Consider the following 47,629-nt stretch of genomic DNA (forward strand, 5'->3'; position numbering starts at 1 on the left):
CGGGTCTGCTTCTAGGCTATAACCAGGGGCTAAATTATCGGAACTAAGATTAAGTTGAGTTTCAGTAAAGTTACCAGTGGTGGTAAAGTTGAAATCCGCTAACTTTAACGGTAGGGTTTGGTTAGGCCAGTTACCAGCAAACTCAGTATAGCCAAATTGGATAAACTTGTTAGTATTCGGGTCGTTGTCAAAGTCACTCGTATCATCTCGGTCTGATAGGGGAATAAATAGATTATTACTGAAGAGGTTTTCTACACTTTGGAAGCTCAGTTCATCAGAATTGTAGTGCAACCGCAGACTAATACCCGTGACGGTGTTGTCACCTGTGGAAGTGTTGTAGAATAAGGGAATAGATACATCACCGCCAGGGGTAGCAGTTAAATTATCTAATGATGTAATTTGTTGGCGATCGCCCTCCACTGGTGGTGTATCATCATTCCTAATTGTCCCCGTAGCAGCAGCAGTGGTAATGGTGGCGTTACTAGGGTTAGAGAGGGTAACGGTAAAGGTTTCCTCTAGTTCTACTACCGTATCACCACTGACATTGACTGTAATTATTTGAGATATTTCCCCAGCAGCAAAGGTGACCGTACCTGTGGGGATGGTTCCCCCAAAGTCCGCTGCGTTGGCGGGGTTGGTTCCTGTACCTGTAACCGCCCAGTTAGCAGTGCTGATACCTGTGGTATTTCCTGTGCGGGTGACTGTGAAGGTGAAGGGGGTAGTTCCGGTGTTTCCTTCTCCTCTGACTGCGTTGGTAGCTGCAATGGCGAGACTCGCATCATCATTCCTAATAGTTCCCGTAGCAGTAGCGGTGGTAATAGTGGCGTTGCTGGGGTTAGATAGGGTGACAGTAAAGGTCTCATCCTGTTCTACTACCGTATCACCTTGTACATTGACTGTAATTACTTGGGATGTTACCCCAGCAGCAAAGGTGACCGTACCTGTGGGGATGGTTCCCCCAAAGTCTGCTGCGTTGGCGGGGTTGGTTCCTGTACCTGTAACCGCCCAGTTAGCAGTGCTGGTGTTAGATGTATCCCCTGTGCGGGTGACTGTGAAGGTAAAGGGGGTAGTACCTGAGTTACCTTCTAACTGTATGGCGTTGGTGGGGGCGATTATCCCTATGGATGGTTGATTAGTTGGGGATTGAGTAAACTGACTCACATCGATGATTTGCAATCCTGCATCCCCATCAGCCACATAGGCGTAGTTCCCCACTACTTGTACATCCGTAGCAAGACCAGAGGTATCGTAAGCGCCGGTGCGGGTGGGGTTAGCGGGGTTGCTGATATCTATTATGTGCAATCCTCCAAAATAAGTAGCCACATAGGCGTAGTTCCCCACTACTTGTACACCCCGATCATTACCAGGGGGATTGTAACCCCCCGTGCGGTTGGGGTTTGCAGGGTTGCTGATATCTATTATTTCCAATCCTCCATATTCAAAAGCGACATAGGCGTAGTTCCCCACTACTGCTACATCCCTAGCATCGCTCCAATTCTCCCTGTAACGGCCGGTGAGGGTGGGGCTAGCCGGGTTGCTGATATCTATTATTTGCAATCCTAACCGACTATCAGCCACATAGGCGTAGTTCCCCACCACTTGTACACCCCTAGCTTGGTTATTAGAGGTATCGTAACCGCCGATGCGGGTGGGGTTAGCGGGGTCACTGATATCTATTATTTGCAATCCCCCATCATAATCAGCGACATAGGCGTAGTTCCCCACTACTTCTACCTCCAAAGCCCGTCCATAGGTATCGTAACCGCCGGTGCGGGCGGGGTTAGCGGGGTTGCTGATATCGATGATTTGCAATCCTGCATACCGATCAGCCACATAGGCGTAGTTCCCCACTACCTCTACACCCATAGCATCGCCAGGGGTATCGTAACCGCCGATGCGGCTGATCATATTAGTTGTCATAATATTTTCTCCCAAGCTCTCCTAAACTAAGATGTTGGTCTTTTAAGCAATGTTTTTATGTAACTTGTTTAGAGTAATTTATATAATTTAAATCTTTTCATACCATGATTTACATATAAAGATATAAGAGTATGAGGTTTATGTGCGATCGCACGGGGTATCCGAGTGATACCCTCACCCCACCTACAACGGCGATAGCGAAACGCTGCTGCTTTAGCAGATCGCATGTGAGTCAGATCCCCGACTTCTTACATAATTGGAATAATCTCATATAATTTGTCCAGAAGTCGGGGATCTGTGTGACACCGAAGATTATGTATCTGATTATCTTGACGGGATGCGATCGCATAAGCGCTGCTGCACTGAGCAGATCGCAGTTTGACATCACCGACAATTGTTACCTGTTTATTAAGATAATAATTATCCCTTTTTAAAGGTTATAAAACAACTTTCCATCCAACTGGTAACAATGTCTATGATTTGTTGCTCTTCAACTAAGTTGGCTTGTTTTAATTCGGTGTTTAATCTGAGATAAGTATCAATCAAACCAGAAATTAGTTCTATACTACGGTGCTAAACTGAGTTAAATATGCTTGTATCTGGGTTAAATCCCTGGTAGCATCAGGCGATATCGCACCTTCAATTAATTTCTCACCGGGGAAAGTACCAAACAGATGGCGTACTATCATAATCCCGTCGGAAAGAGCTTTAATTTCTCCATTCCCGTCAACATCTAGGTATTGGTTATCTACTCCTTGTTGTAAGTAGGCTTGAATTTCTCCTAGGTTGCGAGTAGCGTTAGGGGCGATCGCACCTTCGGTTAATCTCTCACCGGGGAAAGTACCAAACAGATGGCGCACTATCATAATCCCATCAGAAAGTGCTTTAATTTCTCCATTCCCGTCAATATCCAGATTCCATGCTTGCTTACCTACAAAAATCGGGTCTGCTTCTAGGTTATAACCAGGGGCTAAATTATCGGAAGTCACATTAAGTTGAGTTCCGGCAAAGTTACCACTGGTGGTAAAGTTAAAGTCCCCTAACTTTAACGGTAGGGTTTGGTTAGGCCAGTTACCTTCAGAGTCAGCATAACCAAATTGGATAAACTTGTCAGTATTCGGGTTGTTGTCAAAGTCCCCACTATCAGCTAGGTTGTCTACGTTGACAAATAGATCCTTATCAAAGAGGTTTTCTACATCTTGGAAGGTTAGTTCATTAGAGTTATAATGCAGCCGTAAACTAATACCAGTGTGAGTATTATCACCTGTGGAGGTGTTGTAGAATAAGGGAATCGATACATTACCACCAGGGCTAACAGTTAAATTGTCTAATGATGTGATTTGTTGGCGATCGCTCTCCACTGGTGGTGTATCATCATTTTGAATTGTCCCCGTAGTTGTGTCGGTGGTAATTATCCCGTTGCTAGGGTTAGAGAGGCTAACGGTAAAGGTCTCATCCTGTTCTACTTCCGTATCACCACTGACATTGACTGTAATTACTTGAGATGTTTCCCCAGCAGCAAAGGTGACTGTACCCGTGGGGAGGGTTCCGCCAAAGTCTTCTGTATTAGCAGGGTTTTCACCTGTACCTGTAACCGCCCAGATGGCAGTACTGGTGTTAGATGTATCCCCTGTGCGGGTGACTGTGAAGGTAAAGGGGGTGAGTCCTTCGTTCCCTTCTGGTTGTAAGGCGTTGGTGGGGGCGATCGCTAGAGTTACGCTTTGAGAATTGGGTAACACTGTGACAGAAAATTCATATTCTACAAACTCACCAAACAAGTTAGTCCCACGAAGGGAAATATCTGCTTTCCCAGTTTGCTCTGGAAGATAATCGAGTAAAAGTTGCTGTCCGTTAATGTTAGCAGTGACTAAATCGGGTCGGGAGTTGCTAACTATGGTATACTCTATTTCTTCTTCTTGTAGAATTGTAATGTTACTATAACGGATAAAATTATCGTCCCTGTTAATCTCAGGTTGTGCTGGGTCATCTACAATGAGAGGAAGATCACTCCAGGCAGGGTGAATTCCACTAGCGTTATAAACTGGCACTGCGGCGATCGCATCAATTGTATTTAAGTCATTGCTAGAAGAGACTTGACCAAAGACTGTAAAACCACCATTTTGATTGTTAAGATTACTGGAATTATCCTCTAAGTTGAAAAACCATTGACTGGTGGCGCTGTTGGGGTTATTACCTAGTTTAGCCATAGCGATGGTTCCCCGCACATTAGACCGCTGTGGACTAAACTCATTTTCCACCGGTGTATTGGTGGTAACTATTCCCAGATTTAAATTATCGACAGTAAACCCACCACCCTGGATGACGAAGTTAGGATTAGAACGATGAATGATAGTATTTTCATAACTGCCACTGTTGACATAGTTCTGGAAGTTTTGCACTGTTTTGGGTGCGCCTAGTCCTTCTTGGTCAAACAGGACTACTTTGATAACTCCATTACCTATGGATGGGTTAGATAACTGAAAATTAGCTACTAGACCAGTTGTATAAGGGTCATCAAAGTAATTACTTAAATCTAGAGTTGTATCTAAAGCATTGACTCCCACAAAAATATCATTGATGGGTGTGGTGAGAATGGGAAAAGAGAGGTTTGTTAAAGCTTGAGCAGTGGTCATAGAAGACTTGTTACGGATTTGGTATATAGTATAATAAGTTGCAAATTATGGGGTTACTAACTTCGGAGGTTAACCCAGATTTTTTTTAATATTTGTAGGTGGGGGTTGGTAAAGGCTGCTAATTAATCATTATTGATATAGTCATCCTATTTGAGTTGAGAAATTATCAGTGAGGAAAGGGAACACCGGATCAGGGAACACCGGAACAGAAATTGTTCATGAATCATTTAGAATTGCTATATCTATTTAGCAGCCTGTACAACTTGAGTAGGTTTTAGCTGCGCTGTTGGAGTGTTTGAGCAATTTTAGCTATGAAATAGCACTGTTAATAATGGTATCAATGCTAAAATGAACCCATTCCAGGAGTGGTAATTGATTTCTGGTGTGGGTGTTGGTGGTGATAATAAAGCCTCTATTCTTTGTTCTAAGCGATTGCCTGTATTAGCTCCTAAAGCTGCACAGCAAATGGGTGAGGATACACTGGTGCTACTTACTACCATTAGTAATGACTCTGCCAAAAGCAAAGGGTCTACCTGGGAGGCTGCGTAACTATCAGCCCGTAATTCCCGTAGGGCTAAGAGTTCCTCCCATAACACATCTGTATTAGGTAAGCAACTTGTACAAGCGCGTATGCAACCCAGCCAGAAAAACCAAAATGTGTCGCGGTAATGGTAATGTCCTTGTTCGTGTGCTAAAACACTATCTACATGGGCGGGGGTGAGGGTTTGCAGTAATCCTTGACTAACTACTAATTCTGGATGCCAAAAGCCAATTTGACCAGCAAAGGGCGCGTCTGTATTCAATAATCTAACTTGTTTACCCTGCAAATTAATTAAGGGAGATTTTCGGGCGGACTCCACAGATTGCCAACCTTGGAAACCTAGGGTAAGGCATACAATGGCAAAAAAAGCCAGATAAATTAATGCTAGTTCATAACTTAACCAGCCAGTATGTGCGCCCCCCATTTTGCCTTGGGGTCCCATGAATAAGACAGCGATCGCCGTCATAAAAATTAACAATGGGGGAAAAAGAAACAAAAACAGCGATCGCCGCCACCGGATATCCCAGCTACCTTGGAGATGATTACCAAAGACTCTTAAACTCCAAGCAACTGTGAAAGCAGTCAAAATCATCAACAGATGCATGATTATTGTTCCTCCCTGGCTTGGCGTGCGGCTTGAATGCGTTTAGCGATGGCTTGTAGTTGGTCGCTAGCGGCTTCATCCAGACTATCAGCAAAGGCGGCGATGACATCGGGATTACCGACAGCCAGAAATCGCTGTAACTGCTCGTGAGCCTTAATTACCTGTGCTTGCTGCTTGGTCAGCTGGGGTTGCCAATAAAACGCCCGCCCTTGTTTGTTGCATATGAGCCATCCCTTATCAGTTAGGCGACGTAAAACTGTAGTGACAGAAGTGTAAGCTAATTCACGGTTAGGATCCAAGAGAATGCGATCGTGTACATCCTTAACTGTAGCTGAACCCAGTTCCCAAATAATATTCAAAATTTCGGCTTCTAAGGGTCCTAAAGATAATTGTTTAGGGCGGTAATCGGGTAAAGGTGCCATATTGATTTACTCACGAATTTGAGAGGTGGGACTAGTGGATGACAAAGATTCCCTCTCTATGTTGCCAAGTCAGGAAGGGGGTTGATTATGTTTTTAGATTACCCTGATTTGTGTTTCTTGGCATCAAGTTGGCAATCACATATCACAAATATTCTGGCCTGACGATAAAAAATTCCCAGATTTTTACTGTGATCATGGTAAATGACACCCATTAGAATGTAATCTCGGCAATAGTATTGAGAGCAGGTTTATCCACCGCGTGAAGCTATTCATATACCACACTCCTGAATTGACTCCTACCGACAAAACTCCCGACTGCGCGATCGTCGTCGATGTTTTGCGAGCTACTAGTACAATAGCAACTGTTTTGGCTTCTGGAGGCGAAGCTGTGCAAGCCTTCAGTAATTTAGATCAACTAATTGCGGTCAGCGAAAACTGGCCCCCAGAAAAACGACTCCGAGCCGGAGAACGCGGCGGCGCGAAAGTAACTGGTTTTGAATTAGGTAACTCCCCTCTTGATTGCACACCGGAAGTAGTTAAAGGACGGCGTTTATTTATCAGTACCACTAATGGAACTCGGGCTTTACAACGTGTACAAGATTCTCCGATTGTACTTGCTGCCGCTTTGATTAATCGGGCGACTGTGGTAAAGTTCCTATTGGAAAAACAACCTGAGATTGTGTGGATTGTCGGCTCTGGTTGGGAAGGCAGTTTTTCTTTAGAAGATACAGTTTGTGCTGGGGCGATCGCTCACAGTGTTTTGGCGCAGTCCCAAATTTCACCAGCCGAATTAGCTGGGAATGATGAAGTAATTAGTGCGATCGCTCTTTATGCACAATGGCAAAATGACTTATTAGGATTATTCCACCACGCTAGTCATGGTCAAAGGTTGTTACGCTTGGAGTCACATGAAGATTTAAAATATTGCGCTCAAACGGATATTTTAGATGTTTTACCCATACAGCAAGAGCCGGGAGTTTTGAAAAGCCAATAGCAGATTATTGTTTCTGCTTGCAATGCCCCTTTCTAGATTATAATCTGGAAAGGGGTATATTTTGTTCGATAGGTTTACGTTGGCTTAATCTTGACTCATAGATGTATGATCACATCTGAGTCAGTATGCAAATTATCTTAATATTTATATGTCTAACAGTTGTTTGATAAACTCTACAAATTTTTCCAGAGCCGGAACCTGACTACAAGTGTCTTCACTAATCCAGTTATTATCTTTAATACTCACTGTATTAGTTTTCCCTGGTTTAAGGACACTGACAACTGTAGCTATTAAAGCTTTTTGATGATCAAATGGTTTCCAATCCAGCTTATGTTCTGCATCAAACTCAGCTAAATATGACTCAGCTTTCTCCATGTGGACAGGATAAGCAGAATGGCCACAACTATGAAGGATATTTTCTAATACACCTTGTTTTATGTTATCTGGCAGTACATAAATACCTGTGCGTGGGTAATCTGTATCTACTTTTCCTCCTACTGTGGGAAATTGCGGAAAATATACTTGGAATTTTCCACTATATTCTTGAGCAATCTTATTTGGCGAATCTTGATCAGCATCGGCAATAATTCCAAATGCTACAATTTCTTGTTTATATGGGGTATGATTTGCCAAAATAGCTAATAGAAGTTTCGCTAGGTTACTTCCACCACCTGCATATATAGCAACTGAGAGATTATCTGTATAATAAATTGCTGGCATATCTAACCTTTCATACAAATTCCCCCCTTTTTTAGGATAAGTTGGTTTAAATTTTGCCCAGAAAGGGTCTAAATTAGATTCTTTTCCATCAAATGCTTGGAATTTTAGTAGCTTGAGAACCTTGCTAAGAAATGCTAAATCATGGGGTCCCTCAACGCCGATCAGAGCATATTTCCGACTCACCAGCGAACCTCCTGTCCTAATTCCTCTCGAAGTGTTTTGAGTATAGTTTTATTCAACCTAACTGCATGAGTCTCTGAATTATTGGGTTCTATTCTATATACTACTAATTGATCATCGTCAGTATTTGCTACTAAAAGCGCATCAATCACTTCAAGGCTGTGAGTAGTCGCGAAAATTTGTACTTTCATTTTCCGAGACCAATTAACCAACCACTTAAAGAAAAACTGTAGTGCTTCAGTATGAATGGCGGTTCCTAATTCATCAATTAACAAAATTCCTTCCTTGACCTTGACCAGCATTAAAGCCATGGTTAGCAACCGAGACACACCATCACCAAAAACACTAATTGGTGAAATACCTGTTTGTTTATGGTTAATGTATATACTGGGACGAGGTATTCTTTGACCTGGAGGAACTAAAAGCTCAAGGTCAATAATTCCCGAGTCCATATACTGAAGTAATTTAATTACCTCTGACTTGAAATCTTGAAAGATAGCATCTGAAAGCAGCCGCATTTGAAACCGTTCTGCACGATGAGAAAATGGTGTAATGGTAGCAACAGGTAATGCTAAATTTTTTTGCCCTCCTTTAGGAATAAATCTATCATTGTCCCATATTTGAAACTTTGCGGTAATTGCATCTTGATTCTGACACGAGTCTGTTTGACAACTAGCAGGAGTAACCATTAGTTCCAGCTCTGCACCTTGTCGATTGCTAAAATCATCTTCTATACTTTCATCTCTATCATTTATTTCGTCATCACCAAGTGTTTGTTTGGATATCCATGTTACTTCAAGTTCCTGGTAGGTTGCTTCTAATTTAGTGACTGGGAAATCACCGGTACTAGAGATTAATATTTTTCCTTGGTAATTCTGAGTATGGTTTGTGTATCTCTGCTGGGGAAATAACCATTTGAGAGCTTCCAACCTGGAACTACTACGATATATTTCTCGCCGCGATGCTGTTGACAGCCACTCAGATAAATTTAGAGGACGACAATAAGTTGAGATTGCCTCTAGTACACTAGTTTTACCGGCGTTGTTAACTCCCACAAGGATATTGATTTGTCCTGTATCCTGTAATTCCAGGTTCTGTAAACCTCGAAATTGGTGGATGGTTAAGCTTTCAAGATTTTTCATACCAAACTAAACCGAGGTTGTAGCCATCCAATTTTATCTGACTTATGCTTTGATTGTTGAGTTTGATTCAAAAGTTTGCTAGATCAATGTAAATAAAAAAATCCCCTGGTATAATTACCGGGGGAAATCCTGAATTAAAATATTCCTTTGAGGTCTTAACCAGCATTAGCCAAGAGTAACTCTCGCTTTTCTGAGCCTTGTATGGTTACATGATTGTCATCGTCAATATCGGCGATCGCTGTAACTCCATCGGTAATTTCACCAGAAAGCATAGCTTCAGCCAGAGGATCTTCTAATAAGCGCATAATTGCTCGGCGTAAGGGTCTAGCGCCATAACTGGGGCTATAGCCTTCTTGGACTACACGCTCTTTAAAGCGGTCTGTGACTTGTAAAGTAATGCCTTTTTCAGTCAAGCGGGTAGCAACATCCCGGAGCATGATGTCCGCAATTTGCTTGACTTCATCTTTAGCCAGTTGGGTGAAGACGATAATATCATCCAAGCGGTTGAGAAATTCAGGACGGAAGTAAGCCTTTAGTTCCTCATTAACTAAGGTACGAATGCGGTTATAGTTAGCATCCTGTTCAGTCTCAAAGTCAAAGCCTAAACCACCGCCACCTTTTTCAATCACCTTAGAGCCAATGTTGGAAGTAAGAATAATTAGGGTATTCTTGAAGTCCACTTTCCGACCTTTAGCGTCTGTGAGGTGTCCGTCATCCAAGATTTGCAGCAGCATATTGAATACATCGGGGTGCGCTTTTTCGATTTCGTCGAATAGTAGCACTGAGTAAGGTCTGCGGCGCACGGCTTCTGTGAGTTGACCGCCTTCGTTGTATCCCACGTAACCTGGAGGTGAGCCGATGAGCTTGGAAACAGTATGACTCTCCATGTATTCGGACATATCTAGGCGAATCAAAGATTCTTCCGCCCCGAAGAAGTAGGAGGCCAAGGATTTGGCTAACTCTGTTTTACCCACTCCTGTCGGTCCAGAGAAAATAAAACTCGCAATGGGACGATGGGGATTTTTTAACCCTACTCTGGCGCGACGAATAGCACGGGATACGGCGGTAACTGCTTGTTCTTGACCAATTAACCGCTCGTGGAGTGTGTCTTCTAGGTGTAAGAGTAACTCCGACTCCGATTCGGTGAGTTTGTTCACTGGTACGCCCGTCCAAGAGGCGACAATTTGAGCAATGTCTTCCTCATCTACTACGGGGGACTTGATAAATTGCTCAGTTTGTGATACATCGTGCAGTTCGGCTTCGAGTTTGATTTCCTCGTCGCGCAGTTGTGATGCTCTGTCAAAATTTTGCAGTCTAACTGCTTCCTCTTTGGCTTTGGTGACACCGACTAATTGCTGCTTGAGTTCTTTATTTGTAGAGGTGCGAGAGTGACGCAACCGCACGCGGGAACCTGCTTCATCAATTAAGTCAATGGCTTTGTCTGGTAAAAAGCGATCGCTGATGTAACGGTCTGATAACTCAGCGGCGGCCACCACAGCTTGATCAGATATATGTACTTTATGGTGCTGCTCGTAAGCTCCCCGCAAGCCGTAGATAATCTCAATAGTTTCTTGTACTGAGGGTTCCCCTACTAACACTGATTGGAAACGACGCTCTAAGGCTGCATCACGCTCAATATGCTGACGATACTCATTGAGAGTAGTTGCACCAATGCACTGGAGTTCACCCCGTGCTAAGGCTGGTTTAAGGATATTGGCTGCATCTAAGCCGCCTTCTGTACCACCAGCACCAACTAAGGTGTGAACCTCGTCAATTACCAGAATGATATTCCCTGCGGAGCGGACTTCTGCAACAATCTTCTTGATGCGTTCTTCAAAGTCACCCCTAAAACGGGTTCCAGAGACTAAAAGCCCCATATCGAGACTAATTACTTGCTTGTCTAGCAGAATTTCGGGAGCATCCTGATGGGCGATGCGTTGAGCTAGACCTTCGGCGATCGCCGTTTTACCAACTCCAGGTTCACCGATCAACACAGGATTATTCTTAGTACGGCGACCGAGAATTTGGATAGTACGCTCAATTTCTTTTTCTCGACCAACTACGGGGTCAAGCTTACCCTCATGGGCTAATTTAGTCAGGTTTCTGCCAAATTCTTCCAAGCTGAGGTTTTGGCTGCGGGGGGAAGTACCGCCTGTGCTAGCGAACACAGTTCCACCTTCACCCAAACGCCGGATCACCTTTGTGCGGATATTTCTCAGATCAACCCCGATATTTTGTAGGACTTTGGCGGCGACACCTTCCCCAGCCTCCGTTAATCCCAAGAGTAAGTGTTCAGTATTAATGTAGTTATGTCCCAGGCTATTGGCTTCTCGAAAGGATTGCTCGAATAAGCTTTTTACCTTGGGGGTAAAAGGAATTTCTGGCGGTACAAAACCAGAACCTCTCCCGATAATTTTTTCGACTTCCCGACGTGCTTCCTTGAGAGTCACACCCAATTCGGCTAATACTTTAGCAGCAACCCCAGTCCCTTCTCCCACTAGACCCAGGAGAATTTGTTCAGTTCCTACGAAATTGTGCCCCAGGCGACGTGCTTCCTCCTGGGATAACATAATTACTTTAATGGCTTCGGAAGTGAAGTGTTCAAACATAATGGGTTTTTGCTCCCTTGCTGCTTTGGGCGTTGGGTGAGCTATATATTCACCCTCATTTAAACTTTTTTGTATTTTCTTAAAGATAATGTATCTTTATTTAAACTTGCATGGCAGTAGTGAGACCCGTATGAGGTGAGGTGTGGTTGCCGTCATGATTAATTATGGGGGAATATAACAACTTTTAACTCTAGAATTGCTATCAAGTAGTTACTCCATCAAAGGTATAAATCATGTCAGAATCCCACGGTGAGAAAGAACAACAACATCCCCTCTATAACCGCGATCGCCCCTCTATTAACATTTTACTCGCTCAAGGGGCAACAGACTACAATTTAGCAGAATTAGCCAGATTAAGAATTCGTTATCAAGGCTTTCCCGGGGCGCGAGACATTCAAAAAGACCTGGATAAAGTCATGCAGCAGTGGGGTTTGACAGAGGCGGAACTTTTTGATAAAACTCGCCAAATTCATGATTTGGGGGGAATTTATCAAAGTCGCGGCAAAAAAGCAGAGGAAGATTGGAATTAGTCCTCTCCATTTCTTTGTTCTCCATACTTCCGCAGCTGCTTTAATAGCTTTTCTGGGGATGATGCGGGAATGGCTGAATTAACAATGGGTGGGGGAGAAACTTCAAAATTAGGTGTGCTGGCGGCTGTTTTGAGGGAGTCTAAGGTAGTAGCTACTTGAACTTGTTGCTGCACCTGTTGTGTAGAAGACACTAACCCGCTTAAACCATTGACTAACCGCAGGAGATTCTGCCGGAAAGCCGGATCACCTGTCAACTCGTCTAAGTCTGATGTAATTTTTTGGGTATTTTCAAAAGTTACCCGTGCTGAGTCTAAGGTTTGCTGGATGAGCAGAAGGTTTTGAGGGTCATTAAGGTTTCGAGAAGCATCGCGTAAATTAGCTGAGGCTTCGGCTGCATTGGCCGAAAGGTTTTCTAAGTTTTTGAGTAATTCACCTTCAGCTAATTGATTAACCGCTGGTGATAGGGTATTGGCTGTAACTAGGAGTTGGTTGCTAGTTTCAGTAATATTATTTAAAGCACCAACTAAAGAACTGCGGTTGCTTGTGACTAGCTCATCTAGGTTATTTAATAACCGATTAGCTTGATTAGCTGTAGAACTAAATTCACTTGCTGTCACACCTAATTGATCTACTGTTTTAGTAGCGGATGCAGTCAGTTGATTTGTGGCTTGTTGTACTGAGTTGGCAGTATCCGAAAACGTACTTATTTGTCCCTCAAAAGTTTTAGTTAATTTTCGCATATCTTCACTTAGGGCTGCGATACTGGTAGCTGCTGCTGTTGAGCTTTCTAAAAGTTGATTGAGTCTTTGATAAAATTGCGGGTCATTGTATGTGGTGGCTAAGTTGGTTGAGCTACGAATTAGTTCATCAATACTGATACCAATATTACCTGGTAAGCGTGAACCATTACAAATTATTAGGGTCTGATCACAGTTATCATCTAGTGGTTTAGCGATCGCCACGCCAGTAGGTAGAGATTTTGTGGGTGTAATATCAATAATACTTTCACTAATTAACCCGCTCTGATTGGCTTCAATAACCACATCACGGGAAATCATCAAGTCAGCGGGAGCAATTTCAATTTCTACCTCTACAGCATTTGACCCTGCTTGAACTTGGGAAATATTACCGACTTTCACACCCCGATAACGGACTGGTGCGCCTCTTTGCATACCGCCAGCATTAGCAAATTCCACTATGAATTTATATGAATTTTTTCCAGGTGTGAGTCTATTCAACCAGAGGACAATCATCACAAATGCTCCCAAACCCATGAGGATGAGCAACCCTACCGAGCCTTCTCGTAATGTGCGCTTAGACGCAAAGCTGTTAGTTCTGATATCTCGCATAATTTTCCTCCATGCACCTACCCAGCCACCTGAATAGGTCCTTGTACACTCCCACTGATAAATTGTCTAATTAATGGGTTGTCTGTGGTATCTATATCACTAACTGTACCTTGCCACTGCACCTTACCTTGATAAAGGAATACCAATCTATCAGTTGTGCGGCGAATCGTACTATCTTGGTGGGTAACAATCACATAGGTACTACACACACCCTGTGTTAATTGTAACTGACGAATTAAATCTTCGATGACTGTGGAAGCAATGGGGTCAAGTCCGGCGGTGGGTTCATCGTATAGTAAAACTTGTGGCCCGTCGGTGGGATGATCGGGATGAGAAATAATGGCTCGCGCAAAACTGACCCGTTTTCGCATTCCCCCCGATAATTCAGAGGGGTAGAGATGGCCGATTCCCGATAAACCCACCATTTCTAATTTTTCCTTAACCAGTTTTTGAATGCGCGATCGCGGTATCTTGGAATGTTGATACAGTAAAAAGCCGACATTTTCATCTACTGTCAAGGAATCAAATAAAGCCGCCTGTTGAAACACCATCCCAATACCAATAGGATCAGTACTGTCCTCAATTAACCCATCTCGCCGTACCCCTTGAATGTAAATTTCTCCGCTATCGGGAGCCATTAATCCCGCAATAATTCTTAAAACCGTTGATTTACCAGTTCCTGAAGGCCCAATAATCCCTACGGCTTCCCCCCGATAAATTGTCAAATCCACATTATCTAAGACTTTATTGCTACCAAAGGACTTAGAAATACCCTTGAGTTCAATTAATGGTTCATTCATTGGTCACTAATTAGGGGGTAGTTAGAGAATATAAGTGGAAACTTGGTATTTAATCACTCAACGATAGGCTTGATGTTTATAGAGAGGATACTCTAAAATAGCTGGTAATTGGTTTATCAGATTGCCAATGGGTATAGCAAAGCAGCATATCCGGGAAATTCAAGCCGCACCCTCAAAAACTGCTTCTTCTGAAATAGCCTTTTCCACGCGCACTAAATATTCACGTGGTAGCATGGTCCTGTGTTCTACCCCTTGCAATCCTTCCATGGTCGCTAGTAACACCAATCTACCCCCTGCAGCCAGTTTGATGTCAGAAAATGGCATAAATCTGACAGTAGTTTGATTATTTCTGGAGTGGAGAATGGGTACTATAACCTATCCATAAGCAATTTACACCAACATTTTACCATTTAGAGTATCATTAATTCTGAACTATATACAGCGGATTTCATCTAGGTGAGGTACACTCTTAGCGGGCAGGATGCCCACCCCACAATAGTTTTATAATTAATATCTGTATTTTATCTAGGTAGAAAGTGCTGTATTCAGTAACTAATATAGCTTGGTGATTGAGATCAAACTTGAGGATATTTTCCCCTTTGTTCAAGTCCTAATTGTACTAGGTAGTTGTTCTGACAGGACGGGCTGCCATACTAATGTTGATGGACTTTTTCCAGTAGCCATAGGGAAGCAACTGTACCAACAAAATGAGCAGCAATACCATTAATATTAGCGACTACTATAAACACATCCAGGGCGCGAATGATTTTGTTAGGGTCAGTAATCGCTACTCCTGGGGGTTGGGATACAGCTTTTGCTACTAGGACACTCACGCTTGTAGTAGCGCCTAAAATGCTCAGGAGTATTCCCACCAAACCCACCATTACACCCATGCGGATGGCTCTGGTGGTATCTACTTTACTGGGGTGGAGAGTGGGGTTAGGATTGTCTAAGCGTCTACCTATGCGGGTGTAACGAAAATCCCAAAATATGCTGAATAATAAGAATAAAATTGAGGTGACAACCCAGAATACACCAATTCCAAAGCCTGGGTTCGGTTGTTGAGCAAATTCACGCCCAGGAGAAGCAAATAACAGCAATAAGGTACAAACTAGGGCTAATGCTAATTGTACCCATAGGGTAATCCACCCTGTGAGGCGAATTTGAGTGGCGATTTTATGCTGTCTATTTCTATTGTGGTGCGATGGTGCTAGCGATCGCACTTCTGTATTTGGTTCCATATTTTTCACCCTACCCCCATCCTAGATGATAATTTGCTGCTGTAGTGAATGTAATCATCCAGAGGCAGAATTGCAGTTAATATTTATCAATATTGAATATCCTAAAGGATAAAAGAGATGATCAGATCCTGGATGGTTATAGGGGGTGTAGCTTTGTTAATAGCTTTAGGATCTAACTTAATTACACCCAGCGACGTACAATGGTTTAGGCGCTTACGTAGACCGCGATGGTTAACCTTTGAGAGAGCAATTCCAGTAATTTGGACTTTAATATTTATTTGTGGTGGTTGGTCAGCTTATATAGTCTGGGAAAGTAATCCAGGTACGGGACGAACTTGGTTACTCATGGGTTTATACTTACTATTAGAAATTGTCACCATCGCCTATACACCGGTAATGTTTTGGCTGCGTAGTCTGCGGGTGGGTACGATTATTGGTGGTACAGGTTTTGTCATCTGTCTGATTTTGACAGTAGCAATTTTACCTGTTTACAGAGTTGCAGCAGTATTATTGATACCCTATTTGTTGTGGAGTCCCATTGGTACATATACCACGTGGAAAATGATTAACCTTAATCCTCAAGATGCTTGAGAATTCGACTTAGATCCTCAGCCTTACTTAAAATAAATAAACTACCATCTCCTCCCCGTCCAATGCGGAAACTTTGATCTAAATAAGTAATATCTAAAGTAGGGACTCTCCCTTGAGGATTGTTAGCAGGAACTACTTTAAACGGGTTAAGTTGGGGAGTATCAAAACCCAAAATCTTCTCAATGGATAGATAGCGTTGATCAAAATCTACGTTGATGCGTTGCTCTGTTGCTGGTGCAAAACTAGCTGTTACTTTCACATATCCAGAAACTAACCCCAAAGAATGTTTCACAAAAGCTAAGTTAAAAAATCGTTTGTTGGTAACATCAATTACCTGATAAACTTGACCTAACTGTAATCCTAGGGGGAGGGAATCTAAAGAACGGATTTCTCTAGCTGTGGAGTACAGCAACTTCCACCCCCCATTCAGCACAGAAGTAGCATTGAGGAGAGGTTGGGGATGGGGATTATAACTTTCTAGTTCCGTAGCTAATTGAGCAATTTCTGCAGCTAAGGTTTCACCTAGCTGTAAATCAGTCAGAGGAGAACTGAGATTACGTTTAGTTTGTATCTCCTCTAGGGAAGTTTGGAGTTTTTGCTGTAATAAAAGTCGATTATTCAAGGGTCAAATATTTTCCGGCCATAACGTGCTGTGAAAGAATTAGCCGGATTACTTTGATTATACAACCAAGCCCACATCTGGTCACCCAAGGAAAAATGCCACCATTCCCTAGGGTTGCGTTGAAATCCAGCTTTTAACATCACATTATACAATAATTGCCGATGGGCGTGATATGTTGCGGCTTGTGGGTGGTGACTATCAAGATAGTAGTCCGGGTGCGATCGCTCTGACAACTCATCAATAGGGGAACCCATATCGACTATTTCCCCCCTATCATCCACCAGTGTTATATCTACAGCAGCACCCGTACTGTGGGGAGGGGGAGTTTTTTCATCCCAACTGGGTATCGCCCAAATTTCATAAACCGAGTCCCAAACTGCTTGTAGTTGTGGTGGTGATAACTCAGCCTCAGTTAATCCCTGCTGTTGTAAAGCTTGAGCAAAACTGTAATCTACCATAAATTGTTGTACAGCCACAGGGCGATAAGCATCAAAAATCTGGATATACCAACCAGGATGAATTGCTTGTAAATAATTTTGGGCTTGAATTAAATTTTTTACCACACTTTCGCGCAAATAATAAGGAGAATATCCCCCATAGGGTGCGCCCAATTTTTCATAAGGATGGGGAGATTCCACTGCAAATAATTGCAAAGGAATTGCCGCAAGTGGTTCACCGCATTCTAATATAGGGATTTGGTGATAAGGTCTCATCAGTTTTTCTACTCAGTGTCAAAGATTATAACCATCCTAGTATGTAAATATTTTCATGAAACGGGACTCGATTTATTACCAAATTTTTAAGCGATTTCCATCGGTTATTTTTGAACTGATTGATTACCGTCCTGAACAAGCACAGAATTATCGATTTGAGTCAGTTGAAGTCAAAGAAACCTCTTTTCGTATAGATGGGGTGTTTTTACCCCCAGAGGATGCAAAACCCCGGATTATCTTATTTGCAGAAGTGCAATTTCAACGAGATGAAGGTCTTTACCATCGCTTCTTTACTGAGTTGCTGATGTATTTAAACCGCAATCAGTCTGAATACGATGACTGGTATTGTGTGGTAATTTTCCCAGACCGCAGTTTAGAACCAAGGGATACAAAAACTCATCGTCTGTTTTTCCACAGCAACCAAGTACAGCGAGTTTATCTAGATGAATTAGGTAATCCCAATCAGCAGCGTATAGGTATTAATTTAATGCAGTTGACCATCGCATCAGAGCAAACGATGGCAGACCAAGCAAAAAAATTAATTGAACGAGTACAATTAGAGTCAGAGGATGCACGGCTAAAAACAGAAATTATTGATATTATTACCACAATTGCTGTTTACAAGTTTTCTTCGTTAAGTAGAGAGGAAGTGGAAGCTATGCTCGGACTGACTTTAGAGCAAACCAGAGTCTATCAAGAAGCTAAAGCTGAGGGTCGCCAAGAAGGTCGCCAAGAAGGTCGTCAACAAATACTGAAAGTAGCTGTACCACTGTTACTAAAAACAGGGATGAGTCTAGAACAGATTGCTCAACAGCTTAATGTTGACCTAGAAGCTGTCCGCCTTGCTGCACAGCATAACACCTAAGCAATTTGACTTACAGCAGTTTTCAAGTAAATAAATAAAGTACACACCTTAATATCATAAATCTTGTGGGGTGGGCATCCTGCCTGCCCTAGTTTACCTCACTCAGATGGCTGTATTTCCAGTTGAGGAGTATTGTTACCAGTTACCTGAAGGTAGTTGGGATGCGATCGCTGGCGACAATTGATCAATATGGTTTAATATCAGAAGGTGATTTAGTAAATAAGTGGATTGTAGCCATCTTTACAGATGCAGGTGTTGCTGTAGCGGCTAAGATAAAAGTCACCGTTCTACAATTACTTATCTAACTAATTGCTGAGTCTTTTCTATTTTTACTTGAGAACCAGAAAACATTTTTACCAACACTTGTTCTGCGACAGCCTTAACTACATTAATGCTTACCGAATTTCCCAATTGATAGTAAGCTTTATCATCATTGGGATGAAGTAAAAAATTATCTGGAAAACCCTGTAAACGTGCTGCTTCACGGGGAGTTATTCGTCGGACTCGCTGATTATGATAAACGCCTAATCTATTAGCATCACTAGCAACCAATGTCACAGAAATTTTCCTAGGATCTAAAAATTTATAAACTTCAAATGAAAAATTACCAGATAAAGGTTTATATTTACCATTAATCAGTTTCAAATATTTCTTAGTAACTAGTGAATTCAAAACATCTGCCAAATTAGGATAATCACAGAAACTAGCTATTTGTTCTTGAGTCAGTAGTTTACCGTCTTGTATGTCACCAAATTCTTTGTTACGTCTTTTTAAGATAAAACGGTTCATCAATGCAATTTCTTCTACAGTACATTCACCACGCAAACCTAACTCCCAAGAATGAATAGATTTACCACCTCTATAATCAATTAGCCTTACACCATGAAGTCGATTTAAATCATGGTTAAATATCCGTTTTAAGGCATTAATAAACTCTGGAGAACAGTCATATTTACTGTTAGGATTATCTTCTAAAATATCACAAACACTCACATTTTTTTTTGTTTGATCAAATAAAGATAACTGATTATCATTATAACTATGAGAATCTTTTGGTCCAACATCCGACATCAAATCAAATACAGGATTAGCATTTAAAATGCCAATTAAATAAATCCGCACTCGATTTTGGGGTAAGCCGAAATTTGCACTATTGAGTAAAAAAGCATCAAAGCTGTAACCTCTTTTTTGTATTTCGTGTTTTATCGTTGCCAAAGTTTTACCTTGTTCATGACTATAAATACCTCTAACATTTTCAAAAATAAAAGCTTGTGGTTTATATGTATCAAGCAATCTAGTAATTTCAAAAAATAGTGTACCTCTGGTGTCGCCAAACCCTTCTTTTTTGCCAGCATAAGAAAATGATTGACAAGGAAACCCGGCTAATAATATTTCATGTTCTGGTAGTTTATCTATAATTCGGATATCACCTAAAGACTGGTGATTGAAATTTCTTGCATATACTAGTTGAGCATCTGTATTGATTTCGCTACTTAAAACACATTCGGTTTCTATATTTAATCCATGAGCAGCTTGTTCAAAGGCTAATCTAATTCCTCCTATCCCTGAAAATAAATCCACGAATCTAATTTTTTGCATACTTTTAAAACCTGTGTTATTAAAATCAGGCCAATTCCTGAATTACCCCCATCCCATTGGGAAGGGGGGAGTATAACTAGGCGCTGAAATACTTAGCTACAGGGTGATAAGCAATAATCGCCGTCGTAGACTGTTCTGGATAAATTTGCTCACTTTCATCCATATACAGATTAATTCTGTCGGTCTCCAACAACTCCAGCTGCTTATACTGATCCTGCATATTCGGACAAGCGGGATAACCGAAACTATACCGCGAACCGTGATAACGCTGTGCCAAAATATCCCGAATATTATCCGGTTCATTAGCACCAAAACCCAACTCCCGGCGAATTCTGGCGTGAGTCCATTCCGCCAACGCCTCAGCCACCTGCACAGCTAAACCGTGAAAATACAGATAATCTGTGTACTTATTATCAGCAAATAACTTTTGGGCGAACTCCGTGGCTATCTCTCCCACAGTTACCGCCTGCATGGGGAAGACATCAATTACCCCCGACTCTTTGGGTGCAAAGAAATCAGCAATACACAACCGCCTTAAAGACTTCTGTCTGGGGAACTCAAAACAGGCTCTTACCTCTGACTCTGGATGGTGAGAATCATAAATATACAAAGTATTCCCCTGAGACTGACAGGGAAAATACCCATAAATTACCTGGGGATGTAGCAACTTCTCAGTAATGATCCTTTCCTTCCAACCCTCCAAAATCGGAGAAACATTCTGTTGTAAAAACTCCTGATACTCCTCCTTAGACTGTTCCTTTGGCTTGCGGAATTGCCATTGTCCAGCAATCAAAGCTTGTAAATCTAAATACCACAAAACTTCTTCAATGGGAATATCAGCAGGTTGTAATAACTGAGTTCCCCAAAAAGGCGGTGTGGGGCGGGGAATATCTACCGCCACAGCTTCAGATGGGTGGGTATCTATAGTTACAGGTTGGGCATCACTGGGTGCGGGAGACTGGGTACTAGGTGCTGGGGAGGTGGTGATTTTTGGTTCTGCTTCTACCTCATCCAAAAATCCTTGGAAATCATCCCAATTATTAGCAGCTTTAGCTGGCATTAATTTATCCATGAAATGCAAATCAGCAAAAGCATCCTTACCATAAATTACCTTACCCTTGTAGGTGTTTTGGCAATCCTGATACACAAACTTGGGAGTTAAGGCCGCACCACCTAAAATTACAGGAACAGTAATTCCCTTTTCGTTGAAAGCCTCCAAGTTATCCTTCATAAAAGCGGTAGACTTGACTAACAACCCACTCATAGCAATACAATCAGCTTTGTGTTGTTGGTAAGCCTCGATGATATTTTCCACCGGTTGCTTAATACCCAGGTTAATGACCTTGTAGCCATTGTTAGATAAGATAATATCTACCAAGTTTTTACCAATATCATGGACATCACCTTTAACCGTGGCAATGATAAAGGTGCCCTTAGCATTATTACCAGATTCTGACTTTTCCATGAAGGGTTCTAGATATGCAACCGCAGCTTTCATGGTTTCCGCTGACTGCAAAACAAAAGGTAATTGCATTTGTCCAGAACCGAACAACTCACCCACAACTTTCATCCCATCTAGAAGAAAGGTGTTGATAATTTCCAGAGGCGGATATTGTTCTAAAGCCTTTGTGAGCTGTGCTTCTAAACCAATGCGTTCGCCGTCGATGATATGACGTTTGAGGCGTTCTTCTATGGGGAGACTTTCATCTACACCTTTTTCGCGCTTTGTAGTTACCCCTTCAAATAAGGTGGTAAGTTCTCCTAAAGGATCATAAACGCAGACATCACCCTCAAATTTACGCCGGTCATAAATTAAGTCCTGACAAACTTGTTGATGGTTGTCTGCAATTTTAGACAAAGGTAAAATTTTGTTAGGGCTGACAATGGCTGCATCCATACCAGCTGTCATTGCTTCATGTAAAAACATGGAGTTGAGTACAACTCTGGCTGCTGGGTTCAAACCAAAGGAAATATTAGATACACCTAAGATTACATGACAGCCGGGTAATTCTTGGCGAATCCGCCGAATTGATTCAATGGTAGCCCTACCGTTGGCTCTGTCTTCTTCAATCCCGGTAGAAATAGGTAAAGCCAAAGTATCAAAGAATATCTCTGTGGGAGGTATACCATATTCTAAAGCTTGACGATAGGCACGTTGGGCAATTTGAAACTTTTTCTGGGCTGTCCGCGCCATCCCATCTTCATCGATAGTACCAATAACTACCCCAGCGCCGTACTTTTTAGCTAACTCCAGCACTTTTAAAAAACGTGGTTCGCCATCTTCGTAGTTGGTGGAGTTGAGTAAACACTTACCACCGGCTACCTTTAACCCCGCCTCCATTTTTTCCCATTCTGTGGAGTCGAGCATTAAGGGCAATGTAACATTATTGACAATGCGTGATACCAGTTCGTGCATATCTCGCACACCGTCACGTCCTACATAATCGACGTTGACATCAAGGATGTGTGCCCCCTCTTTGACTTGGGCCCTAGCCATAGATACTAGTCCATCCCAGTCCTCTCCATTGAGCAAATCACGGCATTTTTTGGAACCACTGGCGTTGAGACGTTCACCGACAATTAAGAAGGAATTATCTTGGTCGTAAGGCTGAGTGGAATAAATTGATGCTGCGGCTGGTTCTAGGCTATGCTGTCTGACTTTTGGCTTCAGGTTTTGGGCAATTTCTGCTAATTGTTGAATGTGTTCTGGACGTGTCCCACAGCAACCCCCAATCACTTGGACACCCAAATCTTCAACAAAGTGCATTAATGCCATGCGTAATTCCAACGGTGTGAGGCGGTAGTGTGCTTTACCACCAATATTCTCAGGTAAACCGGCATTGGGTATACAGGAGACGATAAAAGGTGAATGTTCTGAGAGATACTTGATATGTGGTTTCATCAGGTCTGGCCCTGTGGCACAGTTCAAACCCAGAATATCTATGGGATATGGTGCTAATATGGTCAGCACAGCACTGATTTCTGAACCTACTAGCATTGTACCCATGCTTTCCATGGTAACGGATACCATGAGCGGGCGACGTTCACCTTTTTTGCTAAAAACTTCTTCAATACCATTGAGTGCTGCTTTGATTTGCAGTACGTCTTGACAAGTTTCTACCAGAAATAAATCAACTCCACCATCAAAGAGGGCTTCGGCTTGTTCGGCGAAGTTAGCTTTGAGGGTGTCAAAGTCAATATGTCCCAAGGTGGGGAGTTTGGTTGTGGGTCCCATGGAACCGGCGACAAATCTCGGTTTGTCTGGGGTGGAAAATTCAGCGGCGACCCTCTTGGCTATTTCTACGGCTGTTTTATTTAAGTCATAGGTCTTCTGTGCTAGGTCATATTCTGCTAGTACAATGGATGTGGCTCCAAAGGTGTCTGTTTCAATGACATCAGCGCCAGCGGCGAGAAAGTCTCGGTGTACTTTGGCGACGGCTTCGGGGTTGGTGTAAACTAAGTATTCGTTACAACCTTCATATTCTGGACCGCCGAAATCTTCCGCAGTCAGGTTTTGACTTTGCAGGTTGGTTCCCATAGCACCGTCAAAGACGATAACTGGGCGGTTGGGACTATGCAGATGTTCTAGGAACGGATGAGTCATATTTTCCTACAGGAAATTACTTCAGTCTTGTAGTGTTCTATTTTATTATTTTCCCAAATTGTCGGCGTTTTATGCGGTTCGGTCTTGGTAGAATTTTGTTGCATATACTAGGCGCACAGTCCAAACCACAGATGTTGACGCTTGGTGGTTTCAGTTAAAGATCAGGTCTAGGCGCTGTTGGGCGGTTTTTAGGGCCTGTTCTGGGGAGGTTTGACCCAGTAGTACTGATTCTATTCCTCGTCCTAGGCTATCGGATATCCGATTGTAGCCGGGAAAGATGGGACGCGATCGCCCATGTCGGGCCTGATCTAAAAATACCTGCACAGATGGGTTAGTTTGGAGGAATGCTTGATATTCTGGTTGTTGGCGAGATTTCAGGTTAATTGGTAAATAACCGGTTCCCAAAGCTAATTCTGTTTGAAATTCTGCACTCATGGCATACTCAGCAAAGATGAAAGCTGCTTTTTGCCTTTCTGGTGTGGTTTTAAATAAGAATAGGTTTTCACCCCCGATGCTGGTAGCTGGTTGTTTGTTTATAGGTATGGGAAAAACGGCAAAATCAACACCGCTCTGAGTAAATTCTTTTAGACTCCAAGGACCAGTTACCTGCATGGCTACCTTACCAGAAATTAAGTTACCTGTTTCATAGCCTCTTTCTGGGGGGGATAACATGGCAGAACCATCTTCAATCAGATGACGCCAAAATTGCAAGGCGGCGATCGCCCCTGGATTATCTTGTAACATTACTGCTGCTGGTTTTTGCACGTCTGGCGGTACTAATTCGCCGCCACTACTCCACATAAATGGTAACCAGGTGAAGACCGTAAACTCACCTTTGCCTAATGGCAACAATACCCCATACTGGTCTATGCGGCCATCGCCATTAGTATCACGGGTTAATTTTTGCGCCACTTGGCGAAACTCTTCCCAAGTTCTGGGTAATTGGGTAATTCCGGCGGCTGTAAACAAACTGGGACGGTAATATACAGCCACATTATTAGTTGCAAAGGGTACAGACCAGATTTTACCCTGGTATTCCATGGATTCAAACAAGGCCGGCTCAATTTCCCCTTTGACTGGGGAATTATTCAGCTGCTCATCTAAAGGAATTAAGGAACCTGCTAGTTCCACTAATTGACCGGCAATAGTGGGGTTGTACCATAATAGGTCTGGGGGAGCATTCCCCACCACTGCTGCTAAAATTTTGGGGATTTGCTGGTCTTGTTGTCCTGCATAGACAGATTCTACGTGAATATAGGGATGAGTTTGATTAAATTTATCTACAAGTCTTTGTAAAACATCTCGATTAGGCGGGGGATTTACACCTTGCCATAAGGTAAGATGAACTACATCTGTTTTTCTGAGGTTTTGGCATCCACTCAAAGCCAGTATGCCGACCAGCAGTAACAGTAGTAAACTTCTAATGTAGTATTTTAATTTCTTTCTTTGTCTTCTGAATTTATTGGGCATGGGAAAAATGCGCGCAAAACTTATCATCAGGTATCGCACAATTGATATTAGATACTTCAATTGGCATTTGATATATCCTAAACTTTCAAGAAAGGGTTAATCATTTAACATTATGGCAGGACATAGTAAATGGGCAAATATTAAGCGTCAAAAGGCAGTAGTAGATGCCAAGAAGGGTAAGACCTTCGCCCAGTTATCTAGAGCAATTATTATTGCTGCGAGGACTGGTTTACCAGACCCCAGCGCTAATTTTCAGCTACGTACAGCCATCGATAAGGCTAAGGCTGCGGATATACCTAATGATAATATTGAACGGGCGATCGCTAAAGGTGCAGGAACCTTTGGCGGGGATAGTAGTAATTTTGAGGCTATTCGCTACGAAGGTTATGGACCGGGTGGTGTCGCAATTTTAATTGAAGCCCTCACAGATAATCGTAACCGCACAGCGGCTGATTTACGTGCCGCTTTTAGTAAGCGCGGTGGTAACCTTGGTGAAACAGGTTGCGTCAGCTGGATGTTTCACCAAAAAGGTGTGTGTACTGTTCAGGGGGTAAAAAATGAAGACCAGCTTTTGGAAGCATCCCTAGAAGGTGAAGCCCAGTCTTATGAAATGATTGACGATGACATAGCCGAGGTATTTACCGAGGTGATCAACTTAGAACTACTCACCCAGACACTCAAGGAGCAAGGCTTTGAGATCAGGGATGTAGAATTACGCTGGATACCTACTAATTATATTGAGATTGCTGATCCTGAGCAAGGGCGATCGCTGCTCAAGTTAATTGATACTCTCGAAGGTTTAGATGATGTCCAGAATGTGACTGCTAACTTTGAAATAGCCGACAGTCTTTTAGATGTAATCATGGTTTAAGAACAACTAACCGCACAGACACCCATCAATTTATCTGTGGATCTGTGGTTCATAAATCTCTTTTTCCCAAAAATTATGAAAATTTGGCAACTTGACTTTTATCGCAGTCCAGTACAGGAGACATCCGGACAAACCCTATGGGAATTGTTGATTTGTGACCCAACACATACCTTTGAATATACAGCCTCCTGTCCCCAGACAGCCGCCACCGCCCATTGGCTTGCTACTCAAATTCAGCTAGCCGCTAGTAACAACTTACCAGATATCATTCAGGTATTTCGTCCCCAGACCTTAAGTTTAATTCAAGTCGCCGCCAAAAACTTAAATATTCGCGTCGAACCCACCCGCCATACTTTAGCCTTAAAACGGTGGTTACAAGCAAAGCAATATCCCTTAACCCTAGATCAACCACCCCCAACACCATTACCAGAAAACCTCTGGGGGGAACAGTGGCGCTTTGCTACGCTCCCAGCGGGTGAACTTGTGGATGTATTTGCAGAACGCCCCATACCTATTTTGTCTATACCAGAATCTTTACAACCCATTAATTTGGGTTTACCATCCACAGCGCCTATTCCGGGGGTAGTTATCTATGGTGGTAGAAAGTCAATGGCTTTGGCTCGGTGGTTAGATACGGCACAGCCAGCATCGTTAAATTACATAGCAGGTGAACCCCATGGTTTAATATTAGAGGCTGGTTTAGTAGATAGGTGGATTCTCGCCACTTTTACAGATGCAGATGTGGTTGCGGGGGCCAAAACCTATCAACAGCGTCAACAACAAAGCCGAGGATTGCACTTTTTGTTAGTGCAACCCGATGATTCTGGGATGACCTATAGTGGCTTCTGGTTACTATGCTTAGATGTAAATTCTAAGTATATTTAACAAAGGTAACCTACTTAAGCTAGTGACTATTTTCCCTGAAGTCGTGCTTGCTTCACCATGGCAATCAAAGTTTGGTGAGCATCTTCTGAGTCTACCAAAATATGATCGAATTGAATCCGCACTGGCACAGTTTGTTGATTTACCTCTGCTGTCAAATTCATCCCTTGAGAGTCAATGGAGAGCATTTTTGCACTTGTGACATCTGTCACACCCCCAAAAGCTTGGGCATAAAGAACTACAGCATTAGCATGGTCATCATTCATATGAGTGCAAATGCGTGAGCTAATTTCAGGGGAGAAGTAATCAGACATGATGGATTAGGAAGTTAATAATACAGTGATGGTCTCAGATTTTACCAGATGAACTACCCACAGTTGGCTTCGCCTGAACTGTGGGTTTCTACATCCCTCAGTTCGTTTTTAGCAAAACCTTCTGTAGATTTTTGTCGCTTCTTTGCCCCTAGTTGCCGCATCGATCCAGCTTGCTTGCGCTTACTGGTAGATGTAGTAGAGCTAGACGACTCTGCGACTACGAAGCCAGTTCCTGACTCCGGTAGAATGCCTTTTGCCCAGTAAAGCATTACTTCTGCTGCGGCGATGTCGCGGTCTTGTGTATAACCACAAACACCACAATTATGCACTCTCATATCAAGTGTTTTCTTGTGTTGATGACCGCATTTAGGACAGGTTTGGCTAGGTTTTACTTTCTTGGTGGGAACTTCTACAAATACACCACCAATCTGCTCAACTTTGTACTTGATGGTACTGCGAAGCATCCCAAAACTAACATCTAGTATTGACTTATTCAAACCTGCTTTTTGTTTCTTACCCTTGCCTTTTTTAGCCTTACTGGTCATGTTCTTGACTTCTAGTTTCTCAGTGACAACGAAGCTATTACCGCGTACAATGTCTGTTGCAACTTGATGTACCCAATTTTGGCGCTGGTTAGCAACTTGACGAATTAGTTTACTAACCTTTGCTTGGGCTGTTTTCCATCTCCTAGAAGCCTGAATTTTTTTGGTTCTATTTGGTGCGCGTTTTTGTCTTTTATCCTTGGATGCTTTCTTGATTTGATGTTCAGCGGTTCTCAAAAACTTAGGAGCCTCAATCTGTTGATGATTCTGACCATCAGTAATTGACAATGCTGCATTACAACCTAAATCTATCCCAACAGCACCAGTTGGTAAAATTTCTGGCTTGAGAACTTGGTCTAAAACATCTACAGTGATCGATGCGTACCATTTACCATGACGATAAACGATAGTACAAGTAGTGGGAGTTCCCCAATATTTAGCTTTACCCCGCATCTGAATACGTCCAATTTTAGACAGGTTCAAATACCCATTTTCGCCATGGGATTCTACTGAATACCCAGATTTAGCGGGATATGTCCAACCTGAATAATGTCGAATCGATTTGAATTTAGGACGTTTACCTAAACCTTTGAACCAACGTTCAAAAGCATAATCTACCCGTTTTAATGTGGCTTGCAGAGCTTGAGAGTTAATTTCCTTATACTCTGTCCACACTTCTTTGAATGCAGGTAAGCAATTTTGTTGCTCAAAATAATCAACCTTATGGTTGAATTTTTGATATTGAGTAAATCTGTTATATACAGCAGCGTTAAAAAGGTCTTTGTGAAGCTTTCGGTGATACCTCAAAGACTGTTCTATCTGCTTATTTGGGTATAGCCTGAAAGTCATCCGCCTTGTCACCACTGATTGATTTTCCTCCTGCAGGTATTTTTTTCTATTATAAATCAAGCAATATATACAATCTTAAGATGCGCCTAACAAGTAATTGTCAATTACTCAAATCCCCTGCTACGTTAACGACTTTTCACCCATTTAACTACTGCTTGGGTTAAACCATCTAAAGTATATTCCTCAGCCTCAACATCGACACGCCCTAATAAGGATTGGCAGGTTTTTGATGTTTCCGGACCTATAGAAGCAATACAAACATCTGCTAAAATATGGCTGATGTCACGGTTATCGGCAAATACCTCTTGTAAGAGTTGACAGAAGAACTTGACAGTTTTAGAACTAGCAAAGGTAATTATATCTACAGTCCGATTTTGCAAGGCTAATTTTGCTGACTCTGGTATACTTGTGGGGCAGCGAGATTGATATGCAGCTACTTCTACAACTACCGCACCTTGAGCAGTTAATTCGGCAACTAAAACATCCCTTCCGCCGCTTTCTACTCTGGGAAATAACACCTTTTGACCCTGTAGTGATTCGGGGAAATGAGCCACCAAAGCATCAGCGACAAAATTAGGGGGAATCAAATCTGGTTTAAGTCCCCGTTGTTGCAGACTTTGGGCTGTTTTTTCACCCACCACAGCAATTTTAATGCTACTTAGAGCACGAACATCTTGACCTTGGGCGAATAATCTGGTAAAAAAGTAGTCTACCCCATTGGTAGAAGTAAGAATTAACCAGTGAAAATCTGTCAAATTAGCGATCGCCCGGTCTAAACCTGACCAACTGGAAGGGGGGACAATTTCTAAAGTAGGCATGGAAATCACAGTCGCACCCAATGCCGAGAGGCCATCGCTAAATTGGCTCGATTGCCCAGCGGAACGAGTCACCAGAATAGTTTTACCTGTGAGGGGGGAATTATTTAACATAGGTGGAGAGTCAAAAGCTTGATCTTTTAAGGATATTCTCTGAGGTTGTAGGTAATTACGTAATTTTACAACTTCCCCAATCACAATTACCACCGGGGAGAGATAAACGCCCTGGGTTTGCGTGAGAATATTTTTCAGTTCTCCTACCCAAACTTGTTGATCAGGAGTTCCCGCCCAACGAATAATAGCAATAGGGGTATAGGGTGATCGACCTTGCCTGATGAGTTGATGTATAATCTCAGCTAGATGAGTTCCCCCCATCAATATTACCAGAGTGTCCAATCTAGATAAAGCTTCCCAATCTAAAACATCTGGTTCATGGGCTGTGAGGACAGCAAAACAACGACTAAGTACAGCATCAGTCAAAGGAATCCCAGCCATTAAAGGAGCAGCTAAGGCCGAAGAAATTCCTGGTATGACTTCAAACTCACAATACTGAGCTTGCAAAGCTGTAATTTCCGGGGTACAGCGACCAAAAATCAACGGATCCCCAGATTTTAATCGTACCACCTGTTTACCTTGCAAACAATAGTCAACCAGTAATTGATTAATTTCCCCTTGGGGTGTGCTAGGTTGACCACCACGTTTACCAACATCTAGGCACAGACAATCAGGTCTGACATACTGTAATAATTGCTGATTTACCAGAGCATCGTAGACTAACACCTCAGCCATAGCCAGAAGATTGTAAGCCTTTACCGTCAGATATGCCACATCTCCAGGTCCAGCACCCACCAGATAAACCTTCCCCTTTTGTTCAGTCATAAATTTAACCTGTGAAACCACCCAGAAAACAAATAAATTTTACTACAAAAACTGGAATTAACCTCCTATTAAAAAGCCTGATAACTTGGCGTTAATCGGCGGAAAAAAGAAGAAATCACCCCCCCCAAAAATCAAGGAAAAAAATCGCAATAATCACTACAAATTAGATTTTATAAAATAGCAACTTGATTACAACTTTAAAAATAGATTCAAGGGACAATGAGTGCAGAAAAGAATACTCAAAATTTGCGCTCGGAGACGAATAATGGTAGCGATCGCAGAGAACGTACAGCATAGACTAAGTATACAGACTGTAGAAATTGCCCCTAACACAACGGCGATTCGCTCTCTTGATTGGGACCGCGATCGCTTCGATATCGAATTCGGACTGCAAAACGGTACGACATACAACTCATATCTAATTAGGGGTGAGCAGACAATTTTGATTGATACTTCCCACCAGAAGTTTCGTCAACTATATTTAGACACACTCAAAAGTCTTGTTAACCCCAAGACAATCGATTACATAATAGTTAGCCACACAGAACCAGACCATAGCGGTCTAGTAGAAGATGTATTGCAGTTAGCACCCAGAGCCACAGTATTAGCCTCAAAAATTGCCCTACAGTTTTTAGAAGGTTTAGTACACGAGCCATTTTCCAAGCGCATCGTTAAAAGTGGCGATCGGATTAATATTGGCAAAGGACACGAAATAGAATTTGTGAGTGCGCCCAATCTGCACTGGCCAGATACAATCTTCAGCTATGATCGCAAAACCGAAACCCTGTTCACCTGTGATGCATTTGGGATGCACTTCTGTGACGATCGCACCTTTGACGAAGACTTAGAAGCGATTGAACCAGACTTTAGATTTTACTATGACTGCCTCATGGGTCCCAATGCCCGTTCTCTACTAAACGCCATGAAGAGAATGGGGGAACTGGGAAAAATTAACATGATCGCCAATGGTCACGGGCCAATACTGTACCATCACTTAGATATATTAACTGATTGCTACCAAACTTGGAGCCAAAGACAAGCTAAAACAGAAACCACAGTTGGCTTATTTTATGTTTCCCAGTATGGATATAGCGATGAGCTAGGTTTAGCCATAGCTGAAGGTATCCAAAAAACAGGAGTGGGAATAGAAGTCATTGACCTAGGCACAGCCGAACCCCAAGAAATTCAAGAGCTAGCAGGTAGAGCCACGGGATTGATCATCGGTATGCCCCCATCCACTGCTGTAGCAGCACAAGCCGGTATAAGTTCACTATTATCCGTAGTCACAAACAAACAACTAGTAGGTTTATTTGAATGTTACGGCGGTGACGACGAACCGATTGATACCCTGCGGCGGAAATTTATCGACCTGGGTGTTAAAGAAGCCTTCCCTGCTATTCGCATTAAACAATCTCCCACAGATGTAACATTCCATCTATGCCAAGAAGCCGGTATAGACCTGGGACAATTACTGATGCGCGAACGCAACATCAAGCAAATCAAAGCCCTTGATGTCAACATGGAAAAAGCCCTGGGGCGGATTAGCAACGGACTGTATATTGTCACCACGCAAAAAGGTGATGTTAAAAGTGCCATGTTAGCCTCCTGGGTAGCCCAAGCCAGCCTACAACCTTTAGGATTCACCATAGCAGTAGCTAAAGACCGCGCCATTGACTCCTTAATGCGAGTAGGGGATCATTTCGTCCTCAACGTCCTAGAAGAAGGAAATTATCAAGAACTGAAAAAGCAATTTCTCAAGCGCTTACTTCCCGGTGCTGACAGATTTGCTGGGGTGAAAACCCAAACCGCTAAAAACGGCTCTCCCATCCTCACCGATGCTCTAGCATACATGGAATGTGAAGTCCAAAAGAGCATGGAGTGCAGCGACCACTGGCTCTTATACTGCACAGTTCAAGAAGGTCGTGTTTCTAAATCTGATGCACTCACAGCAGTTCGCCATCGCAAGGTAGGTAACTACTACTAATTAGGGAATGGGGAATAGGTATTAAGTATTTCCCCCCCTTTTAAAACATCCTCTTATTTTTGGCAAAAATCTATGAGCAATTCCAAACCCCGTGACGTACAAGTTATCCCCGTCGCTACAAACACCACATTTATTAGAGCGCGTAGTTGGTCACGCCTGCGGTTTGAAATTGAATACGCAAGAGAAAGAGGCACTACCTCCAATTGTTATTTAATTGAAGGTGATAAAACCGCAATTATTGACCCCCCTGCCGAAACCTTCACGGAACTTTATTTAGAGGCGTTGCAGCAGACCCTGAACTTGAAAGAGTTGGATTACATAATTTTAGGTCATTTTAGCCCCAATCGCCTGCCAACTCTCAAGGCGCTTCTACAACTAGCACCCCAGGTAACATTTGTTTGTTCTCTCTTGGGTGCTGCTAATTTGCGTCATGCTTTCCCAGACAACGCGCTAGAAATTCTAGTCATGCGGGGGAAAAAAACCCTTGATTTAGGTAAGGGTCACGTTTTAAAATTTCTACCTATTCCCAGTCCGCGCTGGCCAGAAGGACTTTGTACCTACGACCAGCAAACCCAAATCCTCTACACAGATAAGCTATTTGGCTCTCATATCTGTGGGGATGAGGTGTTTGATGACCAACCCGAAGCATTACAAGAAGACCAGCGCTACTACTACAACTGTTTAATGGCTCCTCAAGCTCAACACGTAGAAGCAGCTTTGGAGAAAATATCTGATTTGCATGTGAGAATGTATGCTCCGGGTAACGGCCCATTGGTACGTACCGGATTAATGGAACTAACCAACGCCTATGCACAATGGAGCAATGCTCAAAAACACCGTGATATCTCTGTGGCTCTACTTTATGCCTCAGCTTACGGAAATACAGCAATTTTAGCTCAAGCTATGGCTTTGGGACTGACTAAAGGCGGCGCAGCAGTGCAATCAATTAACTGCGAATTTGCTACCCCTGATGAAATCCGCACTGCTATACAACAGTGTGATGGTTTTGTGATTGGTTCCCCCACTATCGGCGGTCATGCTCCCACACCTATTCACACTGCTTTGGGAATCGTCCTCACCGTGGGTAATAGTCATAAACTCGCAGGGGTTTTTGGCTCCTACGGTTGGAGTGGTGAAGCATTTGATTTGATTGAAGGTAAACTTCGCGATGCTGGTTATCGCTTTGGCTTTGATACTTTCAAAGTTAAGTTTAAACCTGATGATGTTACGCTCAAATTCTGTGAAGAAGTTGGTACAGACTTTGCTCAAACCTTGAAAAAATCTCAAAAAATCCGGTTACCCCAACAAGCTGCTACCCCTTTGGAGCAAGCTGTCGGTAGAATTGTTGGTTCAGTTTGTGTTCTCTGCGCTCAACAAGGTGATGTCTCTACTGGGATGTTAGGCTCTTGGATTTCACAAGCTACCTTCAATCCACCTGGTCTGACTGTGGCGATCGCCAAGGACCGAGCTATAGAATCTCTAATGTATCCAGGTAGTAAATTTGCTTTGAATATCCTGGAGGAAGGCCATCATTTAGAGTACACGAAGCATTTCCGCAAAAATTTTGCCCCTGGAGAAGACAGATTTGCCAACTTTAGCACCACAGTTGCAGATAATGGCTGTAAGATTCTCACCGATGCCCTAGCTTATCTAGAATGCTCCGTCCAGGAACGCATGGAATGTGGGGATCATTGGGTAATTTACGCAACTGTTGACAATGGTAAGTTAATCAAACCTGATGGTGTGACTGCCATCAACCATCGTAAAACTGGGACTCACTATTAGAAGTTTTGCCAGAGCCAGAACTTTTCGAGTACATGAAGTACAGATATTAATGTCTGGAAATGGTCTGTAAATCTCTACTGTCAGACTCCTGTCATCCTCTCAAGTTTGGCGGGAGTCTTCTTGTATAGTTAGATATTCGCTTAATTGCTCTGACATTTAGCAAAAACTTTTCTAGTTTCTAGCCCATAGGGTATCTAGAACTACAAGAGCATTTTGAACCTGGAACTTTTGGACTCATGGCCAGTCTAACAAATCTGACATAAATATTGAGGTAAGATTCCGCAATTGCCACCAAGACAATTGAATATGTATCATGTCATCTTAAGCTAGGAAATCACTATCCAGTAGTTCTCACACAACCCGTTAACCACTCTACTACAACGCTTTTATATTATTTGCTCCTATGTCTGCACCACACAACAAGATTAAATTTCCTTTTTGGCAATATTTGAATCAACCATTATTTAGTCGTAATTATCAATTAGAACTGAATCCCCGTCGTTTTGCCTATAGGTGGCGCATTGGACTTTTAGAGCGTTGCTTGAATAAAGAATGTGATGCTAAGGGGCCTCAACAGCATTAGTGGAAAATCATCGCTGGGTGTCCTACCTTTGGCGTGAGAATGGCAATTATGCTATTTTTTGGCTGGAATTTTCGGGGAACTGCTAAAAATTTAGCCCGTCTAGAGTGAAGGTAGTTAAGAGAGAATTATGCCGAAAAGCTGTTTTGGCTCCCGTGTACTCAGGGTTTCCCATGATGGGATTTTCTATTTAGAGTCCCCTGTTACCGAAGTCTGGGAGATTTTTAGATGATTAAAAAAAGTCTTGCTTTGGTCTCCTTGAGTTGGGGAATTGTCTGTGTAAGTAGTATGTGGTCAGCTGTGGCTCAGGTTTCCACACCGTCTCGGGTACAACCGCCACTCAGACTCTTTCGGGTGGAAACAGACCGCACCCCAAGGGTTGGTTGGTTGGGTTGGGATGAGCAACTTTTTCCAGGGGGTAATCCTAGTTTACCCTTAGGAGATCGCCCGGCTTTGTTGGCTGCTATTGATCATAGTTTGAGTTATCTGGAGAAAAGGAGTGCTATAGCGGCCTATCAAAACTATCCGGTTCGGGGAATAACCCATGATCGGGTGCGTCGGAGTTTGATTCGTTTCCGCCAGCTATTGGTCAGTTCCAACTCTACCGCTGAACTACAAGTTGCTGTCCGTAGAGAGTTTGACTTTTACCGTTCTGTGGGCAATGATGGCAGGGGTACTGTTAAATTTACCGCTTATTATGAACCTGTTTATTATGCTAGCCGGGTAAGGACTGGAGAATATAGGTATCCCTTATATCGCAGACCACCAGATTTTGATCAATGGCCTCAACCTCACCCGAAACGAGTTGATTTGGAGGGTGAGGATGGTTTATTAGGGGAAAGAAGCCGGTTACGCGGGTTAGAAATACTCTGGTTCCGCGATCGCTGGGAAGCATACATGGTACATATCCAAGGTTCTGCCCAAATTGAGTTAACTGATGAGGGTACTAGAACATCTGTAGGCTTTGCGGGGGGAACAGATTATCCCTGGACAAGTATCGGTCGCCAATTGTCTAAAGATGGCAAGTTGGCGGCAAATCAATTGAATATGCCGGGTATAATTAACTTTTTCCGCAATTACCCCCAGGAAATGAATAATTATCTACCCCGCTGGGAAAGATTTGTCTTTTTCCAAGAAAACCCTGGTAGACCAGCTACTGGTAGTATTAATGTCCCAGTTACGGCGGAGCGTTCTATTGCTACAGATAAGTCTCTCATGCCTGCGGGGGCATTAGCACTGATTCATACTTCACTTCCATATGTGGGTAGCAATGGCCAGATGGAATATCGCACCGTGAACCGCTTTGTTCTGGATCAGGATACAGGGAGCGCCATTAGAGGACCAGGAAGGGTGGATTATTTCATGGGGTCTGGTCAAGTAGCGGGCGATCGCGCTGGTGTTACAGGTGGGAACGGTTCACTATATTACTTACTCCTGAAAAGGTAGGGAGGGGGAATTGGGGATTGGCCACTGATGATGAGAAAGTTATCATCTTTCCTGCAGTCCCCATTAATCCGGCTGTGTACTCCTCAGTTTCTAATATGGTGGATAATCATCTTCATCTGCGTAAAGATAAGAACTAGAAATCCCAACTGCTGCCATTTTGGGTGCTTCTACTTTAATAGATTCCTTACCAAACTCTTTGTGTTCTTCAAAGGTCTTGCAGATCATTACTGACTCAGGAGAATCGGAAGCAATCAGGTATTGAGTTAATGTTCCCACTGTGGGATGCTTGTAGTCCACCGTTGAAGCCACCATGACAGTATTGGGTTCAATCCCTCTTTCTTCACACTCAATGATAGGGCAAAAAATCCCATGGGCGTGAAATAATGGACCTTTTGCTGATAAAGGTTGCTGGCGATATACAGCATAAGCCCTTTCCAATTCAGCTATGAATCCACCGATGACTCTTCCTTGCTGAAATTCGCAGTAACTTTTGCTGAAACTTGCTCCCGCTACACCGCTGAGAGTTAATTGTAATGGAGATTCGTGGAGAAACTTTTTATTTTCCCCTACCAAGTAAATGAGGTGGCGAGTAAAGGTTTTAAATTTAAGCTTGTCTGCTAAGAAAGCATCATAATTTTCTTTAAGAGTACCAAGTTTATGACCAGTTTCCCGGTCTTTAACAGATAAAGGTCCCCGGCGCACTATAACTAATCTGGGAGCATTGCTGATAAAAACTGTTTCTACTCCAGAGCTAAACTCATGCTCTACCTGTTGCCAATTTTCATCGGGCTGAAAGCCTACAGCTGTAGCATTATCTAATTTAATTGCCAATCCATGGGGCTGCATACCATCCATACCATGGCGAGGATTAATCATCTGACACCAGGGGATGATTTGAGAAGGAGGGGCGTTAAATCTATCGTCCTCAAAGTCAAAATTAGCAGATGCTTGCATCGTTTTAGACTATCAAAAGTGTTTTGCTCCCCTCAGTTTAACAGTATGGGGAAGGAGTAAACTGGTGCTGATAGAGAGTGTTAATTTTTATTCTCAGTAGCGATTTCAACCAATATTCTCCTGAAATTAAACATAGATTTGTCCTCAAAGGGCATATCTACAGCCGTTGTAGCAGATTTAATCCGTGGGTATCAGTGCCACAGGTATTCAAGAGCTGATATTCAGCCGCTAAGTGTTGTACCTGTAGTGTTTCCACAGGGCTGGGTTTCCAAGGTTTGGGGTTGTTGTAAGCGTAGAAAGTTTCCACACCGTCAATTCCCCGTGCTGCCGCAGCTGGAATTAATTCAGCATGTGATCGCTTGTAACGAGCTGGATGGGCTAAAACTGCCAATCCTCCAGCTGCGTGGATGGATTCAATTATCTTGTCTGCTTGATATTCTAAGCCTACAGCCGGTTTTTTCTGCACATAGGGTTTCATACTAGGATGTTCTGGCTCAAAGGCGTAAGCCAAAATGTGAACTTCTACATCCAGAAGGTTAGCATTAATTTCTACCCCACTCCAGAGATAGGGAGTATTTTCACGGCTATATTCCCGGACTTTTTCTAAATAGGCTTGTGCTACATAATACCCATCTATAGTATGGTGATCTGTAATTGCCAATCCTTCTAGTCCAATAGCGATGGCCTGTTCTATCAATGTAGTTGGTTGCAACCTTCCATCTGAGTGGACGGTATGCATATGAAAATTGAATAACTGGGGACAGCTGTAGGCATCAACACCTTGGAAGACTTGCCTGAGAATATTTGCACTAGTAGATGTCCTAGCAAAATTTACAACCATAAGCTTTTATCAATGAAAATACTTGATTGTTGATAGATAAACAACACCGCCAGCACTTGAAACTGTGAGTAGTTATTTTTTTAGCTTTACTAGCTCAATTTTTCAATATGTTAAGACTACCTTAGCAAATCTAAATGCTCATGGTCATGAGTATTTCCAATTACTTGTATTAATAAATGTGATGCTAATTACTAATTAATTTAAGTACTGAGATAATAGTAGATGAAATGTTGTACATCTTTACATAGAACCAACTATTGACTGAGTTGGGCGAAAATTGTTTCCCAGTTAATTACATATGGTCGTGTGCCTTTGTTAACTAAACTAAAGGCTTGGTTGGCTGTACCTGGGTAAAAAAGAGATTCTACACAAGCGGCAGCCACGTCAATGCGGCTAGCGTCTCCTGCTAAGTAATCACCAGTCTCAACTACTACCCCTTGTTTACCTCCGGTCTGAGCTTTTAGTAAGGTGTTGAGGTCATAGGATGTATAGGGGCCATCAATCAAGCGTCCCGGACGGATAATAGTGTAAGGTAATCTAGATGTGATGATGGCTTGCTCTCCCTTCTGCTTGGCATCAAGTACACCAAAGGCATTGAGAATATTAAAAGGTGGCTGGTCTTTACGGTCAACTCCCACAGAAGAGACGAAGACGAAGCGTTTGAGAAGGGGTGGTGCTGCTGATACTAAGTTGCTGACGCCTTCAGCATCTACTTTGACTGGGTGATTTTTGGCTCTGGTATTTCTATATTCAGCATCAATCAATATCCTTCCCCATTCTAGTAAGTTAGGTGGTGGGTCAAATTCCCATCTCTGGGAGGGGAAGGCAGTTGTGCCAGTACAGCAGATAATGTAGTTAATATCTTGCATAGCTGGGGGGAGGGTGGTTAGATCGCGGATATCACCCACAGCAATTTCTACTTGTTGATTAAACATTTTTGTGGCTTGGGCAGCGTTGCGGGTGAGAAGACGAACCTTCATACCCTTTTGCAGCAAGTTGGCGGTGACCAGTTGACCCACGCCACCAGTAGCACCAGCAACTAGTACTAAATCGTTAACTGAGGCTGCAAGAGAAGTCATAAACTGATGTTAAAGGTGTTTATCTAATTTAATGAATATTTTGGCACGGTGTTTCTGCCTGGAGAAGGCGATCGCAAAAAAAAACCGGTTAAAATAACCGGGGGTGTTCATTAAGGCAGTTAAAGATATTTTCACCGACAATGTAGAGAATTTCTGTATAAATAGTTATACTATTTCTCCTTACCACCACAGCGGGGACAATTCCGGAAAACCAGCTAAATTTTCCTGGTATCCACTCAAACCAGACTAGAGATTTGTCCTACTTGTTCCAACCCAATATCCATTAACCTGGAAAATGTACTAAAATCAATGACTTGAGTCACAAAGAGAGCAATCATGGCATCCATCCGCGAGTTGCACGAACAGTTAATTAAAAAAGAATGTTCTGCTGTTGAAATTACCCAAAAAGCCTTAGAGCGTATTCAAGCATTAGAACCGAAATTACACAGTTTCTTGCACGTCACCACAGAAAAGGCGTTAGAACAGGCTCGTGCTGTGGATGCGAAAATCGCCGCTGGGGAAGAAATAGGACTCCTAGCCGGGATTCCCATAGGGATTAAAGATAATTTGTGTACCCAGGGAGTTCCCACTACTTGCGCTTCTCGAATTTTAGAAAATTTTGTCCCGCCTTATGAATCAACAGTGACACAAAAACTGATTGATGCGGGGGCGGTACTGATTGGTAAAACGAATTTAGATGAGTTTGGTATGGGTAGTTCTACTGAGAACTCTGCCTACCAACTTACTAATAATCCTTGGGATTTATCAAGGGTTCCAGGTGGTTCTTCTGGGGGTTCGGCGGCGGCGGTAGCGGCTGATCAATGTGTTGCATCTCTGGGGACTGATACGGGCGGTTCTATTCGCCAACCGGCATCTTTTTGTGGTGTGGTGGGGATAAAACCAACTTATGGACTGGTGTCTCGCTATGGTGTGATAGCTTACGCCTCATCTTTGGATCAGGTTGGTCCTTTGGGACGGACGGTAGAAGATACTGCTATTGTATTGAATGCGATCGCTGGTTACGATTCCAAAGACTCTACTAGCCTGAAAGTTGAAATCCCCAACTACACCGCCAATCTAACACCAGATTTCAAAGCCCGAAAGCTGCGAATTGGGGTGATTAAAGAGACCATGGCTGATGGTTTAGATGCTGTGGTAGAAAAGGCGGTCAGTCAAGCCATAGAGCAATTAAAGAGTTTGGGGGCGGAGATTTCGATTATTTCCTGTCCCAACTTCCGCTATGGTGTACCTAGCTACTATATTATTGCCCCCTCTGAAGCATCAGCTAATCTGGCTCGCTACGATGGTGTAAAGTATGGCTTCCGGGCTGAAGATGCAGATAATCTGCTATCTATGTATACTCGCACCCGTTCCACTGGTTTTGGTCCAGAAGTGAAACGGCGGATTATGATTGGTACTTATGCTTTGTCTGCTGGCTACTATGACGCATACTATCTCAAAGCGCAAAAAGTCAGAACTTTGATTAAACAAGACTTTGAAAATGCCTTTGAGCAGGTTGATGTGTTAGTTTGTCCTACTGCTCCCACCACAGCATTTAAAGCAGGGGAGAAAATTAGCGACCCCCTAAGTATGTACTTGAATGATCTGATGACTATCCCTGTAAATCTTGCAGGGTTACCGGGTTTAAGTGTACCTTGTGGTTTTGATGACCAGGGACTACCCATTGGGTTGCAGCTGATTGGCCGGGTACTCGGAGAAGAGCAACTATTTCAAGTGGCTTATGCTTATGAGCAATCGACTAATTGGCTAGTAAATCAGCCTCAACTCTAGGCGCAAAACCCCACCCTATAACTATTTGAGGGTGGGTAGTTTTAAGCTTCCTCCTGATGGCGGGGTAGAGTGTGAAAAATATTTGTTAAAATATATATATCTTAACAAACGGCAATTTTCAATGCAATTAAGTTTCAAACTACTATTGACGGTAGAAATAATTGTTGTCATTGGCTATTTTGCCATCTGTCTATTTCTGTTTGTCAGACAGCAGCGGTTAATTTTCTTTCCTTCCGCTGTGATTGAAAGAACACCAGAGATTTTTAACCTCCCCTATGAGGATGTCTGGTTACCTGTAAAAGTTAGGAATGGAAAGACAGAACTAATTCATGGTTGGTGGATTCCATCCCCAGAACCAAACGCTAATGTGTTGCTGTATCTCCATGGTAACGCCATCAATGTTGGCGCTAATGTTGGTCATGCTCGTCGGTTGCATCAACTGGGTTTTTCTGTGCTGCTGATTGATTATCGGGGGTATGGTCTGAGTGAAGGTGATTTTCCTAACGAAAAGCGGGTTTATGAAGATGCCTATGTTGCGTGGAATTACTTGGTAAATGAGAAGCAAATTGTACCAGGTAAAATATTTATTTATGGGCATTCTCTGGGGGGTGCGATCGCCATTGATTTGGGACTCAAACAGCCACAAGCAGCGGGGTTGATTGTGGAAAGTTCCTTTACCTCTATCCGGGATATGGTGGATTACAGGAATTTATTTTGGATGTTCCCGGTGAACTTAATTTTAACCCAGCGCTTTGAATCCATCAACAAAGTACCCCAGTTAAAAATACCAGTGTTATTTATTCATGGCATGGCTGATACAAGTGTACCATCTTTCATGAGCCAAAAGCTTTATCACGCGGCTCCCGAACCGAAAAAACTGCTGTTAGTCCCCAGTGCGGAGCATGATAATACGGCGATTGTTGCTGGTGAGGAATATTTACAATGGGTGATGTCTTTTGTGCAAGGGGTGAAAGGTGGGAGGATTTTGACCAATAGTGAGCATCAATCAGTCAATTAGGTGGTAATATTATATATATTGGGTGCTGGTAGATAAAAATACTTGAGCATTTCGCGTCAAGCCTTAATAATATAACTTTCTGGGCTTAATGGCTTGTGCGGGATTTCCTGCATAAATAGTCATTGATGCTAATGATTTAACAGCTACTCCACCCAGAGTTAATACAGCACCTTTACCGACAGTCACCCCAGGGCCAATTATTGACTTAGCAGCAATCCAACTACTTTCCTCAATATAAATTGGGGCAATTTTTAATTCAAAATCAGGGTGATTCCAGTCATGATTACCTGTGCAAAGATAGACATCTTGAGATATGCAAGCATGACTTTCTATAGTCACATGAGCTAGGTTATCTATCCAAGCATTTTCACCAATCCAGACATAATCACCGACAGTTAACCGCCAAGGAAATTTTACCCGCACTTTTGGTTTTAGGCGTACACCTTGACCAATAGTAGCTCCAAAAATGCGGAGTATCTGCACTTTGACCGATGAAATGGGTAACCAAGAACTTTCAAATAGAGGTGAACCGAGGAAGTACCAGCACAGTTGTTGCCAATAGGGAGCACCGGGGGTATAGTTACCGAGGGTGTAGTTATCTAATCGCATGCTTGGAATAAGGAAATTGAGAGTTAAAGCTGGTTCTGGTAGGACTTGAGACCATCCACAATAGGAGGTATTTCCGCGCCTTAAATTTCTTCGGGATTAATCCCCATTTCTTGCAGTCTGGCGGCTAATTTAGCGGCTTTTTCTTCCGCTTGTTCAGCCCTTTGGCGTTCTTGTTCTAATAATTCAGAACCCCAAAGAAGCAAATTACCGGATTCATCCCACCAGCGCAACCAAAAGGTTACCATTTCTGCCTTTTTACCTCTCCATACACCCAAAAACAGGTTTAAAGTTACCAAGTAAAATCTTCCCTGTTCATCTGGGGATTGTTGCTGGTATTTACCGTCTGTTAAATGATAAACATCTAAGGTTCCGGTTTGAGGATGGAAGATCACATATACAGGGACTTTTAAAATTTGTTCATAAAAATACCATTTACCATAGGGATAATGGGGATTAATAGAATATTCTCCCCCCTCTGTAGCGGATATAAATTCCATCACAATGGCTGGTGGTTCCCCTTCGGCGTGGGGGGTATAACTGCGGCGGACTTCCCCCTCTGGGAGGGGATGAGCTACAGGTATATAAACCCAGTCGGGGGCTTTGACGATGGTTTTGTCGCCCACTGTGGCGCATAGCCCAAAATTGGAAGCAATGAGCATGGATTCTAAGATTAATCCAGCCAGTTCTAAAGATTCTCGCAAAGCTGCAGCCAGGAGGGGTTGAAGATTACTTTCCACAGGTTCATCTGGTAGGGGAAAATCCGCGGGTAGTTTTTCCCATCTCACTGGGGGTAACCTGTGTAAGGGATCGTGTTGTGTAACCGTCATGGTTTTAAGCAATGGCTGCTGATGTATTGTATCACAGATGATTATCTACACATTAGGTATGGTTGGTGGTTATCTATAACGGTCACCATAATTATCAACTATGTAGCTGATGTAGAGAAAATAAGCAAATATTATCTTTGATTGTTACCCAGAATTGATTATTTATCCCTTTGATTAAAACTAGCCTCTATTAAATTTATACTGAGCAGAATTTCTGCCAATACTCGCTGCAATGCGTAATATAAACCATATCTACCATCTAAAATACCACCTTTGATAATCAGGCAATAAAAGAGTATGATCAATGGTGCAATAATTTTTAGTTTACGAAGGCGATCGCCTAAACTCAGTTCATGATTGGGGGTTTCTAGGAGTTTTTTGGTTTCAATCACCATGTAACGTTGTTGCGCCCATAACCAGCGATTTAATGGTTTGCGATCGTCGTGGTGAATGTATCCTATTAGTTGACTAGAGTTACCCTCTACTAAAACCCGATGAGCGTGTCCATCATCTCGATAATTTGCTTTTTCTATTCTGTACAATACCTGGCGGGGTGGAAGTAGAGTACCTCTTAAAGGTTTACCAAATACACAATATTTAAATCTAGCAAAGTAGCCGTCAATGGTAGTATCTAGAGGTAAATTATTAATTTCCCTAATTAGTTCATCGGTTAAGATATAATCAGCATCCAGAGACAAAACCCATTCTGATTTAACTTGCTGTAAGCCATAATTGCATTGACTTGCAAAGGAATCAAATTTACGTTTAAATACGGTGATTTGGGGATAAGTTGAGAGAATTTCTAAGGTTTCATCTGTGCTGTAACTGTCAATGACAATAATTGTTTTTGCCCAGGTGAGTTTTTCTAGGGTGCGCTGAATGTTGGGTGCTTCGTTATAGGTGAGGATGAGGGGGGTAATTTGTTGTAGCATAGTTGGGGTAAATTTAAGCTGTCCCAAGTATAATTATCAAGGATAAGTGGCGGAAGGCGATCGCTCTTTCTAGCATTAATTCCCTAGGGCGATCGCTCTGGGTTAGGGTATGTGCATGTTGTATATATTATTGCACAACTAAGGGATATTTGGGCGATCGTTATCCACACGCGGGAACCATAATTGATAGTTATTTACACGGGGGAGCCGGGGAATGAATTAAGAGTCTCAAAGCTAAAGTCGGTTAAAAACCGACTGAGAAATTATAGTTTCATGGCGGCTATATGCTTCCTCCAGTGTGGAAGAACACAGCATTGATTTCCACAAGTAAGGTATTCTACCTGCAAATTTAAATTCAATATTTGTATACCCCTCTGTTGTTAATAAATTTTCTAATGTTTTCACAGAAAAAAACTTGATATGTCCACCATCCCAAAGAACAGTGAAGTGTTTATCCATTTTTCCAGAGATAGCCAGAGCTAAGTTTTTCAAATAACCATGATAGGGTGTAGTCAAAATTAACCGCCCATTAGGTTTGAGTAGTTGTTTAGTATTCCTAACTATAGCTTTAGGGTCAAATAAATGTTCAATTACCTCGCAGGAAATAATAAGATCAAATTCCCCTACTATTTCTGTATAGGGTAAATCATATATACTTCCCTGGATAAAACGACAATCAGGAAATTTTTCCTGGGCTAATTGCACACCTGATTTAGACTCTTCCACTCCGATAACTTCATACCCTTGCTGTGCGATTAAATTAGTTAAACTCCCATTGCCACAACCAATATCTAAAATGCGTGGTTTTGGTTGATTTTTGAGGGGGGGGAAGCAGAATAGATCATTTCTAATAAAGAATTAATCAGATATTTATGATGGTGTCCGCTGTCAGCATTGGCGTAGTAATATTCGTGTTTATTAGACATTAAATATTTCTCCTTTAAATAATTTTTGTAATTTATCCACGGCATAAATTCCCTAGCTAAAGGCGTAATTCCGTTAAAACCCGACTGGTTTTGTGCTGGGTGATTATGGTGTTTTGGGGTGGGGTGGAGGTTGGTCTAAAATGGTTCCCCTGTGTGGATAACTATCGATAATGGTTCCCCTGTGTGGATAATCATCGCCCCTGGCTGTGGTATGTGGATAACTGGCGAGCAGGGAACACCGGAAAAAAAGGGAAGCAATAAAATCAACTCCCATTCCCTTCACAAGGGAGCTGTACTGGATATGCAAAACCGAATCAATCTTAGTTAAATTAGTAAGCATCGGGATTCAATCGGAGGAAATATGAGTGAATCGACATTGCTAAACTTAGATCAATCGACACCAGATTCAACCCCAGATTTTGTTAATCCCCCCTCCCAGGATGAATTACTGTATGATGACGGCATCCCTATGGAAACCTATCGCCATAAACTGCAAATGGACTTACTAGTTGATCCCCTAGCAGCTTGGCTGGGCGATCAAGATGCCTTTGTAGGGGGTAATATGTTTGTTTACTTTAGTCCCCATCAATTGAAAAACCATGATTTTCGTGGTCCGGATATGTTTGCTGTGCTAGATGTTCCCAAGGGAGAGCGCAAATGCTGGGTAACCTGGGAAGAGGGTAAAGGTCCAGATGTGGTAGTGGAATTGCTATCCTCTAGCACTGCTTCCAGAGACAAGACAGACAAAAAAGAAATATACCAAAACAGGCTGAGAGTACCAGAATACTTTTGGTATGATCCCTTTAATCCCAATGAGTTTGCTGGGTTCATCATCAGGGATCATGGATATGAACCAATCATCCCCGATGAGCAAAACAGGCTCATCAGTCAAAAATTAGGTTTAGCCCTAGTGCGTTGGGCGGGAGAATTTGGGGGAGCCAATGCCGTCTGGGTGCGTTGGGCAACTTTAGAGGGGGTTCTACTACCTACAGCCCGTGAATTAGCCCAACAAGCACAGCAAGAAGCCCAACAAGCACAGCAAGAAGCTCAACAAGCACAGCAAAGAGCAGAGGCTGCGGAATTGTTACTGGCACAGGAGCGCCAACAAAGGGAGGAATTGCTGGCTAAATTACAGACAATGGGGATAAATCCTGAGCAACTTTAGATGTTGTTTTATAACTTTTCAAGAGGTAATTGTCATTTTAGGGAACACCATAAGACCGCAACAGGGGGGAGTAATTTGCTCTCCCAAGTATAATTACCAAGAATAAATTGCCGGGTGCGATCGCTGTTTTTAGCATAAATTCCCTAGGGCGATCGCTCAAACTCAGTTCTCACATTCTGAACCGGGGAGGAAATCTGGAGCTAGAATTTCTTCTAATGCAAAAGGACAGGATAGGGGAAATACTGTTTCCGGGAGGGATGTTTCTCTATGGGCATCACGCACGGACTTAGGATAAACTATTACTAATGCTGTCTCTAAATCGCTGCGCAGACTCGGACTGTCTAGCAGTAAAGCTTCTATTTGATCTCGTTGATGATCGATGGTAGCTAACCAACTCTGGCTTTGTTTATCCGGCTGATATTGCCATTTGAGCAGGTGCATAATTAAAACCTGTAAGCGGCTGCGAAGTTGACGGCGATCGCGCTTTCCCATGCTTTCCAACTCTTGAGCAATGTGTTCTGCGTCAATTTCTGATAAACATCCCCGCCGCAATAATTCCACATTCTTATTAATCCAGGCATAAAAATCTAGGTCATATTCAGCTTCTAAACTCATATTTGGCTCCCAGTTTTCCACCCGTTACTTAATATTAATATAGAATAAGATAGAATAAGTACCCCTGGGCGATCGCTCTGGGTCAGGGTATGTGCAAGTTGTATATATTATTGTCCAGCTAAGGGATATTTGGGCGATCGTTGTTCACACATTAGGTGTGGTCGCTGGTTATCCACACACCGGAGCCAGGGAATGAATTCCCTGGTTCAAAGCTAAAGTCGGTTTTTAACCGACTGGTTTTGTGTTTGGCGATGATGGTGTTCTGGGGTGGGGTGGAGGTTGGTCTAAATCTGTTGCTTGTTCTAATAATGAAATTGTGGTTCTGTTTAAATGATGGATTTTTTGATTATTAACATAATCTATGGCTGTGGATAATTGATGACCACCCAGGGAAAATATACCATATCCTTCTTGCCAGATAAATTTTTGTGGTAAGTTGGGGAATAAATGATTGTAATAATAAGCGCTACTTCCCTTTAAACTTTTCACACATTCGGCAATAGATAATTTAGGGGGTATAGAAATTACCAAATGAATATGGTCTTCAATTCCACCAATAGCATGAATAATACAACCAAGATGATCAGCCTTACCAATTAAATAACCATATACCTCATTTTCTATCTCATGAATAATGGCTCTACCGTACTTGTTATGCTAATTTAACAACTGGTTCGAGGGAACAGGGAACAGGGAACACACCGAACAGAGATTAAGAAGGAATATTCAGGCATTTTCTTCAATAACCAACATTATTTCCCTTATACGGTAAGCCT

At 42.6% G+C, this 47,629-nt stretch carries 43 protein-coding genes and 1 pseudogene; 14 read left to right on the plus strand and 30 right to left on the minus strand.

What is annotated here, in order from left to right; all coding sequences use genetic code 11:
* From NWP22_RS15400 to NWP22_RS15420, 5 genes are all read right to left on the minus strand, one after another.
* Window positions 1-1,920: Calx-beta domain-containing protein (locus NWP22_RS15400; RefSeq protein WP_280802079.1), on the minus strand; the 1,920-nt coding region annotated here is incomplete at its 3' end.
* A 68-nt stretch (window positions 1,921-1,988) separates the two neighbouring features.
* Window positions 1,989-2,147 (minus strand): hypothetical protein, encoded by a 159-nt coding sequence (locus NWP22_RS15405; protein ID WP_280802080.1) that lies wholly within the window; start codon window positions 2,145-2,147, stop codon window positions 1,989-1,991.
* 333 nt (window positions 2,148-2,480) lie between these two features.
* The gene (locus NWP22_RS15410) at window positions 2,481-4,553 is read right to left on the minus strand and encodes a peptidylprolyl isomerase (protein ID WP_280802081.1); all 2,073 of its coding nucleotides are present in this window, start codon (window positions 4,551-4,553) and stop codon (window positions 2,481-2,483) included.
* A gap of 305 nt (window positions 4,554-4,858) precedes the next feature.
* Complete coding sequence (locus NWP22_RS15415) at window positions 4,859-5,698, minus strand: M56 family metallopeptidase (protein WP_280802082.1); 840 nt, start codon at window positions 5,696-5,698, stop codon at window positions 4,859-4,861.
* Between the two features lie 2 nt (window positions 5,699-5,700).
* Entirely contained in the window at window positions 5,701-6,120 is a 420-nt protein-coding gene (locus tag NWP22_RS15420) for a BlaI/MecI/CopY family transcriptional regulator (RefSeq protein WP_271734328.1), read from the minus strand.
* Window positions 6,121-6,379: 259 nt separating this feature from the next.
* Here NWP22_RS15420 and NWP22_RS15425 point away from each other — a divergent pair, with 259 nt between their 5' ends.
* On the plus strand, window positions 6,380-7,114 hold the full coding sequence (locus tag NWP22_RS15425; RefSeq protein WP_280802083.1) for a 2-phosphosulfolactate phosphatase family protein: 735 nt from the start codon (window positions 6,380-6,382) through the stop codon (window positions 7,112-7,114).
* 144 nt (window positions 7,115-7,258) lie between these two features.
* Here NWP22_RS15425 and NWP22_RS15430 read toward each other — a convergent pair whose 3' ends face one another.
* From NWP22_RS15430 to NWP22_RS15440, 3 genes are all read right to left on the minus strand, one after another.
* Window positions 7,259-8,017, minus strand: a complete 759-nt coding sequence (locus NWP22_RS15430) for a DUF3226 domain-containing protein (RefSeq protein ID WP_342393882.1) — start codon at window positions 8,015-8,017, stop codon at window positions 7,259-7,261.
* Window positions 8,014-9,156, minus strand: coding sequence for an AAA family ATPase (locus NWP22_RS15435; protein WP_280802085.1), 1,143 nt, complete (start codon window positions 9,154-9,156; stop codon window positions 8,014-8,016). The genes NWP22_RS15430 and NWP22_RS15435 overlap by 4 nt, the downstream gene beginning before the upstream one ends.
* 155 nt (window positions 9,157-9,311) lie before the next feature.
* On the minus strand, window positions 9,312-11,765 hold the full coding sequence (locus NWP22_RS15440; RefSeq protein WP_271734323.1) for an ATP-dependent Clp protease ATP-binding subunit: 2,454 nt from the start codon (window positions 11,763-11,765) through the stop codon (window positions 9,312-9,314).
* A gap of 233 nt (window positions 11,766-11,998) precedes the next feature.
* Between NWP22_RS15440 and NWP22_RS15445 the strand changes: the two genes are divergently transcribed.
* On the plus strand, window positions 11,999-12,295 hold the full coding sequence (locus NWP22_RS15445) for a DUF3288 family protein (protein WP_271734322.1): 297 nt from the start codon (window positions 11,999-12,001) through the stop codon (window positions 12,293-12,295).
* On the opposite strand, the gene NWP22_RS15450 is transcribed toward NWP22_RS15445, so the two are convergent.
* The 4 genes from NWP22_RS15450 to NWP22_RS15465 all read right to left on the minus strand — a co-directional run bounded on the left by NWP22_RS15450 (window position 12,292) and on the right by NWP22_RS15465 (window position 15,685).
* Entirely contained in the window at window positions 12,292-13,644 is a 1,353-nt protein-coding gene (locus tag NWP22_RS15450; RefSeq protein WP_271734321.1) for an MlaD family protein, read from the minus strand. The genes NWP22_RS15445 and NWP22_RS15450 overlap by 4 nt on opposite strands.
* A 17-nt stretch (window positions 13,645-13,661) precedes the next feature.
* Window positions 13,662-14,444, minus strand: a complete 783-nt coding sequence (locus NWP22_RS15455; protein ID WP_271734320.1) for an ABC transporter ATP-binding protein — start codon at window positions 14,442-14,444, stop codon at window positions 13,662-13,664.
* A gap of 159 nt (window positions 14,445-14,603) precedes the next feature.
* Complete coding sequence (locus NWP22_RS15460; protein WP_271734319.1) at window positions 14,604-14,768, minus strand: hypothetical protein; 165 nt, start codon at window positions 14,766-14,768, stop codon at window positions 14,604-14,606.
* Window positions 14,769-15,097: 329 nt separating this feature from the next.
* Complete coding sequence (locus NWP22_RS15465) at window positions 15,098-15,685, minus strand: DUF3611 family protein (protein ID WP_271734318.1); 588 nt, start codon at window positions 15,683-15,685, stop codon at window positions 15,098-15,100.
* Window positions 15,686-15,802: 117 nt separating this feature from the next.
* On the opposite strand from NWP22_RS15465, the gene NWP22_RS15470 reads away from it, so the two are divergent.
* Entirely contained in the window at window positions 15,803-16,276 is a 474-nt protein-coding gene (locus NWP22_RS15470) for a TspO/MBR family protein (RefSeq protein WP_271734317.1), read from the plus strand.
* Here NWP22_RS15470 and NWP22_RS15475 read toward each other — a convergent pair.
* Both NWP22_RS15475 and NWP22_RS15480 read right to left on the minus strand, forming a co-directional pair.
* Window positions 16,257-16,898: a PAP/fibrillin family protein gene (locus NWP22_RS15475; protein ID WP_271734316.1), complete on the minus strand. Its 642-nt coding sequence runs from the start codon at window positions 16,896-16,898 to the stop codon at window positions 16,257-16,259. The two genes, NWP22_RS15470 and NWP22_RS15475, sit on opposite strands and share 20 nt — an antisense overlap.
* The gene (locus NWP22_RS15480; RefSeq protein WP_271734315.1) at window positions 16,895-17,611 is read right to left on the minus strand and encodes a M15 family metallopeptidase; all 717 of its coding nucleotides are present in this window, start codon (window positions 17,609-17,611) and stop codon (window positions 16,895-16,897) included. Before NWP22_RS15480 ends, NWP22_RS15475 begins: the two co-directional genes overlap by 4 nt.
* A 55-nt stretch (window positions 17,612-17,666) precedes the next feature.
* Here NWP22_RS15480 and NWP22_RS15485 point away from each other — a divergent pair, with 55 nt between their 5' ends.
* Together NWP22_RS15485 and NWP22_RS15490 are read left to right on the plus strand one after the other, a co-directional pair.
* Window positions 17,667-18,476 carry an Rpn family recombination-promoting nuclease/putative transposase gene (locus tag NWP22_RS15485; protein ID WP_280802086.1) on the plus strand — a complete coding sequence of 270 codons (810 nt, stop codon included), beginning with the start codon at window positions 17,667-17,669 and terminating at the stop codon, window positions 18,474-18,476.
* A gap of 122 nt (window positions 18,477-18,598) precedes the next feature.
* Window positions 18,599-18,781: a hypothetical protein gene (locus NWP22_RS15490; RefSeq protein WP_271734313.1), complete on the plus strand. Its 183-nt coding sequence runs from the start codon at window positions 18,599-18,601 to the stop codon at window positions 18,779-18,781.
* On the opposite strand, the gene dcm is transcribed toward NWP22_RS15490, so the two are convergent.
* The 3 genes from dcm to NWP22_RS15505 all read right to left on the minus strand — a co-directional run bounded on the left by dcm (window position 18,774) and on the right by NWP22_RS15505 (window position 25,149).
* Window positions 18,774-20,075, minus strand: coding sequence for a DNA (cytosine-5-)-methyltransferase (gene dcm, locus NWP22_RS15495; protein ID WP_280802087.1), 1,302 nt, complete (start codon window positions 20,073-20,075; stop codon window positions 18,774-18,776). The genes NWP22_RS15490 and dcm overlap by 8 nt on opposite strands.
* A 76-nt stretch (window positions 20,076-20,151) precedes the next feature.
* On the minus strand, window positions 20,152-23,679 hold the full coding sequence (gene metH, locus NWP22_RS15500; protein WP_280802088.1) for a methionine synthase: 3,528 nt from the start codon (window positions 23,677-23,679) through the stop codon (window positions 20,152-20,154).
* Window positions 23,680-23,829: 150 nt separating this feature from the next.
* Window positions 23,830-25,149 carry an ABC transporter substrate-binding protein gene (locus NWP22_RS15505; protein WP_271734310.1) on the minus strand — a complete coding sequence of 440 codons (1,320 nt, stop codon included), beginning with the start codon at window positions 25,147-25,149 and terminating at the stop codon, window positions 23,830-23,832.
* 112 nt (window positions 25,150-25,261) lie between these two features.
* Between NWP22_RS15505 and NWP22_RS15510 the strand changes: the two genes are divergently transcribed.
* Window positions 25,262-26,020, plus strand: a complete 759-nt coding sequence (locus tag NWP22_RS15510; protein ID WP_271734309.1) for a YebC/PmpR family DNA-binding transcriptional regulator — start codon at window positions 25,262-25,264, stop codon at window positions 26,018-26,020.
* A 75-nt stretch (window positions 26,021-26,095) separates the two neighbouring features.
* Window positions 26,096-26,905 carry a Tab2/Atab2 family RNA-binding protein gene (locus NWP22_RS15515; RefSeq protein WP_417006613.1) on the plus strand — a complete coding sequence of 270 codons (810 nt, stop codon included), beginning with the start codon at window positions 26,096-26,098 and terminating at the stop codon, window positions 26,903-26,905.
* Between the two features lie 26 nt (window positions 26,906-26,931).
* Here the strand turns inward: NWP22_RS15515 and NWP22_RS15520 are convergent, their stop codons facing one another.
* The 3 genes from NWP22_RS15520 to cobA all read right to left on the minus strand — a co-directional run bounded on the left by NWP22_RS15520 (window position 26,932) and on the right by cobA (window position 30,301).
* Window positions 26,932-27,216 carry a DUF2470 domain-containing protein gene (locus NWP22_RS15520; RefSeq protein WP_271734308.1) on the minus strand — a complete coding sequence of 95 codons (285 nt, stop codon included), beginning with the start codon at window positions 27,214-27,216 and terminating at the stop codon, window positions 26,932-26,934.
* Window positions 27,217-27,269: 53 nt separating this feature from the next.
* Window positions 27,270-28,607, minus strand: a complete 1,338-nt coding sequence (locus NWP22_RS15525) for an RNA-guided endonuclease InsQ/TnpB family protein (protein WP_271734336.1) — start codon at window positions 28,605-28,607, stop codon at window positions 27,270-27,272.
* A gap of 125 nt (window positions 28,608-28,732) precedes the next feature.
* The gene (gene cobA / locus NWP22_RS15530) at window positions 28,733-30,301 is read right to left on the minus strand and encodes a uroporphyrinogen-III C-methyltransferase (protein ID WP_271734307.1); all 1,569 of its coding nucleotides are present in this window, start codon (window positions 30,299-30,301) and stop codon (window positions 28,733-28,735) included.
* A 265-nt stretch (window positions 30,302-30,566) separates the two neighbouring features.
* Here cobA and NWP22_RS15535 point away from each other — a divergent pair, with 265 nt between their 5' ends.
* The 4 genes from NWP22_RS15535 to mltA all read left to right on the plus strand — a co-directional run bounded on the left by NWP22_RS15535 (window position 30,567) and on the right by mltA (window position 36,096).
* The gene (locus NWP22_RS15535; protein ID WP_271734334.1) at window positions 30,567-32,285 is read left to right on the plus strand and encodes a diflavin flavoprotein; all 1,719 of its coding nucleotides are present in this window, start codon (window positions 30,567-30,569) and stop codon (window positions 32,283-32,285) included.
* A gap of 72 nt (window positions 32,286-32,357) precedes the next feature.
* A complete protein-coding gene (locus tag NWP22_RS15540; protein ID WP_271734306.1) occupies window positions 32,358-34,070 on the plus strand; it encodes a diflavin flavoprotein in 1,713 nt (570 codons plus the stop codon).
* A 403-nt stretch (window positions 34,071-34,473) separates the two neighbouring features.
* Window positions 34,474-34,653 (plus strand): hypothetical protein, encoded by a 180-nt coding sequence (locus NWP22_RS15545; protein ID WP_271734305.1) that lies wholly within the window; start codon window positions 34,474-34,476, stop codon window positions 34,651-34,653.
* Between the two features lie 228 nt (window positions 34,654-34,881).
* Window positions 34,882-36,096, plus strand: coding sequence for a murein transglycosylase A (gene mltA, locus NWP22_RS15550; RefSeq protein ID WP_417006615.1), 1,215 nt, complete (start codon window positions 34,882-34,884; stop codon window positions 36,094-36,096).
* Between the two features lie 90 nt (window positions 36,097-36,186).
* Here mltA and NWP22_RS15555 read toward each other — a convergent pair whose 3' ends face one another.
* The 3 genes from NWP22_RS15555 to NWP22_RS15565 all read right to left on the minus strand — a co-directional run bounded on the left by NWP22_RS15555 (window position 36,187) and on the right by NWP22_RS15565 (window position 38,970).
* Window positions 36,187-37,050 carry a DUF5895 domain-containing protein gene (locus NWP22_RS15555; protein WP_271734303.1) on the minus strand — a complete coding sequence of 288 codons (864 nt, stop codon included), beginning with the start codon at window positions 37,048-37,050 and terminating at the stop codon, window positions 36,187-36,189.
* 157 nt (window positions 37,051-37,207) lie between these two features.
* Window positions 37,208-37,891, minus strand: coding sequence for a PHP domain-containing protein (locus NWP22_RS15560; protein WP_271734301.1), 684 nt, complete (start codon window positions 37,889-37,891; stop codon window positions 37,208-37,210).
* 254 nt (window positions 37,892-38,145) lie between these two features.
* Window positions 38,146-38,970 carry an SDR family oxidoreductase gene (locus NWP22_RS15565; RefSeq protein WP_271734300.1) on the minus strand — a complete coding sequence of 275 codons (825 nt, stop codon included), beginning with the start codon at window positions 38,968-38,970 and terminating at the stop codon, window positions 38,146-38,148.
* Between the two features lie 336 nt (window positions 38,971-39,306).
* Between NWP22_RS15565 and gatA the strand changes: the two genes are divergently transcribed.
* Both gatA and NWP22_RS15575 read left to right on the plus strand, forming a co-directional pair.
* A complete protein-coding gene (gene gatA, locus NWP22_RS15570) occupies window positions 39,307-40,761 on the plus strand; it encodes an Asp-tRNA(Asn)/Glu-tRNA(Gln) amidotransferase subunit GatA (protein WP_271734299.1) in 1,455 nt (484 codons plus the stop codon).
* A 121-nt stretch (window positions 40,762-40,882) separates the two neighbouring features.
* Window positions 40,883-41,779, plus strand: coding sequence for an alpha/beta hydrolase (locus tag NWP22_RS15575; protein WP_271734298.1), 897 nt, complete (start codon window positions 40,883-40,885; stop codon window positions 41,777-41,779).
* A 63-nt stretch (window positions 41,780-41,842) separates the two neighbouring features.
* Here the strand turns inward: NWP22_RS15575 and NWP22_RS15580 are convergent, their stop codons facing one another.
* The 5 genes from NWP22_RS15580 to NWP22_RS15600 form a co-directional block, all read right to left on the minus strand.
* The gene (locus NWP22_RS15580; protein WP_271734297.1) at window positions 41,843-42,388 is read right to left on the minus strand and encodes a WcaF family extracellular polysaccharide biosynthesis acetyltransferase; all 546 of its coding nucleotides are present in this window, start codon (window positions 42,386-42,388) and stop codon (window positions 41,843-41,845) included.
* An 80-nt stretch (window positions 42,389-42,468) separates the two neighbouring features.
* The gene (locus tag NWP22_RS15585; RefSeq protein WP_271734296.1) at window positions 42,469-43,215 is read right to left on the minus strand and encodes a Uma2 family endonuclease; all 747 of its coding nucleotides are present in this window, start codon (window positions 43,213-43,215) and stop codon (window positions 42,469-42,471) included.
* 158 nt (window positions 43,216-43,373) lie between these two features.
* On the minus strand, window positions 43,374-44,147 hold the full coding sequence (locus NWP22_RS15590) for a glycosyltransferase family 2 protein (protein ID WP_271734295.1): 774 nt from the start codon (window positions 44,145-44,147) through the stop codon (window positions 43,374-43,376).
* A gap of 234 nt (window positions 44,148-44,381) precedes the next feature.
* Window positions 44,382-44,999: a class I SAM-dependent methyltransferase gene (locus NWP22_RS15595; RefSeq protein WP_342393883.1), complete on the minus strand. Its 618-nt coding sequence runs from the start codon at window positions 44,997-44,999 to the stop codon at window positions 44,382-44,384.
* Window positions 44,939-45,073 carry a hypothetical protein gene (locus NWP22_RS15600; RefSeq protein WP_271734294.1) on the minus strand — a complete coding sequence of 45 codons (135 nt, stop codon included), beginning with the start codon at window positions 45,071-45,073 and terminating at the stop codon, window positions 44,939-44,941. The genes NWP22_RS15595 and NWP22_RS15600 overlap by 61 nt, the downstream gene beginning before the upstream one ends.
* A 361-nt stretch (window positions 45,074-45,434) precedes the next feature.
* Between NWP22_RS15600 and NWP22_RS15605 the strand changes: the two genes are divergently transcribed.
* On the plus strand, window positions 45,435-46,238 hold the full coding sequence (locus NWP22_RS15605; protein WP_271734292.1) for a Uma2 family endonuclease: 804 nt from the start codon (window positions 45,435-45,437) through the stop codon (window positions 46,236-46,238).
* A gap of 162 nt (window positions 46,239-46,400) precedes the next feature.
* Here NWP22_RS15605 and NWP22_RS15610 read toward each other — a convergent pair whose 3' ends face one another.
* Together NWP22_RS15610 and tnpA are read right to left on the minus strand one after the other, a co-directional pair.
* Complete coding sequence (locus NWP22_RS15610; RefSeq protein WP_271734291.1) at window positions 46,401-46,853, minus strand: DUF29 domain-containing protein; 453 nt, start codon at window positions 46,851-46,853, stop codon at window positions 46,401-46,403.
* 225 nt (window positions 46,854-47,078) lie between these two features.
* Window positions 47,079-47,492 (minus strand): annotated as a pseudogene (gene tnpA / locus NWP22_RS15615) (IS200/IS605 family transposase); the annotation flags it as partial.
* Window positions 47,493-47,629 lie beyond the last annotated feature (137 nt).

This window comes from Anabaenopsis tanganyikae CS-531 (assembly GCF_029891675.1).
In the GTDB taxonomy this organism is placed as follows: Bacteria; Cyanobacteriota; Cyanobacteriia; order Cyanobacteriales; family Nostocaceae; genus Anabaenopsis; species Anabaenopsis arnoldii.

Excerpts from the sequence above, each read along its gene's own strand:
- NWP22_RS15405 (WP_280802080.1), bottom strand. The coding sequence starts at position 2,147 with ATGCGATCTGCTAAAGCAGCAGCGTTTCGCTATCGCCGTTGTAGGTGG.
- NWP22_RS15410 (WP_280802081.1), bottom strand. The coding sequence starts at position 4,553 with ATGACCACTGCTCAAGCTTTAACAAACCTCTCTTTTCCCATTCTCACC.
- NWP22_RS15415 (WP_280802082.1), bottom strand. The coding sequence starts at position 5,698 with ATGCATCTGTTGATGATTTTGACTGCTTTCACAGTTGCTTGGAGTTTA.
- NWP22_RS15420 (WP_271734328.1), bottom strand. The coding sequence starts at position 6,120 with ATGGCACCTTTACCCGATTACCGCCCTAAACAATTATCTTTAGGACCC.
- NWP22_RS15435 (WP_280802085.1), bottom strand. The coding sequence starts at position 9,156 with ATGAAAAATCTTGAAAGCTTAACCATCCACCAATTTCGAGGTTTACAG.
- NWP22_RS15440 (WP_271734323.1), bottom strand. The coding sequence starts at position 11,765 with ATGTTTGAACACTTCACTTCCGAAGCCATTAAAGTAATTATGTTATCC.
- NWP22_RS15445 (WP_271734322.1), top strand. The coding sequence starts at position 11,999 with ATGTCAGAATCCCACGGTGAGAAAGAACAACAACATCCCCTCTATAAC.
- NWP22_RS15450 (WP_271734321.1), bottom strand. The coding sequence starts at position 13,644 with ATGCGAGATATCAGAACTAACAGCTTTGCGTCTAAGCGCACATTACGA.
- NWP22_RS15455 (WP_271734320.1), bottom strand. The coding sequence starts at position 14,444 with ATGAATGAACCATTAATTGAACTCAAGGGTATTTCTAAGTCCTTTGGT.
- NWP22_RS15460 (WP_271734319.1), bottom strand. The coding sequence starts at position 14,768 with ATGCCATTTTCTGACATCAAACTGGCTGCAGGGGGTAGATTGGTGTTA.
- NWP22_RS15465 (WP_271734318.1), bottom strand. The coding sequence starts at position 15,685 with ATGGAACCAAATACAGAAGTGCGATCGCTAGCACCATCGCACCACAAT.
- NWP22_RS15470 (WP_271734317.1), top strand. The coding sequence starts at position 15,803 with ATGATCAGATCCTGGATGGTTATAGGGGGTGTAGCTTTGTTAATAGCT.
- NWP22_RS15480 (WP_271734315.1), bottom strand. The coding sequence starts at position 17,611 with ATGAGACCTTATCACCAAATCCCTATATTAGAATGCGGTGAACCACTT.
- NWP22_RS15485 (WP_280802086.1), top strand. The coding sequence starts at position 17,667 with ATGAAACGGGACTCGATTTATTACCAAATTTTTAAGCGATTTCCATCG.
- dcm (WP_280802087.1), bottom strand. The coding sequence starts at position 20,075 with ATGCAAAAAATTAGATTCGTGGATTTATTTTCAGGGATAGGAGGAATT.
- metH (WP_280802088.1), bottom strand. The coding sequence starts at position 23,679 with ATGACTCATCCGTTCCTAGAACATCTGCATAGTCCCAACCGCCCAGTT.
- NWP22_RS15505 (WP_271734310.1), bottom strand. The coding sequence starts at position 25,149 with ATGCCCAATAAATTCAGAAGACAAAGAAAGAAATTAAAATACTACATT.
- NWP22_RS15510 (WP_271734309.1), top strand. The coding sequence starts at position 25,262 with ATGGCAGGACATAGTAAATGGGCAAATATTAAGCGTCAAAAGGCAGTA.
- NWP22_RS15515 (WP_417006613.1), top strand. The coding sequence starts at position 26,096 with ATGAAAATTTGGCAACTTGACTTTTATCGCAGTCCAGTACAGGAGACA.
- NWP22_RS15520 (WP_271734308.1), bottom strand. The coding sequence starts at position 27,216 with ATGTCTGATTACTTCTCCCCTGAAATTAGCTCACGCATTTGCACTCAT.
- NWP22_RS15525 (WP_271734336.1), bottom strand. The coding sequence starts at position 28,607 with ATGACTTTCAGGCTATACCCAAATAAGCAGATAGAACAGTCTTTGAGG.
- cobA (WP_271734307.1), bottom strand. The coding sequence starts at position 30,301 with ATGACTGAACAAAAGGGGAAGGTTTATCTGGTGGGTGCTGGACCTGGA.
- NWP22_RS15535 (WP_271734334.1), top strand. The coding sequence starts at position 30,567 with ATGGTAGCGATCGCAGAGAACGTACAGCATAGACTAAGTATACAGACT.
- NWP22_RS15540 (WP_271734306.1), top strand. The coding sequence starts at position 32,358 with ATGAGCAATTCCAAACCCCGTGACGTACAAGTTATCCCCGTCGCTACA.
- NWP22_RS15545 (WP_271734305.1), top strand. The coding sequence starts at position 34,474 with ATGTCTGCACCACACAACAAGATTAAATTTCCTTTTTGGCAATATTTG.
- NWP22_RS15555 (WP_271734303.1), bottom strand. The coding sequence starts at position 37,050 with ATGCAAGCATCTGCTAATTTTGACTTTGAGGACGATAGATTTAACGCC.
- NWP22_RS15560 (WP_271734301.1), bottom strand. The coding sequence starts at position 37,891 with ATGGTTGTAAATTTTGCTAGGACATCTACTAGTGCAAATATTCTCAGG.
- NWP22_RS15565 (WP_271734300.1), bottom strand. The coding sequence starts at position 38,970 with ATGACTTCTCTTGCAGCCTCAGTTAACGATTTAGTACTAGTTGCTGGT.
- gatA (WP_271734299.1), top strand. The coding sequence starts at position 39,307 with ATGGCATCCATCCGCGAGTTGCACGAACAGTTAATTAAAAAAGAATGT.
- NWP22_RS15575 (WP_271734298.1), top strand. The coding sequence starts at position 40,883 with ATGCAATTAAGTTTCAAACTACTATTGACGGTAGAAATAATTGTTGTC.
- NWP22_RS15580 (WP_271734297.1), bottom strand. The coding sequence starts at position 42,388 with ATGCGATTAGATAACTACACCCTCGGTAACTATACCCCCGGTGCTCCC.
- NWP22_RS15585 (WP_271734296.1), bottom strand. The coding sequence starts at position 43,215 with ATGACGGTTACACAACACGATCCCTTACACAGGTTACCCCCAGTGAGA.
- NWP22_RS15590 (WP_271734295.1), bottom strand. The coding sequence starts at position 44,147 with ATGCTACAACAAATTACCCCCCTCATCCTCACCTATAACGAAGCACCC.
- NWP22_RS15600 (WP_271734294.1), bottom strand. The coding sequence starts at position 45,073 with ATGTCTAATAAACACGAATATTACTACGCCAATGCTGACAGCGGACAC.
- NWP22_RS15605 (WP_271734292.1), top strand. The coding sequence starts at position 45,435 with ATGAGTGAATCGACATTGCTAAACTTAGATCAATCGACACCAGATTCA.
- NWP22_RS15610 (WP_271734291.1), bottom strand. The coding sequence starts at position 46,853 with ATGAGTTTAGAAGCTGAATATGACCTAGATTTTTATGCCTGGATTAAT.